The sequence below is a fragment of the Kocuria sp. CPCC 205260 genome (genome assembly GCF_040981045.1).
Lineage (GTDB): Bacteria > Actinomycetota > Actinomycetes > Actinomycetales > Micrococcaceae > Kocuria > Kocuria palustris.
Map to the genome: position 1 here is coordinate 1 of NZ_JAVKPT010000011.1, position 51094 is coordinate 51094.

General features: G+C 68.2%; 36 protein-coding genes and 1 tRNA gene. 10 read left to right on the forward strand and 27 right to left on the reverse strand.

Translation table 11 applies throughout. The features are described from left to right. Positions 1-109: 109 nt before the first annotated feature. The 17 genes from RF645_RS12440 to RF645_RS12520 all read right to left on the reverse strand — a co-directional run bounded on the left by RF645_RS12440 (position 110) and on the right by RF645_RS12520 (position 26456). Positions 110-493 (reverse strand): hypothetical protein, encoded by a 384-nt coding sequence (locus tag RF645_RS12440; RefSeq protein ID WP_058870838.1) that lies wholly within the window; start codon positions 491-493, stop codon positions 110-112. Between the two features lie 136 nt (positions 494-629). Beyond that, positions 630-3635 carry a DEAD/DEAH box helicase family protein gene (locus RF645_RS12445; RefSeq protein WP_058870837.1) on the reverse strand — a complete coding sequence of 1002 codons (3006 nt, stop codon included), beginning with the start codon at positions 3633-3635 and terminating at the stop codon, positions 630-632. 2 nt (positions 3636-3637) lie between these two features. Next, positions 3638-5614, reverse strand: coding sequence for a site-specific DNA-methyltransferase (locus tag RF645_RS12450; RefSeq protein WP_058870836.1), 1977 nt, complete (start codon positions 5612-5614; stop codon positions 3638-3640). A 57-nt stretch (positions 5615-5671) separates the two neighbouring features. Continuing rightward, positions 5672-8557 (reverse strand): SNF2-related protein, encoded by a 2886-nt coding sequence (locus tag RF645_RS12455; protein ID WP_058870835.1) that lies wholly within the window; start codon positions 8555-8557, stop codon positions 5672-5674. Between the two features lie 357 nt (positions 8558-8914). Beyond that, positions 8915-8988: transfer RNA gene (locus RF645_RS12460), tRNA-Pro, on the reverse strand. Positions 8989-9060: 72 nt separating this feature from the next. Continuing rightward, positions 9061-11976 (reverse strand): DUF3427 domain-containing protein, encoded by a 2916-nt coding sequence (locus RF645_RS12465; RefSeq protein ID WP_368819201.1) that lies wholly within the window; start codon positions 11974-11976, stop codon positions 9061-9063. Continuing rightward, positions 11973-12371 (reverse strand): (deoxy)nucleoside triphosphate pyrophosphohydrolase, encoded by a 399-nt coding sequence (locus RF645_RS12470; protein WP_006215806.1) that lies wholly within the window; start codon positions 12369-12371, stop codon positions 11973-11975. Before RF645_RS12470 ends, RF645_RS12465 begins: the two co-directional genes overlap by 4 nt. Positions 12372-12687: 316 nt before the next feature. Next, positions 12688-13722: a hypothetical protein gene (locus RF645_RS12475; protein WP_368819202.1), complete on the reverse strand. Its 1035-nt coding sequence runs from the start codon at positions 13720-13722 to the stop codon at positions 12688-12690. Positions 13723-13812: 90 nt separating this feature from the next. Beyond that, positions 13813-17265 carry a pyruvate carboxylase gene (locus RF645_RS12480; protein ID WP_368819203.1) on the reverse strand — a complete coding sequence of 1151 codons (3453 nt, stop codon included), beginning with the start codon at positions 17263-17265 and terminating at the stop codon, positions 13813-13815. Between the two features lie 240 nt (positions 17266-17505). Next, a complete protein-coding gene (gene der, locus RF645_RS12485) occupies positions 17506-19104 on the reverse strand; it encodes a ribosome biogenesis GTPase Der (protein WP_368819204.1) in 1599 nt (532 codons plus the stop codon). A gap of 44 nt (positions 19105-19148) precedes the next feature. Beyond that, positions 19149-19835, reverse strand: a complete 687-nt coding sequence (gene cmk / locus RF645_RS12490) for a (d)CMP kinase (RefSeq protein ID WP_368819205.1) — start codon at positions 19833-19835, stop codon at positions 19149-19151. After that, complete coding sequence (locus RF645_RS12495) at positions 19832-20941, reverse strand: prephenate dehydrogenase (RefSeq protein ID WP_368819206.1); 1110 nt, start codon at positions 20939-20941, stop codon at positions 19832-19834. The genes cmk and RF645_RS12495 overlap by 4 nt, the downstream gene beginning before the upstream one ends. 2 nt (positions 20942-20943) lie before the next feature. After that, the gene (locus RF645_RS12500; protein ID WP_368819207.1) at positions 20944-22065 is read right to left on the reverse strand and encodes a pseudouridine synthase; all 1122 of its coding nucleotides are present in this window, start codon (positions 22063-22065) and stop codon (positions 20944-20946) included. A 362-nt stretch (positions 22066-22427) separates the two neighbouring features. Beyond that, positions 22428-23099 carry an SMC-Scp complex subunit ScpB gene (scpB, locus tag RF645_RS12505; protein WP_368819208.1) on the reverse strand — a complete coding sequence of 224 codons (672 nt, stop codon included), beginning with the start codon at positions 23097-23099 and terminating at the stop codon, positions 22428-22430. Then, positions 23092-23988: a ScpA family protein gene (locus RF645_RS12510; RefSeq protein ID WP_368819209.1), complete on the reverse strand. Its 897-nt coding sequence runs from the start codon at positions 23986-23988 to the stop codon at positions 23092-23094. The genes scpB and RF645_RS12510 overlap by 8 nt, the downstream gene beginning before the upstream one ends. Before the next feature lie 7 nt (positions 23989-23995). Then, entirely contained in the window at positions 23996-24889 is an 894-nt protein-coding gene (locus RF645_RS12515) for a ParA family protein (protein WP_006215814.1), read from the reverse strand. 169 nt (positions 24890-25058) lie between these two features. Further along, positions 25059-26456 carry a cation:dicarboxylase symporter family transporter gene (locus RF645_RS12520; protein ID WP_024290219.1) on the reverse strand — a complete coding sequence of 466 codons (1398 nt, stop codon included), beginning with the start codon at positions 26454-26456 and terminating at the stop codon, positions 25059-25061. Between the two features lie 192 nt (positions 26457-26648). Here RF645_RS12520 and RF645_RS12525 point away from each other — a divergent pair, with 192 nt between their 5' ends. From RF645_RS12525 to RF645_RS12535, 3 genes are all read left to right on the forward strand, one after another. Continuing rightward, positions 26649-28292 carry an ATP-binding protein gene (locus RF645_RS12525; protein WP_368819210.1) on the forward strand — a complete coding sequence of 548 codons (1644 nt, stop codon included), beginning with the start codon at positions 26649-26651 and terminating at the stop codon, positions 28290-28292. Continuing rightward, on the forward strand, positions 28289-28984 hold the full coding sequence (locus RF645_RS12530; RefSeq protein ID WP_024290217.1) for a response regulator: 696 nt from the start codon (positions 28289-28291) through the stop codon (positions 28982-28984). Before RF645_RS12525 ends, RF645_RS12530 begins: the two co-directional genes overlap by 4 nt. An 81-nt stretch (positions 28985-29065) precedes the next feature. Beyond that, a complete protein-coding gene (locus RF645_RS12535) occupies positions 29066-30115 on the forward strand; it encodes an AMP-binding protein (protein WP_368819221.1) in 1050 nt (349 codons plus the stop codon). A gap of 44 nt (positions 30116-30159) precedes the next feature. Here the strand turns inward: RF645_RS12535 and RF645_RS12540 are convergent, their stop codons facing one another. After that, positions 30160-32130 (reverse strand): acetate--CoA ligase, encoded by a 1971-nt coding sequence (locus tag RF645_RS12540; RefSeq protein ID WP_314302290.1) that lies wholly within the window; start codon positions 32128-32130, stop codon positions 30160-30162. 278 nt (positions 32131-32408) lie between these two features. Between RF645_RS12540 and RF645_RS12545 the strand changes: the two genes are divergently transcribed. From RF645_RS12545 to RF645_RS12570, 6 genes are all read left to right on the forward strand, one after another. Further along, complete coding sequence (locus RF645_RS12545) at positions 32409-33065, forward strand: GntR family transcriptional regulator (RefSeq protein WP_314302291.1); 657 nt, start codon at positions 32409-32411, stop codon at positions 33063-33065. After that, positions 33062-34579, forward strand: coding sequence for an MmgE/PrpD family protein (locus tag RF645_RS12550; protein WP_368819211.1), 1518 nt, complete (start codon positions 33062-33064; stop codon positions 34577-34579). Before RF645_RS12545 ends, RF645_RS12550 begins: the two co-directional genes overlap by 4 nt. Continuing rightward, positions 34579-35484 (forward strand): methylisocitrate lyase, encoded by a 906-nt coding sequence (gene prpB / locus RF645_RS12555; RefSeq protein WP_368819212.1) that lies wholly within the window; start codon positions 34579-34581, stop codon positions 35482-35484. Before RF645_RS12550 ends, prpB begins: the two co-directional genes overlap by 1 nt. Next, positions 35484-36644 (forward strand): bifunctional 2-methylcitrate synthase/citrate synthase, encoded by a 1161-nt coding sequence (locus RF645_RS12560; RefSeq protein WP_006215828.1) that lies wholly within the window; start codon positions 35484-35486, stop codon positions 36642-36644. The genes prpB and RF645_RS12560 overlap by 1 nt, the downstream gene beginning before the upstream one ends. 160 nt (positions 36645-36804) lie before the next feature. Continuing rightward, positions 36805-37185 (forward strand): GNAT family N-acetyltransferase, encoded by a 381-nt coding sequence (locus RF645_RS12565; RefSeq protein ID WP_368819213.1) that lies wholly within the window; start codon positions 36805-36807, stop codon positions 37183-37185. Beyond that, positions 37182-38243 (forward strand): FUSC family protein, encoded by a 1062-nt coding sequence (locus tag RF645_RS12570; RefSeq protein WP_368819214.1) that lies wholly within the window; start codon positions 37182-37184, stop codon positions 38241-38243. The genes RF645_RS12565 and RF645_RS12570 overlap by 4 nt, the downstream gene beginning before the upstream one ends. Here the strand turns inward: RF645_RS12570 and RF645_RS12575 are convergent. The 9 genes from RF645_RS12575 to RF645_RS12615 are packed head-to-tail and all read right to left on the reverse strand — an operon-like array spanning position 38188 to position 48783. Next, positions 38188-39231 (reverse strand): site-specific tyrosine recombinase XerD, encoded by a 1044-nt coding sequence (locus RF645_RS12575; RefSeq protein ID WP_368819215.1) that lies wholly within the window; start codon positions 39229-39231, stop codon positions 38188-38190. The two genes, RF645_RS12570 and RF645_RS12575, sit on opposite strands and share 56 nt — an antisense overlap. A 30-nt stretch (positions 39232-39261) precedes the next feature. After that, positions 39262-39957, reverse strand: a complete 696-nt coding sequence (locus RF645_RS12580; RefSeq protein WP_368819216.1) for an NUDIX domain-containing protein — start codon at positions 39955-39957, stop codon at positions 39262-39264. A 5-nt stretch (positions 39958-39962) separates the two neighbouring features. Continuing rightward, positions 39963-41699 carry a CTP synthase gene (locus tag RF645_RS12585; protein WP_024290207.1) on the reverse strand — a complete coding sequence of 579 codons (1737 nt, stop codon included), beginning with the start codon at positions 41697-41699 and terminating at the stop codon, positions 39963-39965. A gap of 57 nt (positions 41700-41756) precedes the next feature. Beyond that, on the reverse strand, positions 41757-43502 hold the full coding sequence (recN, locus tag RF645_RS12590; RefSeq protein ID WP_368819217.1) for a DNA repair protein RecN: 1746 nt from the start codon (positions 43500-43502) through the stop codon (positions 41757-41759). Next, entirely contained in the window at positions 43499-44584 is a 1086-nt protein-coding gene (locus RF645_RS12595; protein WP_368819218.1) for an NAD kinase, read from the reverse strand. The genes recN and RF645_RS12595 overlap by 4 nt, the downstream gene beginning before the upstream one ends. Before the next feature lie 60 nt (positions 44585-44644). Continuing rightward, positions 44645-45415, reverse strand: coding sequence for a TlyA family RNA methyltransferase (locus RF645_RS12600; protein WP_314302196.1), 771 nt, complete (start codon positions 45413-45415; stop codon positions 44645-44647). Beyond that, a complete protein-coding gene (locus RF645_RS12605) occupies positions 45412-45594 on the reverse strand; it encodes a hypothetical protein (protein WP_006215836.1) in 183 nt (60 codons plus the stop codon). The genes RF645_RS12600 and RF645_RS12605 overlap by 4 nt, the downstream gene beginning before the upstream one ends. Continuing rightward, positions 45591-46592 carry an HAD-IIA family hydrolase gene (locus RF645_RS12610; protein WP_368819219.1) on the reverse strand — a complete coding sequence of 334 codons (1002 nt, stop codon included), beginning with the start codon at positions 46590-46592 and terminating at the stop codon, positions 45591-45593. The genes RF645_RS12605 and RF645_RS12610 overlap by 4 nt, the downstream gene beginning before the upstream one ends. A 1-nt stretch (position 46593) precedes the next feature. Continuing rightward, on the reverse strand, positions 46594-48783 hold the full coding sequence (locus RF645_RS12615) for a hypothetical protein (protein ID WP_368819220.1): 2190 nt from the start codon (positions 48781-48783) through the stop codon (positions 46594-46596). 157 nt (positions 48784-48940) lie between these two features. On the opposite strand from RF645_RS12615, the gene RF645_RS12620 reads away from it, so the two are divergent. Then, positions 48941-50152, forward strand: coding sequence for a dicarboxylate/amino acid:cation symporter (locus RF645_RS12620; RefSeq protein WP_251715538.1), 1212 nt, complete (start codon positions 48941-48943; stop codon positions 50150-50152). The last annotated feature ends 942 nt before the right edge of the window (positions 50153-51094 follow it).

A 51094-nucleotide genomic window follows, 5' to 3' on the forward strand; every position in this document is an offset into this window, starting at 1 on the left:
ATGCCGAGGACCGGCTGGCCGGCACCTGCTCATCCTGATCGATCCAGGCGCCGCCGAAAAGGTAACGGGGGGCACCGCTGAAGTGCACGCCCCGCCGTCGTCGGGTCGATCAGGCCGCGGAGGCCCGCTCCTCCGGAGGAGCGCTCTCCCGAGCCGCCAGCCGCTCGTCCCAGAACCGCAGCACGTCAGGATCCGTGGGCCGGGTGGCCAGCGAGACGGCGACGAACACGACCGCCGAGACCGCCAGCCCGATGTAGATCGGCGCATTGGCCATCACGCCGAAGGCGATCATCCCGATGACCACGGCGATGGCACCGGCGACCATCGAGCTCGCCGCCCCCACCGCATTGCCGCGCCGCCAGGTGAGCCCGCCCAGGATCGCGACAAGCAGCCCGCCGACCAGCAGGTCGTAAGCGATCGTCAGGGCGGTGACCAGAACCGGCACCAGGACCGAGAAGATCGCGACGCTGGACTGGGTCCACTGGCGGAACACCGGCCGGCTCCACAAAGGACTCGGAGGACCGGACACCGGTCGAGGTCGAGACTGCTTGCACTGAGCCCGCGGTGACCGCGCGCTCGGTGCCCTAACCTCGGAACGAAACCCAGGGCTCTTAATCCGTAAAGAACCGTCAGAGCTTCCACGCTTGGGGCACTGAAACTGCATATTCCGGCACACCGATCGCCTCGAAGTGTCGCTTCGCAGACTTGATCTTGGCGTTCTCTGTCGGGCGGCGCTTGGTCTCGTCTTCCGTGCTCTTCGTCTCGCGGATCATGTACACCCGCTCTTCGCCGTCCTCGTGCTTCACGATCGCCCAGTCCGGGTTGTACGGCCCGACCGGGGTGTCGATCTTGAACCTATCTGGCAGCTTCATGAAGAACTTGATGTCCTCGCGGCCGTCGAGCAGTTCCGCGAACTGGCGCTCGGGGTCAGAGTCGTAAACGACGTAGTCGAAGGTCGACTTGTCCGCGTTCTCCAGCTTGTACATCTGGTCGAGGAAGCGCTCCTTCTCCTCTTCGCCGTCCTTGCGCAGTTCACGCAGCTCGTAGACAGAACCTGCGATCTTCTCGTACTGCACGCCGTCGACGACAAGCTTCGCGAGTTCAGTCTGCATGAGGCGCTTCGCCATCGCGATGAAGTCGTTCGGGTTCGCGATGAACTCACCCAGCCGGCCACTGCCGACGAGGACGTCGACAATGGTCTTGCGGGTGAGGGAAGTGGCCTCCTGCAGTTCTCCGATGATGTCGGGCAGGTCGTAGCTGCCTCGGAGTTCCTGCTGACGTGACCCGAGTTCCTGGCCCTTCGCGCCACCGCGAAGCACCTTCACGCCTGCGCGGGTGACCTGGATGCGCAGCGGGTCGATGTCCGGTGCCTCCTTGATCGCCCTGACCGAGTTCTCGATGATCTTGTCGCGTTCCACCTCGACGCGGTACGTAGTGCGGCGACTGATCGTCTCCCAGAACTTCTCGAACTCCGGGTTCGCGAACAGCTCCTTGTTCAGGGTTCGGGAATGGCGCTTGCTCTTCGGCTTCACGTACTTGCCGATGTTGGCGCGACCGACCAGTTCGATAACGACCGGCTCAGCCCACATGAAGTCGACGGGCATGTTGAGGCTGAAGTCGAGCGTGTTTGGCTGGAACTTCGGCTGCACAACGCCGTCCTTGTCGATGAACTTCTGCTCGAGCAGGTGCTCCCAGATCGACACGGAACCCTCGTAGCCGAGGTTCTCATCGGTAAGCGAACCGTCAGGGTTCTGCAGCGGGATCTTCGAGAACTCCGCCTTGCGCACACGCCCGATCTCGACGCCCGCTTCCTTGTATTCCTTCTGGAGCGCATCCGCGAACTGCTTATACGGCTCGTTCGCCACCACGGTCAGCGTCGCGATGCCACGATCGGCGACACGCTCATAGCCACCCGCGCTCTTTGCGACAGGCAGGCGCAGACCACGTCCGAGCGTCTGGCGTCGCTCGGTCTCGGCACCCATCTCCCGCAACGTGCAGATCTGGAAGACGTTCGGGTTGTCCCAGCCCTCACGCAGCGCAGAGTGGCTGAAGACGAACCGTGTCGGCTCGTTCTCGTCGAGCAGGCGTTCCTTCTGCTGCATGATCAGCTCGTACGCGTCGTCATCTGCCTTGGTCGTGCCGGACGTGTCCTGGAACTTGTCTGCGGCACCTTTCTTGCCCTTGAGGACAGAGAAGTAGCCGCGACGCAGCTCGGCCGGGTCCTGAGGGAGCAACTCCTGCCACTGCGGCGACTTGGCACGCTCTTCACGGAACAGCTCGTCGAACCACTGCACGAACTGGCCGTTCGCATCGAGGTTGTTCGAGCCGTCGCCGAGGAAGCTCTCGACCTTGTCGATGAAGAACAGGCTGAGCACCTTGATGCCCTCGGCACGCAGTTGCGTCTCCTTGCGCAGGTGCTCCTTGATCGTCTCGCGGATCATCTCCTTGTAGATCGCGCCCGACGATCCGCCGATGCTTTCGCCCTGGTACAGGTAGCCATGGAGCGTCAGGTCAACGTAGGCCGGCTCGATGCTCATCTCGTTGACGCGCCAACCGTCATAGCTCGCGTTGTTCGTCAGGCGAGGATCGGACAGCTCCTGGTTCTGTTTGACGTTCACCACGCGCCGCTCGAGCGAACCGTCGGCCTTGCGGCAGGACAGCTCCAGGCGAGCGACCCAGCCCTTGTCGTTCTTGACCTCGACCAGCTTGATGTACGGCGTCGCGTCCGCTCCTTGCTGCTGCACGTCGGCCACCACGATCTGCTTCACCAGACCGAGGTCATGCGCGTCGACCGGATCGAGCCGGTAGACGACGTTCCGGAGCTTCTTGTGCGTCGCGCTGTAGCGCAGCGTAAACACGGGGTCGAGTTCGCTCACGGCCGACTGCGAGAGCAGGGACTCCATGTTCTGCGGCTCGTCCATGATGACGACCGGATGCGTCGCCTTCAGGTAGTCGATCGGCTTGAGACCGTTCAGCTTGTCGCGCGTCTGGTGGATGATACGCGTGTTCGCGTTGCCACGGATCGAGTCGATCGTCATCACCATGATCTGCACGTTCGTCGACGTCGCGAACGACTGCACCTCCTCAGCCGTCTTACCGCTATAGACCGACGAGTCGAACGTGATGTTGCGCTTCTTGTACAGGTCCTCGAAGTGCGAACGCATGAGGCGAATGCTCGTGTTCACGCCCTCACGGATCGCCACGCTCGGCACCAGGATGACGAACTTCGTGAAGTTGTACCGCTCGGCGAGCTCAAAGATGGTGCGGAGGTACACGTACGTCTTACCCGTACCCGTCTCCATCTCGATATCGAAGTCCAGGCCGGAGTCATCAAACAGCTTCGAGGCGACCTCGAGACCGTTCTTGTCCTGCACGCGCTGCAAGTTGGCAAGCACCGTGTCACGGTCGAGCACCAGGCGGTTCCCGACCGCGCCAACCTCCTGCAAAAGGTCGAGGTCCAGCGCCGCGTTCTCCGTCTCGTCGAAAGCGGCTACCTGGCCGCGCAGCGTCGTCTCGAGCTTCTCGGCATCCCTCGGCTGCCCGTCGAACAACTCGACGACCGAGTTGATCGCGTCGAGCTGGTACGGCTGACTGGCGTCGAACTTGAATCCGCTCCTCGCTGTGTTGTCTCCCATGATTAGGCCGTCCAGAGCTCGATGCCCTTGCTCTTGCAGAGCTGAGCCAGGTTGGTCTTGAGCTGGTCGTCGCCCTGGAACGCATCCTCAAGGACGATCAAGCGAGCGGGGTCTTCATCCACGACCGCACGCAACTGCTCGAGCGTCGGCTTGACGTGCTCGTTCAGGTAGGCGAGCACGATGCCATCGCCCACCGAGCGCAGGTCCAGGCCGGCTACTTCGACTGGGGCGATCTGCTCGGTCAGGGAGTAGCCCTGCTTGAGGAGGATCTCCGTGAGGAGGTCATCGGCCGAGGCGTCGTCCGCACTGCTGCTGTCGCGCAAGTCGAGAAGATGTTGCTCAAGCTGATTCAGATCGACCTCGCTCGACTGCTTCCACTTCGTAAAGTTCGTGTCCGCGAGTCGGTAGGTACGCACTCCAAAGTCCAGGTCGTGACCACCGGACAAGCGGCTGCTTGACTCTCTCTGAAGACGGGACCCAGCGGCCCGAATCCGAGACACCGAGATGTCCGCAATTGAATCGTGACCCACTTTTCGAGCCGGGTGCCCTTCGAGAAGCGGCTCTGGAAGCTGAACCTGAACGAACTTCCGATTACCACCGTCTTCCGCGTTGAGTGACATGACCGCGTGCGCAGTCGTACCAGAACCAGCAAAGAAGTCGAGAACGATCGACTCCTTGTCCGCGGCCACGTCAACGAGCAGCTTCACGAGGTTCACCGGCTTCGGGTAGTCGAACCACTTCGGGTCGAGTCCAATTGCCTTGATGTCAGCCGACCCCTCGTTGGTAGTGATGTCCATGACGAGGTCTTTGACGGTCGCTCCATCGACATCGCGCACCTTCGTGTAGACCTTCCAGCCGGAGGCTCCCTCCATAAAGGCCAGGTCATGCGATTCCGATTCGACTTTGCGTCGGCTCCACCGGAACGCGTGATACTTGTTTGTCCCGTTGTTGTTCTGCTTCGGGGCGATCTTGATATAGCCGTCGTACACATGCGCGGTGGATACATCGGCAGTCTTCACATCGCCCGTCTCCGTGTTGTAGTAGATGTCGAAGACGAGGTTGGGGCGAGTCACCTCGTTAAATGCAGAGTTGGTGTTGTAGAGCTCATTCTTGAGGACATACGCACCACGCTCGTCGTGCTCAGCCTTGTAGCTGAACCCCTTGTAAATAGAGGGCATCAGCTTCTTGAGCTTTGCTCCTGAGCCGATAAATCCACCCGCATCGTCCCCTTGGCGCGCATAGCAAAGGACGTACTCCTTGGTGCCAGCCGCGCCGCTGGCAGCGATCTGGCGACCCTTAAGGTTGCTGACCCAGACGAACGTATTCAGATAGTTGGACTCGCCAAAGACTTCATTGCAGAGCTTCTTGAGATTGTCGTACTCGTGGTCATCAATTGACAGAAAGATCACGCCATCCTGCGTGAGCAGGTTCCGCGCCAGCTTCAACCGCGGATAGATCATGTTGAGCCAGTTCGAGTGGTAGCGCCCCTCGGTGTCGGCATTGGTCGAGAGCTTCTTGCCCTCCTCGTTGACCTGGCGCGTCCACTCGAGGTAGGTGTCGAGCCCCTCCTTGTAGTTGTCCGGATAGACGAAGTCCTTGCCGGTGTTGTACGGAGGATCGATGTAGATCATCTTGATTTTGGCGTGGTAGTGCTTCTGCAGGATCTTCAGCACCTCGAGGTTGTCGCCCTCGATGAACACGTTCTTGGTGGTGTCCCAGTCTTTCGAGTTATCAAAGTCGGGGCGCAGCGTCGCTGTCGTCGGCTCCTGCGCGGCTCGAAGGGCGCGCTTCTTGCCCGGCCAGAACAGCCCAAACCGCTCGCTGGTGTCGGCCGCGTCGCCGTCCAGCAGCTCCTTGAGCTTCTCCACGTCCACCTTGCCGTCGGCAATGACCTCGGGGATCAGCTCAGCAAGCTGCGCTGCCAGCTCGGTCTGGAAGTTCGGGGTGGTGGATGGTGTTTCGTGGATTTCTTCGCTCATCGGGTATTTCTCGTTCCTCAGTTTAACAATTTCGATGTCTTTTGTGAACGCTGACCTTTACGCGACGATGCGCCAACGGATCGCGAACAGGTGCTCGGTGTCCTGGGTGCTTTGCAGGGATTGCTCGATCATGTCGAGCTTCTCGTCAATCTCGGACTGCAGCTTGCGGCGTGCGTCGCGGAAGTCGTCGTCGGCTTCGTCGGCCCGGCGCTCCCACTTGCGGGCCTCGCGCTTGAGCTTGAGCTGCTCCATCGGGTCATCCGCCTGCTTCGCTGCCTTCCGCGCTTCCTTCTCCTTGGTGCGGTACTCGCGAATCTTGGCTTCGTGCTCCGCCTTGCGATCCTGCTGATTGCGGTAGAGCAGCTCCTCCTGCTGGTCGTAATACCGAGAATTCCGGCCCTGAACTTCTTTCTCCAACTCACCGAGCCGCGCCTTGAGCTGCGGCTCGACCTTGGCGACATCGACCGAGACAGGTTGTTCACCCACGCCTTGGCAGGCGAGGTCGAGGATGTCGGCGACGTACTCCTCATCCAGGTACTGGCCGTCGTCGGTCATGCCACCGGCGAGCATGTACGACTCGGAGATGTCCTCGTCGCGTGCTCGCATCGTGAAGGTCAGCAAGTTGACCGTCAGCTCGCCACTCTTGCCCTCGAGCGCCTTGACAGCGTTGCTGGCCCGCTTCGACTGGCCGAGCGAGAAGGTTAGCTCGCGCTGCGGCGTCTCGTGCGCCTTCGCGGTGTCTGCGACGTGCTGCGCGAGCGGGCTAGCGTAGCGATACTGGTGCGCGTTCGGGAGCGGTTTCGACTTGAAGAAGTAGCGGCCCGTCGGCGCATCCTTGGTAGGAGCCTGGTTCAGCACGAACGTGCGGCCGTCGCCCTCGAACGTCGCGACATCGCGGAGTTCGTGCTGGGTGATCGCAAGCAGGAGACGCTCGAACTTATTGAGAACGTCGCCCGACTGCTCGTCGTACGCCTTCAGGCGATCCTGCACGTGCGGGTCGAGGTGGTCGAAGACCTTGGCCTTGGCGCTGGCCATCTCCCTCGAGATCTCGCCTGCGAACTGATCCTCAAGCTGCTTGAATGCCGCATCGATCTCGCCGGCCGTCTTGCAGCGGGTGAGGATGTCGCTGATCCGCTTCTCGAAGTCGAGGCCGTCCTCCACCGCGCCAAGCACCTCGTCGCTGGCGCCGAACACGCTCGAGAACAGTTGGAACTTGTTGGTCAGCAGCTCGAGGATGCGCTGCTCGGCGACGTTGCCCTTGTTGCTGAAGTTCACGACAACGACGTTGTGCTTCTGGCCGAAGCGGTGCACACGACCGATGCGCTGCTCGACGCGCTGCGGGTTCCACGGCAGGTCGTAGTTGACCAGCATCGAGCAGAACTGCAGGTTGATGCCCTCAGCCGCCGCCTCGGTGGCGATCATGATCGTGCCTTGCTCGCGGAAGTAGTCCACGAGCGCTTTTCGACGATCGACCGCCGGGATGCCCGTGATCAGATCGCCGTCCTTGTTGGCAGTCAGCCACGCCTGGTAGATCGCCGTCTGCTCAGGTGAGGTGTTCGATCCGTTGAACAGCACGATGCCCTCGCCGCGACCAGCGTCGGCCAGCGTGCGGGCGATGTACTCCTGCGTCTTCGTCGAGTCAGTGAAGATGATCGCCTTCTCGGCGGCACCCAGCTCACGCAGGCGCTCAAAGCCCATATCGAGGGCCTCGTTGAGCTTCACGGCCTTCTGGTTGACCGTGATCGAACGAGCAAGCGCCACATACTCGCGGAGCTCATCCACCTCGGCGCGCATGCGCTTGAGGGTCTCGGCATCGAGCTGCGCGCTCGACGTCTGAGCCGTCGTGGCCTCGGCTCTTTCGACGATCTCCTCCTCGAGTTCGTCACCAGACTCAAAGTCGGCCAGGAACAGCCCACCTCGGTTGTCACGGAGCTTGCCAGCGGCCACCTCGTCTGCCAGGCGGTTGGCGATGTTTTCCAGGGTGCTCGCCACGGCATGTGTCGACGAACCGAGGCGCTTGCGAATGATGAGCGCCGAGAGATGGCGCTGCGATCCCGCGAACGCGAACAGCTCATCGCGCTGCAGGTAGTCGTTGACAAGGTCGTACAGGCGCACCTCGTCGGGCGACGGCGTGAACTCCACCGTCAGCGGCATGCGCTTGGTGAACCGGATGTACTTGTTGGCGTCCTTGCGGAGCGTGCGCTTAGAGATCGCCGCTACACGCTCGACCAGGTCGTCGTCGCCGGTCCTGTCGCGGCTCTTGATGTAGCGCTCACGGAACGCGTCGAGCGAGTAGAAGTAGTCGGGGTCGAAGATCGACACGAGCCCGTACAGCTCCTCGAGCTTGTTCTGCAGCGGTGTCGCCGTGAGCAGCACCGTTTTGTGCGCGCTGCGGGCGACGTGCGAGACAGCCTCGGCCATCTTGGCCTTGCCGTTCCAGTAGCTGCGCAGGCGGTGGGCTTCGTCTGCCACCACGAGGTCCCACGCCTTTAGTAGTGAGGTCTCGTGTCGGAGGACGAACTCGTAGGAACAGATCAGCACCTCAGCGGCACGCGTGTCCGTCTTCGCGAGCAGCGCGTCTTTCGACCTGGCGTCGAGGATCGTGGACGGGATCAGGAACTTCTCATACAGCTCCTGCTTCCACTGCTGGCGCAAACTCGAGGGCGCAATGATCAGGACGCGCCGCTTGCGCTCGGCCCAGTACTGCGAGATGACGATGCCCGCCTCGATGGTCTTGCCGAGGCCGACCTCGTCGGCCAGGATCACGCCTGGCAGGAACGGGGTCTGTAGCGCGAACAGAGCCGCATCGATCTGGTGGGGCTTAGGCTCGACCTGCGCGTCGAACAGCAGGCCGGCGAGCTTGCCGACGTGGTCGTTGGCGTAGCTGCGCTGTAGCTCATGCGCAAAGTACTTCGCCTGGTAGTCAGTGAGGGATTGAATCAACGGGAATCACCGCATACGGGCGCAGGCAAGTGCCTCGGTTTCCAATTCCCCGCCGGCGACCTGCGACAGGTCTGCATCTCCATCCCACACCTCATTGCGTCACGCTCCTCTGCGCTCAGGACGCACCTCGCAGTGTATTCATACTACTTGAACGGGGCCTCGAGAATGTCCCACCTCGCTAGGTGACGTTGAGTCTTAGGTCTACTGTGCTTCGCAGTCCACGTCCACCAAGCCCCGTTGCGCTGAACCTATGTCCCGACCGAAACACCCTACGGCCATGACGGAGAAAACGACCCATATGAAAAAAGCCTGAGCCGCGACATCGTCTGTCAACGATGTCGCGACTCAGGACAAAAGTCGGGATGACAGGATTTGAACCTGCGACCCCCTGACCCCCAGTCAGGTGCGCTACCAAGCTGCGCCACATCCCGTGGACGTTGCCGTCCACTGCACCCGGATCGCTCCGAGCACTCGCAGTACTCTACCCCACTGCCGCGCCAAGTTCACATCGACGCGTCCGGCGACGTCGGGCGCAGGAAGTACTCGTACAGGCTGTCGTCCAGCGGCGCCTCGAGGTCCAGCTTCATCGTCACCACGTCCAGCATCTTCCCGGACCCGCCGGGCATCTGCGTCTGCTCTGCCTCCCGTGGCGCGGCCTGGCCCAGGTAGAAGAAGTCGGTGCCCTCCGCGTCGTCCTTCTTGGCGAACACGTGCAGCGGGACCTCTTCGGCGGCGATCCGACGCTCGTCGACAGACTGCAGCGTCTTTCGGCTGCGCGTGTACCAGCGCACGGTCTGCGGATCCAGCAGCTCGTCCTCGTACTTGGTGGACGCGGAGACGTCGTCGTCCTTGTGGTAGGTGATGAAGATCGGGCAAGTCTGCGTGGCGGCGTCGATCTTGTACCCGAAGATCACGCCCTGCTGGTTCGACTCCCACCCCAGCAACCGGCACACGTCCTTGCGCGAGTACCGCTGCCCCTGCTGCAGCTCGCTGCGCCAACCGTGACGATGCCGCGCCAGGTACAGCCCAGTCTCGATCGCATCGCGCACGTGGGCCCGGAACGTCTCGTCGGCCTCCCATTCGGCCAGGAACGCCTCCGAGAGCCGGTACCGCTCCCCCGTCCTCTCGACGACGCCCGCGCCGCCGTACTTCGTCGTCTCCTGTTGCGTGAAGAACCGGTAGGACAGCACCCGTTCGCTCGACAGCACCGTACGAACGTCGTCAGCCAGGTCCTGTGAGCGCAGCAGCTCGCGGAACTCGGGGCGCGTCAGGGACTGGCCATCGAGCAGCGCCTGCACCAGCAGGAGTTCGTGCGGGCGCTTGCCGGGCAGCAGCTCATGGTTCAGGAACGCCAGGAATCCGCGCTGCTGCGCGGTGGGAGCCGCATCAGCGGCCTTGGCCTTCACCAGGAAGTCCCAGTACGACGTCGCCCGTGCCGTCGCCAGCACCACCGGATCCACCGTCTCGAACCGGGCGAAGTCCATGAGCCACGGCTGCTGCCCCAGCCGCTGGTGCATCTCGCGATACGCGGTCTTGAGGTTGGCCAGCGAATCGAGGTTCGTCTCGGAGATGGAGCGCAGGATGGCGTCGCGGGAGATCTCGTCGAAGTTCACGGACGACAGCCCGGAGATCGCCCCTGCCGTCTGCGCGCCCAGGACCTGCCGACGCAGCTGATCCTTGTTCAGCGACGAATCTCCGAACAGCGCCATGGGGATCATGTAGTTGTTCGTGTAGTTGCCGATGAAGTCGATGACCCGCAGATGGTCCTTGCCCTCGGCCAGCCGCAGCCCGCGCCCGAGCTGCTGGGTGAAGATGATCCGCGACTGCGTCTGCCGCATCATCACCACCTGATTCAGCGACGGGATGTCGATGCCCTCGTTGAAGATGTCGACCGTCAGGATGTAGTCGAGCTCTCCGTTCTCCAGCCGTTCGACGACGGCCGTCCTCTCCTGCTGCGACTGCGCACCCGTGAGTGCTTCCGTCCTCAACCGCTGGCCATTGACCGCGGAGAGATTCAGCAGCTCGTTGAGCTCGCGCGCTTCTTCCACACGGCTGCAGAAGATCAGCCCGCGCACCTCGCCCTTGTGCCCGTAGGCCTCGATCATCCGCAGTAGATGGTGCACGCGCTCGGGAGCCACGAGTCGGGAGAGCTGCGCGGTCTCATCGACGGTGGTGCCGTCCTCGTACTGGAAGTCCTGCACGCCGTAGTAGTGGAACGGCACGAGCATGTCGGCTTCCAGTGCCGCCTGCAGGCGGATCTCATAGGCCACGTTGTGATCGAAGAGCTCGAACACGTCGACGGCATCCGTGCGCTCCGGAGTGGCGGTGAGCCCCAGGAGGAAATCCGGGGTGAGCCGATCGATCATCTCCCGGTAGGTGCGCGAGCCGGAGCGATGCACCTCATCGATCATCACGTAGTCGAAGCCGGCGGCCTCGATCTCCTCCAGCGCCCCAGGACGGGAGATCGACTGGATCGTGGCGAAGACATATCGCCGGTCCAGTTCCCGTCGTTGCGCCACGAACTTGCCGAACTGATCGGCAGGCTCTTCGAGCACGCGTCGGAACTCGCTGAGCGCCTTGTCCACGATCTGCTCGCGGTGCACCACGAACAGCATCTTCCGTGGTTTCGCCTGGCGCACTTCCAGCGCGCCCAGGATCGTCTTGCCGGTGCCCGTCGCGGAGATGACCAGGGCCCGCCGCTCCCCCGCCAGGCGCAGCCGCTCGATCCGCTCGAGCGCCTCCTCCTGCATGGAGTTGGGCACAATCGTCGTCGGGATCCCCGACGACGCCGGCGGGAGGAAGCCGTCGACGGGAGCCGCCACGAGCTGCGGACGCTGCGCGTACTCGATCGCATAGGCGTCGATGAGCTCGTGGGTGAGCACGACGGCCTCGTCGATCTGCCGGTCCACGGCCGTGCGCAGCTGCTCGGCGATATCGCCCTCGGGCAGCGCGGAGAAGCGCAGGTTCCACTCGCGATTGCGCAGCAGCGCGTTCGACGTCAGGTTCGAGCTGCCGATGATCGCGGTGGTGCCCAGCTCCTGGTCGAAGACGTAGCCCTTGGAGTGGAAACCGCGCTTGGGATCCAGGTGGGCGTAGACCTCGATGCCGGGCAGGGCGAGCAGCTCGCGCAGCGCGTCCGGGGCGTTGAAGTTGAGGTACGTGGAGGTGACGATCCGCCCGGTGCCGCCGGCGGCCACGAAGTCGAGCAGCGGCTGCTTGAGCATCGCCAGGGCATCGGTGGTCACGAACGCGACGGAGAACAGGAAGCTGCGGGAGCGGCGCAGCTCGTCGAGGATGCGGCGCAGCATCGTGTTCTCGTCGTCATTGGAGATCAGCACCGGGTGGTGCAGCTGCTCCGAGGCGGTCTGCCTGTCCAGGAAGCCGAAGGCAGTGTCGGCGCGGAGCGCCTCGCGCTTCATGCCTGCAGGTCCTGGATCACGCGCTCGACAGCGGGGATGTCCGCCGGCGCCCAGTCCAGCTTGCGCAGCTCCTCCACGGGCACCCAGCGGATCTCAGAGTGCTCCGTCAGCCGGGGCGTGCCCTGGCGCAGGGTGCAGTAGTAGGTGGCCAGGGAGACGATGATCTTCTCGTACTCGTAGACCGTGGTCTCCACGTGCGCACCAATCTCGGCGGTGCACTGCAGCTCCTCGACGAGCTCGCGAGCCAGCGCCTCCTCGGGCGTCTCCCCCGCCTCGATCTTCCCACCGGGGAACTCCCACATGCCGGGCAGGCTCATCTGCTCGCTGCGCCGCGCAGCCAGCACCGACTGCCTGTCGACTAGCACTGCACCGACGACCTCGACCTGCTTTTTCACCCTGGCTCCTGATCCGTCGACCCACTTGATGAGGAGCAGCCTACGGCGAATTTCCATCACGCACGTCAATCCACCACACGACTCGCTGGATGGCTCCCGAGCGCACAAGTTTTCATGCAGCTCAACGCCCCGATTCGCGCCGACCGCAACTATCCGCGAAGTCCAACAATTCCCTATATTGAGTAAATGGATCGATAAAACTAAATCTCCTCAATGTCGATATGAGTCAATTGGAAACAAAATAATATTTTTTACCCTAAGCGCTTCAGTGTATTACTGATTCGACAATGTTATTGCCCAGAGATAATAGTACGGCCTATCGGAACGTCAGATCATACGACAGCGGCTCGATATCGACAACTGGATCATGCTGAGATATCAATGCCAACTTCATCTTCAATTCATTCAATTCGTCTCGCCATTGTGTTAATCGGGAAATTTCGGGTTCGTGCCAAGTCTTCACATTATTAAATATTGTCTCATAAAATTCAAGTATGTTCTTATTTAGATCGCCCGCAAATTCCTTGATAGAGAGTCTTTCAGCGTGCTTCTCAATATATAGCCTTGCTGCACGCGGGTGGGGATTTTTAGGATCCTCTTCATCAAGCAAAACGCGGGGAATAAGATTTAGAGTGAACTTCGTGGCCCCTTCTGTGAATTCCATGCGTTGCGACGGGTCCACCATCGAGCCATGAGTCAAATGGTTTCTCAAAATGGAGGCAAACGCGACAACCTCCACCTTTTCAATCTTTCCCAGGCGGGAGGGGATCGCCCCAAACTCCGGACGGCTAGGGAGACGTTTTTTCAGCCACTTCAAGTGATCCAAGGCAAATTTGGACGATACCACATAATTGATGAGGGCCCTATCCAGGTGCGGAAGAAATTCAAAAGTTACATCCGGCGGTCCATCATTGGACTCAATACCATCAACAATGGCGGCAAGCTCTCTAGCGTTGTCGTTAAAGACCGAAATTACTCGACCCCATGATTGCCACAACAATAACATCCTTCGTTCCTGGGAGGCCTCGATCTTCTCACTCAGTCGAGCAACTCTCCTGAGCAGGTTCAACTTCGGCTCACTCACGTTGTTCAGGATAGAGTCAACCCTCCTCCAATCCCCCGATTCTACAGACATGTATGCGAGATCAACCAATTCTCTCCACGGCGGTATTATGAACTGAAGAGCCCCATCCACCCAAAATTCGGCGTCATACACCCGTTGATTATTGAGATACACCAGACCGAATGGTAGATTAATATTTTCTTGGGTTTTTATTGTCGCATCTTTAAGACGGATATCGTCAACTAGAATTTTGGTCGATGGACCTGATCCTCTGGCTTCAATTTTCATTCAGAAATATCCAATCGAGAAGTAAGAGTGACGGCCCCGCCGATCCGCAGATCGCCGGGGCCGCCGTCGTCGTTCAGGAACCGAGTGAGATCACTCCGTCTCGATCTCCACCACCAGATCCCCACCGGCCACCTGCGCCGGCCCCTGGACGACCACGCGCTTGACGGTGCCGCCCACGGGAGTGGTGACCGAGGCCTCCATCTTCATGGCCTCGATCGTGGCGATCTTGTCGCCGGCCTCGACCTTGTCGCCCTCGGAGACCGTCGGCGTCACCGCACCGGCGAAGGGCGCAGCCACGTGGCCCGGGTTGGACTTGTCCGCCTTCTCGGCCTCCACGAAGTCCGTGGCCACCGAGGTGTCGCGGACCTCGAGCATGCGCATCTGCCCGTTGAGCGTGACCATCACGGTGCGCATGCCCTTCTCGTCGGCCTCGGAGATGGCCTGCAGGGTGACCAGCAGGCGCACGCCGCGGCCCAGGGAGACGATGTGCTCCTTGTCCGGCAGCAGGCCGTAGAGGAAGTCGCGGGTGTGCAGCACGGACATGTCGCCGTACTCCGCCTGGCGCGCCTCGAACTCCTGCGTGGGGCCGGGGAACAGCAGCCGGTTCAGCGTAGAGCGGCGCACGGCGGCGTCGTCCGAGTTCAGACCGGCCAGGTCATCGTCGGAGAGGTCCTTCTCGGAGGGCGTCTCGTGCCGCCCCTCGAGCGCCTTGGAGCGGAACGGCTCGGGCCAGCCGGCCGGCGGAGTGCCGAGCTCGCCGTTGAGGAAACCGATCACGGAATCGGGGATGTCGAAGCTCTGCGGGTTGGCCTCGAACTCGGCCGGATCCACGTCCATGCCCACGAGCTGCAGGGCCAGATCGCCCACGACCTTGGACGACGGCGTGACCTTCACCAGGTGCCCCAGCATCCGGTCGGCCGCGGCGTACATGTCCTCGACCTTCTCGAACTTCTCCCCCAGCCCGAGCGCGATCGCCTGCTGGCGCAGGTTGGACAGCTGACCGCCCGGGATCTCGTGGCGGTAGACGCGCCCGGTGGGCCCGGCCAGCCCGGACTCGAACGGCGAGTAGATCCCGCGCACGATCTCCCAGTACGGCTCCAGGTCGGAGACCGCATCCAGGGACAGCTCGGTCTCGCGCTCCGTGTGCTTCAGCGCGGCGACGAGCGCCGAGGCCGACGGCTGAGACGTGGTCCCGGCCATCGAGGCAGCGGCCACGTCCACGGCATCCACCCCGGCCTCGACGGCGGCCAGCAGCGTGGCCACCTGCCCGCCGGCGGTGTCGTGGGTGTGCAGGTGCACGGGCAGGTCGAACTTCTCACGCAGCGCGGTAACCAAACGGCGCGCGGCCTCCGGGCGCAGCAGACCGGCCATGTCCTTGATCGCCAGAATGTGCGCGCCGGCGTCGACGCACTGCTGGGCCAGATCCAGGTAGTAGTCCAGCGTGTAGACGGTCTCGGACGGATCCAGCAGGTCGGAGGTGTAACACAGCGCCACCTCGGCCACGGCGGTGCCGGTCTCACGGACGGCCTTGATCGCCGGCTCCATCTGGGAGACGTCGTTCAGGGCGTCGAAGATGCGGAAGATGTCCACACCGGTGGCCGCGGCCTCCTGCACGAAGGCGTCCGTGACCTCCACCGGGTACGGGGTGTAGCCCACGGTGTTGCGCCCGCGCAGCAGCATCTGGATCGGGATGTTCGGCATGGCCGCGCGCAGGCGGGCCAGCCGGTCCCAGGGGTCCTCACCCAGGAAGCGCAGCGCGACGTCGTAGGTCGCCCCGCCCCAGGCCTCGACGGAGAACAGCTGCGGGACGGTGTGCGCGTAGGCGGGAGCGGCGGCCAGCAGGTCACGGGTGCGGATGCGGGTGGCCAGCAGGGACTGGTGGGCGTCGCGGAACGTCGTGTCGGTGACGGCCACCGAGGTCTTGGAGCGCAGGTGCGCCGCGAACTCCTCCGGGCCGTGCTCGAGCAGGTAGCTGCGCCAGCCCTCGGGGTACGGCGCCTCGGAGGGCCCATCGAACGGCGAGCGATCCGGCTCCTCGGTCTTGTCACCGGGGTGGCGCGGCAGCTTCTCGCGGGGATCGATGCCCTCCACACGCGGGCCGTTGGGCTGGTTGACGGTGACCTCTGCCAGGTACTGCAGCGCGCGCGTGCCGCGATCGGCGGAGCCGCGGGCCTCGAGCAGCTCCGGGTGGCGCTCGATGAAGTCGGTGGTGATCTGCCCGTCCAGGAACTCGGGATCCTGCAGCACCGACTGCAGGAACGGGATGTTGGTGGCCACGCCGCGGATGCGGAACTCGGCGAGCGCGCGCGAGGCGCGGTGCACGGCGGTCTGGTAGTCGCGGCCGCGGCAGGTCAGCTTGACCAGCATGGAGTCGAAGTGCGGGGAGATCTCCGCACCGGCGTAGATCGTGCCGCCGTCCAGGCGCACGCCCGAACCGCCCGCGGAGCGGTAGGCCGAGACCTTCCCGACGTCCGGGCGGAACCCATTGGCCGGATCCTCCGTGGTGATGCGGCACTGCATGGCGAAGCCGCGGACGTACAGGTCCTTCTGGCGGATGCCGATCTGCTCCAGGGTCTCCCCCGCGGCGATGCGCATCTGGGCCTGGACCAGGTCGACGTCCGTGACCTCCTCGGTCACGGTGTGCTCCACCTGGATGCGCGGGTTCATCTCGATGAACACGTGCTCCCCGGCGCGCTCGCCCACGGTGTCCACCAGGAACTCGACGGTGCCGGCGTTGAGGTAGCCCAGCTCCTTCGCGAACGCCACGGCATCCTTGTGCAGGGCCTGGCGGATGTCCTCGTCGAGGTTCGGCGCGGGCGCCATCTCGATGACCTTCTGGTGGCGGCGCTGCAGCGAGCAGTCGCGCTCGAACAGGTGCACGGTCTCGCCCGTGGCATCGGCCAGGACCTGGACCTCGATGTGCCGCGGCTTGAGCACAGCCTGCTCCAGGAACACGGTGGGATCGCCGAACGCGGTGCCGGCCTCGCGCATGGCGGCATCGAGTGCGTCCTCGAGCTTGTCCTCGGACTCCACGCGACGCATGCCGCGCCCGCCGCCGCCGGCCACGGCCTTCACGAAGACCGGGAAGCCGATCTCCTTGCCCCACTCGAGCAGCTGCTGCTTGTCGTCCGAGGGCTCGGAGCTGTCCAGCGTGGGGATCCCGGCCTTCTTGGCGGCCTTCAGTGCTGCGACCTTGTCGCCGGCCAGGCTCAGGACGTCTGCTGCGGGGCCGATGAACGTGATGCCGTTGTCGGCGCACTTCTGAGCCAGATCGGCATTCTCGGACAGGAAGCCGTAGCCGGGGTAGATCGCATCGGCGCCGCACTCCAGGGCCACGCGGATGATCTCGTCCACGTCCAGGTAGGCCTTGACCGGGTGGCCCTCCTCCCCGATCCGGTAGGCCTCATCGGCCTTCTGCCGGTGGATCGAGTTGCGATCCTCGTAGGGGAACACGGCCACGGTCTTGGCCCCGAGCTCGTACGCCGCGCGGAAGGCGCGCACCGCGATCTCACCGCGGTTGGCCACCAGGATCTTCGAGAACACAGAGACTCCATCTCCGGGAGCGCGACGCGAGCCGCTGCCCCCTTGGGGGTACTAGCAGTTGTGGGCCAGCTTACGCACTCGATGTGGTCTGACCACACTTTTCGGGGCGCGTCCGTCACCGAGCCCCGCGGCGGAGGCCCCGTGGACACTCACCGAGCGGCCGTCGCGGCCCCGGGCACGACGACGGCCCCGATCCCTGTCGCGCAGAAGGGATCGGGGCCGTCGTGGAGAGTTCGGGGCTCAGCGCTTGCGGGAGCGGCGCTCGCGCACGCGCATGGTCACCTCGATCGGGGTGCCCTCGAAGCCGAAGGTCTCGCGCAGCCGTCGGGCGATGAACCGTCGATAGCCGGGATCCAGGAAGCCCGTGGTGAACAGGACGAACTTGGGCGGGCGCGTGGAGGCCTGCGTGCCGAACAGGATGCGCGGCTGCTTGCCGCCGCGCAGCGGGTGCGGGTGCGCGGCGACGAGCTCGCCCAGGAACGCGTTGAGGCGCCCGGTGGGGATGCGGGTGTCCCAGGACTCCAGCGCGGTCTCCAGTGCGGGGACGAGCTTGTCCTTGTGCCAGCCGGTCTTGGCCGAGACGTTCACGCGCGGGGCCCAGGCCACGTGCGCCAGGTCCTTCTCGATCTCGCGCTCCAGGTAGTACCGGCGCTCCTCGTCGAGCAGGTCCCACTTGTTGAAGGCCAGCACGATCGCTCGGCCCGAGTCGATCGAGGTCTGCACGATCCTCACGTCCTGCTCGGCCAGCGGCTCATCGACCGCCAGCAGGATCAGCGCGACCTCGGCGCGTTCGATCGCCGACTGCGTGCGCAGCGAGGCGTAGTACTCCGCGCCCTTGGCCATGTGCTGACGACGACGGATGCCCGCCGTGTCCACGAAGCGCCAGGTCTTCCCGCCGAGCTCGATGTTCTCGTCCACGGGATCGCGGGTGGTGCCGGCGAGCTCGTTGACGACCACGCGCTCGGAGCCGGCCAGCTTGTTGAGCATGGAGGACTTGCCCACGTTGGGGCGGCCCACGAGTGCCACGCGGCGCGGTCCGCCGACCAGCTCGGGCTCGGCCACCTCGGAGAACTCGGGCAGGATCTCGAACAGGGCGTCCAGCAGATCCGCCGCACCCTTGCCGTGCAGGGCGGAGACCGGGTACGGCTCCCCCATGCCCAGCGACCACAGCGCGGTGGCCTCCAGCTCCATGGCCTGCGAATCCGCCTTGTTGGCCACCACGATGACAGGCTTGTTGGCCCGGCGCAGCATGCCCACGATGGCTTCGTCGGTGGCGGTCACGCCCACGGTGGTGTCCAGGACGAGCAGCACGGCGTCGGCCTGCTCCACGGCCAGCTCGGCCTGCTCTGCCACGGAGTGGTCGATGCCGGTGGCATCGGCTTCCCAGCCGCCGGTGTCGACCATGGTGAAGGGCCGGTCCATCCACTCGGCGGAATACCGCACGCGGTCGCGCGTCACGCCGGGGACGTCCTCCACGACGGCCTCGCGGCGGCCGATCACGCGGTTGACCAGCGTGGACTTGCCGACGTTCGGGCGACCGACCACAGCGACCACCGGGGCCGGCTTGCGGTACAGGTCCGCGACGTCGTCGCCGGCCCACTCGGCGAGCAGGGCCAGGTCCTCCTCGTCGAGGTCGTAGTCCTCCAGGCCCTCGCGCAGGGCCTCGGCGCGCAGCTCGGCCTCGTCGTCGTCGATCGCGGCCAGGCGCTCGGAGATGTCCTGATCGCCGCCGCCGAGGATCTTCTCCTCGTACTGATCCGCCGGGCGCTGCGGTGCGCCCTCGGGTCCGGGGCCGGACCACTCGGAGCCGGGGTTCGTGTTCTCGGGGGTCTCGGGCATCGGGCCCCTCCTTCTGAGGTATCTGGGAAAAGTATGCGGGAGCTTCAGGCGAGCTCGGGGACCGCGCGCAGGACCAGGTCCATCACGGCGGTGACGGTCTGCTCGATGCTCAGCTCGGAGGAGTCCAGGTGCGTGACGCCGTCGGCGGCGTCGGTGAAGTTCACGAGCTTGGAGTCCTTGGCATCGCGGCCGGTGACCTGCGCGGCCAGCGCCTCCTTGGACTGCGACGAGCCCAGCTGGGCGCCGCGGCGCGAGAGCCGCGCCGCCTCGGAGGCGGTGAGCAGCACGCGGACGTCGGCGTCGGGGGCCACCACGGTGGTGATGTCGCGGCCCTCGGCCACGATGCGGCGCCCGGAGGCCTCGATCATCTCACGCTGGCGCTGGACCAGGATCTCGCGCGCCTCCGGAACGGTGGAGACCGAGGAGACCGCGCCGGTCACTTCGGTCGAGCGGATGGCCGCGGTGACGTCCTGGCCGTCCACGCGGACCTGCTGCTGATCGGGATCGGTCGAGACCTCGATCGGTGCGGTGCGGGCGGCTCCCACCACGGCATCGCCGTCGCCCAGGTCGATGCCGCAGTGCACGGCCCACCAGGCCACGGCGCGGTACATGGCACCGGTGTCCAGGTAGCCCAGGTCCAGCCGGCGGGCGATCTCCTTGGAGACCGTGGACTTGCCGGACCCGGAGGGTCCGTCGATGGCCACCACGGCCTGGGTGCTGTGCTCGGTCACTGGACCACCTTCCATCCGCGCTGCTCGAGCGCCTCCACCAATTCATCCCGACGGTTCGGGTCCACGGAGATCTCCGCCAGGCCGACGCGCCGGCCCAGGGAGTGCTCCAGGCGCAAGTCTTCCAGGTTGATCCCGGTCTCGCCGACCGCGCTGAACAGCTCGCCCAGCTTGCCGGGCTTGTCATCCACCAGAACGGTGAGCTGGGCGAAGGCCTTGGGGGCTCCGCCGTGCTTGCCCGGGATCCGGGCCTGACCCGCATTGCCCTCGGCGATCAGCTCGGCCATGTCCAGGCGCGCGCCCGGGCCCGTGGGGTCCTCCAGCGTGTTGATCAGCCGGTCCAGGTCCTCGCGCACGCCGTGCAGCGACGGCACGATCGAGCCGGCATTGGCCGAGAGGATCTGCACCCACAGCCCCGGATCGGAGGCGGCGATGCGCGTGGTGTCGCGCAGCCCCTGCCCCGCCAGGGACAGATGGTGCAGCGGCGTGTCCTGCAGGCGCGAGGCCAGCAGCGAGGACATCACCTGGGGGACGTGCGAGATCAGGGCCACGGCGGCGTCGTGCTCATCCGCCTCCAGCTCCGTGACGTGCGCGCCCAGGTCCTGGGCCAGCGAGCGCACGCGCTTCACGGCCGCCGGATCGGTCTCCGGCGCTGCGCACAGCACCCACGGCATGGTCGTGAACAGCTCGCCGCGCGCGGCCACCGGCCCGGAGCGCTCGCGCCCGGCCATGGGGTGGGAGCCCACGTAGCGGCGCAGATCCGCACCGCGTGCGCGCAGACCCTCCTGGATCACGGACTTGACCGAGGCCACGTCCGTGACGATCGCCTGCGGGTGCTCCGCCAGGGCCTGCGCCACGGTCTCCACGACCACGTCCGGAGGCGTGGCGACCACGATCAGGCTCGGCTCGGGGACGGTCTCCCCCGCCGCCAGGGCCAGGCGCTCGGAGCTGCCGGCGCCGATGTCCGCGCCGATGGCCTCGGCGGTCGGGGAGGCATCGCGCAGCCAGGTGGACACACCCAGATGCCGCAGGCCCAGGCCCACCGAGGCGCCGAGCAGGCCCGCGCCGATGATCAGCACGGGCCCCTCGGCAGCGGTCTCAGCGGCCACCCTCAGCCTTCCAGGCCCACGGAGGCCAGCAGGTGCCCGACCTCGGTGTTGGACAGATCGCGCACCACACCCTGCTTCTGATCGCCGATGCGGATGGGGCCCACCTGGGTGCGCACCAGGCGCTCGACGGGGTAGCCCACGGCATCGAAGAGGCGGCGGATGATGCGGTTGCGCCCCGAGTGCAGCACGACCTCGACCAGGATGTGGCCGGGCACGGAGTCGACCAGGCGGAACTCGTCCACCTTGGCCACGCCGTCCTCGAGCTCCACGCCGGCCTTCATGATGTCGCCGATGCCCTTCTCCATGGGCCCGCGCACCTGCACCAGGTAGGTCTTGGGCACCTCGTAGGAGGGGTGGGTCAGGCGGTTGGTGAGCTCGCCGTCGTTGGTCAGCAGCAGCAGGCCCTCGGTCTCCGAGTCCAGGCGGCCCACGTGGAAGACGCGGTGCTGGAGGTGCTTGGAGGAGGTGAGGAAGTCCGAGATGCACGGACGCCCCTCCTGGTCCTCCATCGAGGACACGACGCCCTCCGGCTTGTTGAAGGCGAAGTAGACGAGCTTGTCATCGAGCTGGATGGGCAGCCCGTCGACCGTGATCTCCACGGTGCGCGGATCCACGCGCACGCCGAGCTCGGTGACCTTCTGGCCGTCGACCGTCACGCGGCCCTCGGCGATCATCTCCTCGCACACCCGCCGCGAGGCGACTCCGGCGTTGGCCAGCAGCTTCTGCAGGCGCACGCCCTCGGAGTCGTGGACCTCCAGGCGGTCCACCGGCGGGTTCTTGGGACGACGACGGCGGTGCGGTCCGTAGATCGCCACCTTGTCCGGCATCTTGCGCTCGTAGCGCTCCGACTTGGCGAAGGGCTTGGGGCCCTTCTGGCCCTTGGGCGCCTTGGGGCCGACGGCATTCGCCTTGGTGGCGGGCTTGCCGGGACGGCCCTTGGGGCCTCCGGCTGCTGCACCGCGGGGGCCGGCGCCCTTGGGGCCGTTCTTCGGGCCCTTGCCGGGGCCGCCGGAGCGTCCCGGTGCGCCGGAGCGGCCGCCCGAGCCCTTGCCGGGGCGGGACGGGCCGCTGCCGCGGCTCTGGGAGGGGCGCTTGCCCCGGGAGTTCGAATGGTTCTCAGCCATGTCGCACTGTCCTTTGCAGGTCTGTGGTGGTCTGTCGGTGCCGCCTGGCACGACGCTGACTCGCATGCTGGACAGCGGCAGCGCCGGGATCGTTCGCGTGCCGGGCCTGACGTCCTGTGGGAGTCGGCTCAGCACGCACCGAGCCGCCGCGAGGGCGGGCGTCGGTCGGCGGTCGTCGTTGCTCGACCGGTACGGACCCTCGTTCGGGTCCCGCTGTGCCGGTCGGCGTGATGCACGGGGAGTCCCGCGCGGACGACAGGCCATCCTATCCGCTGAGCCCCCACCGGCGCAGTACCCGGGATCACGCGCGGCGCAGGGAGCCCGCCGCTTGGCAACACCCCTCAGCCGCGAGGGGCGGCGGCTCAGCCGTCGAAGTCGCCGACGTCCTCGACGCCGGGCAGGTACGGCGAGATCTGCGGCAGCTCGGAGATCGAATCCAGGCCGAGCTTCTCCAGGAAGTACGGGGTGGTGCCGTAGAGCAGCGCGCCGGTCAGCGGATCGCGCTCCATCTCCTGCACGAGCCCGCGGGCCACCAGGGTGCGCACCACGCCGTCGACGTTCACGCCGCGGATCGCCGAGACCCGCGCACGGCTGACCGGCTGGCGATAGGCGATCACGGCCAGGGTCTCCATCGCAGCCTGCGACAGCCTCGAGGTCTGCCCCTCGAGCACGAAGGCCTGCACCACCGGGGCGAACTCCGCGCGCGAGTAGAAGCGCCAACCCCCGCCCACCTTCCGCAGCTCGAAGCCGCGCGGAACGGCCGGGTCGTCGTCATCGCCGGTGAGGCCGTCGTACTCGGCGCGCAGCGAATCCAGGGTCGCGCGGATCTCGTCGACCGACTGGCCCAGGACCTTGGCCAGGTCGAACTCCGAGACGGGGCGCTCGGCGACCATGAGCACCGCCTCGATCCCGGCCGCCAGGCCCCCAGGGAGGGTGTCGACGTCGACGACGCCAGCGGGGTCCTCCGCCGCCGGGGACGACGCGGCCGCCTCGTCCGCGCTGCCATCGGGGGCGGGCTCGTGCTGCTCAGTCATGGGGCGTGTCTTCTGCCGCGGGGCCCTCGGCGGCGGGATCGGTCGGGGCGGGGACGTCGTGCTCGTCGGAGAGCCGCTCGGGGCTCCAATCCTCCGGGGCGGTCCAGGTGATCCAGACATCGGCCAGCGGCTCGTCCTGGCGGACGTCGATCGCGCGGTCGCGGAACAGCTCCAGGACCGACAGGAAGCGCACGACGACCACCAGCACCGTCTCGGCGTCGGCGATCAGCTCGGCGAAGGTGTGCTCCTGGCCGTCGGCGAGCATCAGGCGCAGCTGATCGGCCTCCTCGCGCACGGTGACCTCGGAGCCGTGGAGGTGATCGACGCCGACCTCGGTGGGCGCGGCCTCTTTGGGCGTGAGCGCCCGGATCGCGATCTGGGCGAACTCCTCGGGGGTGGTGCGCCAGATCAGCTCGGGCATGAGCTTCGCGAACTGCGGCTCCAGCGGCACGGAGCGGGCCTGGCGGGCGGACTCGGTGCGCATGGTCTGGGCCATGAGCTGGGACATGTCCTTGAACGCCTTGTACTGCAGCAGCCGGGCGAAGAGCAGGTCGCGGGCCTCGAGCACGGCCAGGTCGGCCTCGTCGTCGACCTCGCCGCGCGGCAGCAGCCGGGCCGCCTTCAGATCCAGCAGCGTGGCGGCCACGACCAGGAACTCGCTGGCGGCGTCCAGGGCCGCCAGCGAGTTCGTCTCGCGCAGGGCGCGGACGTAGTCCAGGAACTCGTCGGTGACCATCGACAGCGAGACCGTGGTGATGTCGAGCTCGTGCTTGCCGATCAGCCCCAGCAGGACCTCGAACGGCCCGGCGAAGTTCTCGAGCTCGACCGCGAAGCCGCCCTCGGACCCGGCCAGGCCCGAGGACTCGATCTCCGGGACGAGTGCGCTCATGCGCGGATCACGGAGCGCCGCCGCGCGAGATCAGCTCCCGGGCCAGCTGGCGGTAGGCATCCGCGCCCGCGTGGTTGGTCGCGAACGACGTGATCGGCTCGGCGGCGACCGTGGCGTCCGGGAACTTCACGGTGCGCTTGATGACGGTGTCGAAGACCTTGTCGCCGAAGGCCTCCACGATCCGGTCCAGCACCTCGCGCGAATGCAGGGTGCGGGAGTCGAACATGGTGGCCAGGACGCCGTCGATCTGCAGCTTGGGGTTCAGCCGGTCCTGGACCTTCTCGATCGAGTCCACCAGCAGGGCCACCGCGCGCAGGGCGAAGAACTCGCAGATCAGCGGGATGATCACGCCGTGGGCGGCGGTCAGCGCGTTGACCGTCAGCAGACCCAGCGAGGGCTGGCAGTCGATGAGGATGACGTCGTAGTGGTCCTCGACCTTGCGCAGCGCCGAGGCCAGCACCTGCTCGCGGGCCACCTCCGAGACCAGCTGGACCTCGGCGGCCGAGAGGTCGATGTTGGCCGGCATGAGGTCGATGCCCTCGGTCTCGGTCTCCAGGATCACGTCCCAAGGATCGACCCCGCGCTCCATCATCACGTTGTAGATCGTCTGATCGAGCTCGTGCGGGTTCGCCCCGAAGCCCGCCGACAGCGCGCCCTGCGGATCGAAGTCCACCATGAGGACCTTGCGCCCGGTCTCGGCCAGGGCCGCGCCCAGGTTGATGGTCGACGTCGTCTTGCCCACGCCGCCCTTCTGATTGACCATCGCGATGATCCGCGCCGGCCCATGCGAGTCGAGCTCGGGTGGATCCGGGAAGCGGCGCAGCGGACGCCCGGTGGGGCCGACCTTGCCGGTCTCGGCTTCGCCGAGCTCGGGGAACCGATCCTCGTTCTTGCTGCTCACTGTGGGAACCACTCCTGGTCTGGGGACGGCGTGCGAGCCGCGCCGACGCGCGCCCGCCTTCTCTGGCCAGTCACCCTACCGCCGCCGGGCGGGACCTGCATGGACGCGCCGCCTGGCCGAGCGCTTCCGCGGCAAGGACCAGGCGGCGCATGCAGTGCCTGCCGGAACCTCAGGCGAGCTTCGACTGCTCGTGGCCCTCGAGCGCCTGCTCGGGGGCGGTCGGCGAGGCGTGCGGGTCCACAGCCATCTGCGCCTCGTCGAAGGGCAGCTTCCCGGACAGCACCTGGCTCACCCGGTCCCGGTCGATCTCGCGGACCCAGGTGCCCAGCACCAGCGTGGCCACGGCATTGCCGGAGAAGTTGGTCAGCGCACGAGCCTCGGACATGAACCGGTCGATGCCCACGATCAGCCCCACGCCGTCGACGAGATCAGGACGGTGCGACTGCAGGCCGGCCGCCAGGGTGGCGATGCCCGCACCGGAGACGCCGGCCGCACCCTTGGAGGCGATGATCATGAACAGCAGCAGGGTGATCTGCTCGCCCAGTGCCAGCGGAGTGCCCATGGCATCGGCCACGAACAGGGCACCCATGGTCAGGTAGATGGCCGTGCCGTCGAGATTGAACGAGTAGCCGGTGGGCACAACGACGCCCACGACCGGCTTGGAGACACCCAGGTGCTCCATCTTGGCGATCAGCCGGGGCAGTGCCGCCTCGGACGATGAGGTCGAGAAGATCAGCAGGTACTCGCGGGCCAGGTACTTCATGAGCGAGAAGATGTTCACCCCGGTCACGATCTTCAGCATCAGGCCGAGGATCACGATGATGAAAAGGGCGCAGGTGATGTAGAACGCGAGCATCAGCACCAACATCGACGTGATGGCCTGCACGCCGGTGGCGCCCACCACGGCTGCGATCGCGCCGAACGCGCCGAGCGGCGCCAGCCACATGACCATCATCAGCAGTCGGAACACGACGGCCTGGATGTAGGTCACCGCCTTGAGCACGGGCCGACCGGATTCTCCCATCGCCTGCAGCGCGAAGCCCACGAGCAGTGCGACGAACAGGGTCTGCAGGATGTTGCCGGAGGTCAACGATGACACCAGCGTGGTGGGGATGATCGCCAGGAGGAACCCGACGGTCCCCTCCTCGGCACCGGCGCCATGGGAAGCGTCGGCGGGGACCTCGTACGTCGCGTTGCTCATGTCCAGGCCGGAGCCGGGCTGGACGATGTTGCCCACCACCAGGCCGATGGCCAGGGCGAAGGTCGACATGGCGATGAAGTAGGCCAGAGCCATGCCCCCGACCTTGCCGACCGTGGCCGCCTTGGCGATCGAGCCGACGCCCAGCACGATCGTGCAGAAGATGACCGGAGCGATCATCATCTTGATCAGCGCGATGAACCCCGTGCCGACGGGCTTCAGCGCCACTCCGACCTCCGGAGCGACCAGTCCCAGGACGGCACCGGCGACCACAGCGATGATCACGGCGATGTAGAGGGTGTGCGTGCGGTCCTTCTTCTTCCGGGGCGCTGTCGACGACGTCGGGCCCGGCTGCTCGGCTGCTGCCATGTGCTGCTCCTGAACGATGCGACGCCGGACGAGGCCGGCGGTGGGCGGTGCTGCGCCTCGCTCGGCGCCACAACCAGCTTGACGGGATCTGTGATGCACGTCTCGTTGTGGTCGTTGTGGTCGTGAGCGGGACCACAAGCGGTCAGCGAGGTGGGAGACTTCCGGACACCCCGATCCGCACGAGGAGCTCCCATGTCCCTGGCCCGCCGCATCCTGGCCCTGCAGCTGCTGCTGGTCCTTGTCCTAGCGGCCGTCTTCGGCGCCGTGCTCATCCAGCGAGCCGCCCAGGATGCCGACGAGCGAGCCCGCGAGATCAGCCGCACCATGTCCATAGCCCTGGCTGACGACCCGTTCGTGATCGAGCAGTCGGGTGCTGACGACCCCCACGCCCAGCTGCAGCCCCTGGCGGATGACCTCGTGCGCAGCACCGAGCTCGACTGGATCACCATCATGTCGCCAGAGGGCATCCGATGGACCCACCCTCGGCCGGAGATGATCGGGCAGCGATTCCGCGGCTCGATCGAGGAAGCGCGCAGCGGGCAGGTCAGGACCTCGACGGAACAGGGGCAGCTCGGCCTGTCGGCCCGCACCACCGCACCGGTGCGCGACGAGGACGGAGAGATCGTCGCTCTGGTCTCCACGGGAGTGCTGGTCGAGCACACCGCCGACGAGGTCTGGGCCGAGGCCCCGCTGCTGCTCGGGATGGCGCTGGCGCTGCTCGCAGCCGGGGCTGCGGCCCATCTTCCCCTGGCCCGCTACCTCTCCCAGCGCACCGGGGGACGGACTCCGGAGGAGCTGGCCGAGGCCGTCTCGGTTCAGGACGCCGTGCTCGAGCAGGCGGCCCAGGGCCTTCTGCTGATCGAGGACGGCAGACTCATGCTCGCCAACGCTCGAGCTCGTGAGCTGCTGGGCCTGACCGAGCCTGCCCTGGAAGCCCTCCAGCAGCCGGACGGGCGCAGCCTTGTCTACCGATGGGCCGATCGGCGACGTCGTCGAGGCATTCCCCTGGAGGAAGCGAGTCTGCCCCCGCAGCTGCAGGACCTGCTCACCGGGCAGCAGGAGGTCCGCGAGCAGTGGATCATGCACGGCGAGCGCACCCTGATCGTCTCCCTGCTGCGCGCGTCGGAGCCCTCGACCGGAATGGTCGCGATCCTGCGCGATCACACCGAGCTCACCCGGCTGTCCGGCCAGCTGCGTGCGACCACCACGATGGCCCAGGCGCTGCGCTCGCAGACCCACGAGCACGCGAACCGGATGCACACGATCGTCGCACTGCTGGAGCTCGGCGAGACCGAGCAGGCAAGGCGCTTCGCCGCCGCGGATCAGCAGCGCACCTTGAGTCTGGCCGGGGACGTCGGGGCAGGGATCGAGGATCCCGTGCTCACGGCCCTGCTGCTGGGCAAGGCCTCCGCGGCCCAGGAGCGCGGAGTCCGACTGGAGGTCCATGCGGCGGACGGAGCACCCGGACTTCCGCTGAGCGCATCGGAGACCGTGACCGTCGTGGGCAATCTCATCGACAACGCAATCGAAGCAGCCGTCGCCGCATCCGGCGCCGAAGGACCGCTGGTGGAAGTCGAGATCGCGCACGATGATGACGGCGCCGCGATCCTCAGCGTCGCGGATTCGGGGCCGGGCATCGAGGCGTCGGTGCGGGAGCGGATCTTCCAGCGCGGCGCCTCCACGAAGGATTCGGACACCGTGGGCGGCCACGGTGTGGGACTGGCACTCGTGAGCGAGATCGTCCACCGCCATCGCGGTGCGATCGAGGTGATCGACGACGGCGGCACGGCCTTCGTGCTCAGCTTCCCCCTGGTCTCGAAGGAGGTTCGATCATGAGCAGGGAGCTTCGGGTGGTCGTCGTGGAAGACGAGCCGCTGACCCGGGACGCGCACCTGCGGTTCGTTCAGCAGGTACCGGGATTCGAGGCGGCGGGCAGTGCGGCCACAGCCGCAGAAGCCCTGCGAGCGGTGAGTTCGCTGCGTCGCGAAGGCCGCCCCGCGGACCTTCTGCTGCTGGATGTGAATCTCCCCGATGCCACCGGCATCGACGTCGCACGCCGGCTGCGCGCCGCCGGAGATGACGTGGACATCCTCGCGGTGACAGCCCACAGGGATGTGGAGACGGTTCGAGCAGCTGCCTCGCTTGGAGTCGTCGGCTACCTCGTGAAGCCCTTCACCCGCGAGCAGCTGCTGCATCGCCTGGCCGCCTATCAGCAGTACCGCACCAGTCTGCGGGGAGAGCAGCCGCTCGATCAGGAGGCGATCGATCGAGCACTCGATGGGCTTCGGCCATTCGCAGCCTCGGGCAGCCCCAAGGGCCTGTCCCCTGAGACGCTGGAGCGCGTGGCCCAGGAGCTGGCGGCACTGCCGTGGCAGTCGGCGGCCGAGGTCGCGGCGCGGACGGGCATCTCCCGCGTGACGGCTCGGCGCTATCTGGAGCACCTGACCGAGGTCGACCGCGCACAGCGCCGGGCACGCCGCGGCACGGTGGGCCGACCCGAGATGGAGTATCGGTCCTGCGGCGATTGAGGGCCCCGCTCGACGGCACCACGGCACCGGAGTGCATCACCCCTCCCCTCGGGCAGCCCCCGGCCGGAGACACGATCCGGGATCTCGCCGGGCGATCGGGTTGCCGCCTTCGGCGCGAACTCCGACGCCTTCGCGATCCTCGTCCTGGCCTGCGCGTCCACGGGCGCAGTGCACGTGCCGGTGAACTTCGCTCTCAAGGGCGAGGAGCTGCGCCACATCCTGCGCGATGCGGACGTCGCCCTGATCGCCGCGGACCCCGCCCTGCTGGGCCTGGCCGAGGAAACGGCAGCCGATCTGACCCGCGAGCGCGGCGCCGAGTACCGGCCGCTGGTGGCCATGCCGCTGTACCACTCGGCGACTCTGCACGTGCTCCTCGTGCCCTACCTGTGCCTGGGCGCCTCGATCCGCCTGATCGCCAAGCCGGACATCCCCGCCATGCTCGAGCTGGTGGAGCGCGAGCACCTCTTCTCACTGTTTCTGGCCCCCACCGTGTGGGTCCCCCTGAGCTCGCACCCTCAGCTGGAGACCCGCGACCTGTCCTCGCTGACCCAGGCGCAGTACGGCGCTTCGATCATGCCGTCCACGGTGCTGCAGAGACTGCGCGACCGGTTCCCCAGGCTGGGCTTCTACAACTGCTTCGGGCAGTCCGAGCTGGGTCCCCTGTGCACCGTGCTTCGCCCCGAGGAGCACGACCTGCGCCCGACGTCGTGCGGCCGCCCGGTCTTCCACGTGGAGGCGCGCGTGATGACCGCCGACGGCACCCCGGCCGGTGCGGGTGAACCCGGCGAGATCCAATACCGCTCCCCGCAGCTGATGTCCGGCTACTGGGGATGCGCGGAGCAGACGGAGGAGAGCTTCGCGGACGGGTGTTTCCACTCGGGAGATCAGGTCACCCGCGATTCGATGCTCGGACTTCCTGACGAGCGCTGGGGCGAGGCCATCACGGCGGTGATCGTGGTGCATCCCGACCAGCAGCTCACCGCGGAGACGGTCCGCCGGCACGCCCGCGAACGCCTGGCCGACTGCAAGGTGCCCAAGCGCGTGGAGTTCGTGGCCGAGCTGCCGCGCAACCAGTCCGGCAAGCTGCTCAAGCGCGAGCTGCGCGCTCAGCGCACGGCTCCGAGCGACTGACAGCGGCGGGGCGATCCGCCCGGCAGGATCGCCCCGCCGCGCACTCACCGGCCCCGCAGCACGGGCTCCAGCGCCTCCAGCACGGCCGGATCCTCGATGGTCGAGGGCACCGGCGCCTCCTGGCCATCGGCCATCTGGCGCATGGTCTTGCGCAGGATCTTCCCGGAGCGGGTCTTGGGCAGGGCCTCGACCACCGCGATCTGCTTGAGGTCGGCGACCGCGCCGATCTCCCGGCGCACAAGCTGCACGAGCTCCTCGCTGAGCTGCTCCTGCGAGGTCTCGATGCCCTGCTTGACCACCACGTATCCGCACGGGCGCTGGCCCTTGAGCTCATCGGCCACGCCGATCACGGCGCACTCGGCCACCGCGGGGTGCTGGGCCAGGGCCTGCTCGAGCGCACCGGTGGAGAGCCGGTGGCCGGAGACGTTGATGACATCGTCGGTGCGGCCCATCACGAAGACGTAGCCGTCCTCGTCGATCCGCCCGGAGTCGCCCGTGACGTAGTACCCGGGGAAGGCCTCCAGGTAGGCGCTGCGGAAGCGGTCGTCGCTGCCCCACAGGGTGGCCAGCGTGCCCGGCGGCATCGGCAGGCGCACGGCGATGTTGCCCTCCTCCCCCTGCGGCACCGGCTCGCCCAGCGGATCCAGGATCTCGATCTCGTAGCCCGGGATCGGCACCGTGGAAGAGCCGGACTTCAGCGGCAGCTGCTCCAGGCCCACCGGATTGCCGCTGATGGCCCAGCCCGTCTCGGTCTGCCACCAGTGATCGACCACGGGGATATCCAGCGCCCTGCCCGCCCAGCTCCAGGTCTCCGGGTCCAGGCGCTCGCCAGCCACGAACAGCGTGTCCAGGTTCGACAGGTCGTGCTCGGCCACCAGCTCGCCCTCGGGGTCCTGCCTGCGGATTGCCCGCAGCGCGGTGGGGGCGGTGAAGAAGGCCTTCACGCGGTGCTCGGCCACCAGCCGCCAGAACGCACCGGCATCCGGGGTGCCCACCGGCTTGCCCTCGTAGAGCACGGTCGTGGCCCCGGCCAGCAGCGGCGCGTAGACGATGTAGGAGTGGCCCACGACCCAGCCCACGTCCGAGGCGGTGCACATGACCTCGCCGGGGCCGATGTCGTAGATGTTGGCCATGGACCAGCTCAGCGCCACGGCGTGGCCGCCGTTGTCCCGCACGACGCCCTTGGGGCTGCCGGTCGTGCCGGAGGTGTAGAGGATGTAGAGCGGATCGGTGGCAGCGACCTCGACCGGCTCGGCAGGCTCGGCGGCCTCGACCGCCTCCTGCCAATCCACCCACTCCAGGCCGTCGACGGCCGCGCGCTCGCGCATGCCCGCGACGTCGTGCTCGAAGCCCTCGCGCCCGACCACCAGCACCGCAGACGGCTTATGCTCGGCCATCTGCACCGCCTCCTCCACGGAGGGCAGGTACTCGATGCGTCGCTTGGGCTCCACTCCGCCGGAGGCCGTGATGACGGCGCGCGGGGCGCAGTCGTCGATCCGCACGGCGAGCTCGCGCGGGGCGAAGCCGCCGAAGACCACCGAGTGCACCGCGCCCAGCCGGGCGCAGGCCAGCATGGAGATCAGCGCCTCCGGGATCATCGGGAGGTAGATGAGCACCCGATCGCCCTTCTGCACGCCCAGCTCCCGCAGGGCCCCGGCGGCCTGCGCCACCCGGTCCTGCAGCTGGGCATAGGTGATCGTCTCCTGCCGCTCGAGCACGGCGGAGTCGTAGATGATGGCCGCCTGATCCCCGCGACCGGCCGCGACGTGGCGGTCCACCGCATTGGCGCACGTGTTGAGCGTGGCCTCCGGGAACCAGCGGAAGATCGGGTCGCCGGAACCATCCAGCGCCCGGCTGGGCGGCGTCATCCAGTCGATGCCCTGAGCTGCCTCCAGCCAGAAGCCCTCCCGATCCTCGACGCTGCGCCGCCACGCCCCGGAGTAGGTGCCGTCGCCGGGCAGCGTGCGCTCGGCGGTTGTGGTGGGGCGGGGCTGGTCCGCGCTGTGCTGGCTCATGGATGCTCCTTGTCCGTGCTGTGCGTGGCTCGTGGGCCGGTCCGGTCCGGGGCGCCGCGCAGGCGATGCACACGGTGCGCCGCCGCCGGGCCCCGCCCGGTTCCATGTCCGCCACACTAGTGACTCAGCTCACTCAGCACCACCCCTGTGTATACATTGATGCCCATCGCCTGCTCGGCGGCGTGACAGGAACCGCGGTCCGTGGCAGGGTGTGTATACACAGCAGGCGTCGCGAGCACGTCGGGCGCGCACCGAGTCCCCGGGCGGAGAGGAGCACCATGCGAGCAGGTCAGCGCGTGCACCTCCAGCTGCGCACGGAGATCCTCAACGGAGATCTCGCCCCCGGGGCACCCCTGGGGGAGGTCGAGCTCTCCGAGCGCTTCGGGACCTCCCGCACGCCGGTGCGCGAGGCCCTGGGCCTGCTGGCCGCCGACGGCCTGGCCGAGCAGATCGGAGGCCGCGGCACGGCGGTCAGCCGGATCAGCGCCGCGGACATCGAGCCGCTGTTCGAGCTCCGCGAGGCCCTCGAGGTCAAGGCCGCTCGACTGGCGGCGGTGCGCTGCACGCCGGGCGACTTCGTGCACCTGGCCGAGGAGCTGCAGGGCATCTCGAACCAGCTGGACCGAGACCCGGTCCCGGACGAGTACTACGAGCTCGTCGCCCGCATGGACCGGATGATCGACGACGCCGCGGCCAACCCCTGGCTCGTCACCGCCCTGGAGACCGTGCGCACCCAGCTCATCCGGGTGCGCCGGCTCTCGTCCCACGACCCGTCCCGGCTGGTCAGCGCCGCCCAGGAGCACGCCGCGATCGCCCGGGCCATCGCCTCCGGCTCCGAGCAGCTGGCCGAGGCCGCCGTGCGCCTGCACCTGCACCAGGCCCTGAGCGCAGCCCTCGAGAAGACCGAAACCACCGCATCAGAGAGGACGTCATGACCGTCAACCACACCGTGAAGGTCCACCCGTCATCGGCGCAGCTGCCCCGCGAGGAGCAGCTGGCCTGGAAGATCGCCGAGGTCGCCGCCGACCCGGTGGAGGTCTCCCCCGAGGTCACCGATATGGTGATCAACCGCGTGCTGGACAACGCCTCGGTCGCCATGGCCTCCGTGAACCGCGCGCCGATCGTCTCCGCCCGCGATCAGGCGCTGCGCCACCGCCCGGCCGAGGGCGCTCGCGGAGCGCAGGTCTTCGGCGTCGATCGCTCCACCGGTGTCTCCCCCGAGTGGGCTGCCTGGGCCAACGGCGTGGCCGTACGCGAGCTCGACTTCCACGACACCTTCCTGGCCGCCGAGTACTCCCACCCCGGCGACAACATCCCGCCGATCCTCGCGGTGGCCCAGCACACCGGCGCCAGCGGCGCGGACCTGGTCCGCGGCATCGCCACCGGCTACGAGATCCAGGTCGATCTGACCAAGGCCATCTGCCTGCACGCCCACAAGATCGACCACGTGGCCCACCTGGGCCCCTCCGCGGCAGCCGGCATCGGCACGCTGCTGCACCTGGACCCGTCCGTGATCTTCCACGCGATCGGCCAGGCCCTGCACACCACCACGGCCACCCGCCAGTCCCGCAAGGGCGAGATCTCCACCTGGAAGGCCCACGCCCCGGCCTTCGCCGGCAAGATGGCCGTGGAGGCCGTCGATCGCGCCATGCGCGGACAGACCTCCCCCACTCCCATCTGGGAGGGCGAGGACGGCGTGATCGCCTGGCTGCTGGACGGCAAGGACGCCTCCTACGAGGTCCCGCTGCCGGGCCCGGGCGAGGCCAAGCGCGCCATCCTGGACACCTACACCAAGGAGCACTCCGCCGAGTACCAGGCCCAGGCCTGGATCGACCTGGCGCGGCGCCTGCACTCCGAGCACCCGGAGATCGCGAACGCGGACAACGTCGACTCGATCGTGCTGCACACCTCGCACCACACCCACTACGTCATCGGCTCCGGCGCCAACGATCCGCAGAAGTACGACCCCAAGGCCTCTCGCGAGACCCTGGATCACTCGATCCCGTACATCTTCACCGTGGCGCTGCAGGACGGCGAATGGAACCACTCGGCCTCCTACGCCCCCGAGCGCGCGGGCCGTCCGGAGACGGTCGCCCTGTGGAACAAGGTCACCACGCAGGAGGATCCGGAGTGGACCCGCCGCTACCACTCCCTGGACATCTCCGAGAAGGCCTTCGGCGGCCGTGCGGAGGTCACCCTCACCGACGGCACCCGGATCGTCGAGGAGATCGCCGTGGCGGACGCCCACCCGCTCGGCGCCCGTCCGTTCGCCCGCGAGCAGTACCTGACCAAGCTTCGCTCGCTGGCCGAGGGCGTCGTGGCGGAATCCGAGCTCGAGCGCTTCATCCAGGCGGCCGAGGAGCTGCCCAGCCTGAAGGCGGGCGATCTCGGCGCGCTGAACATCCTGGCCTCCGTCGACCTGGCCACCGGACCCGAGGGGATCTTCTGATGCTGTACTCCCACGTCACCGCCCAGCAGAAGCGCAAGCGCTTCCGCGAGCTGCTCGCCGAAGACCGCTGCGTCCAGTTCCCCGGCACGTTCACGCCGCTGGCCACGTCGATGATCCAGGAGAAGGGCTTCGACGGCGTCTACATCTCCGGCGGCGTCCTGGCCAACGAACTCGGCCTTCCGGACATCGGGCTGACCACGCTCACCGAGGTGGCGACCCGCGGCGGGCAGATCGCCCGCACCACGGACCTGCCCACCCTGATCGACGCCGACACCGGGTTCGGCGAGGCCATGAACGTAGCCCGCACCATCCAGGAGCTCGAGAACGCCGGGCTGTCCGGGTGCCACCTGGAGGACCAGGTCAACCCCAAGCGCTGCGGGCACCTGGACGGCAAGGCCGTCGTGGACCAGGACACCGCCGTGCAGCGACTGCAGGCCGCCGCCAAGGCACGGCGCGATCCGGATCTCGTGCTCATGGCCCGCACCGACATCCGCGCAGTGGACACCCTCGAGGCCACGATCGAGCGTGCCCAGGCGCTGGTCGAGGCCGGCGCGGACGCGATCTTCCCGGAGGCGATGAAGGACCTCTCCGAGTTCGAGGCCGTCGCCGCAGCACTCGACGTGCCGGTGCTGGCGAACATGACGGAGTTCGGCAAGTCCGAGCTGTTCACGGTCCAGCAGCTGCAGGACGCCGGGGTCTCCATGGTCATCTACCCCGTCTCCGCACAGCGCGCAGCCATGGGTGCGGTCGAGCGCCTGCTCGACACCATCCGGCAGGACGGCACCCAGCAGGCCGCTGTGCCCCAGATGCAGACGCGAGCGCGTCTGTACGAGACCGTCGACTACGACGGCTACAACCAGTTCGACAGCCAGGTCTTCGCATTCGACGTCCCAGGAGGCAAGTGATGAGCACTGCAGATCAGTCCACCCAGGAACCCGAGGTCCACAAGGGCCTGGCCGGCGTCGTCGCCGATGTCACGGCCGTCTCCAAGGTCAACCCCGAGTCCAACTCCCTGCTCTACCGCGGCTATCCCGTCCAGGAGCTGGCGGCCTCGCGCACGATCGAGGAGGTCGCGCTGCTGCTGTGGAACGGCGAGCTGCCCACCGCGCAGGAGCTGACGGAGTTCGAGGAGTTCGAGCGGGCGCACCGCGACCTGAGCCCCGAGCTCAAGGCCGTGATCGACGCCCTGCCCACGGACTGCCACCCCATGGACGTGTGCCGCACCGCGATCTCCGTCCTGGGCGCCCAGCACCCCAAGGCCGAGGACGCCTCCCCCGAGGCGGAGCTGGAGAAGTCCAAGGCGCTGTTCGCGGCCATGCCCGCGGTGGTCTGCTACGACCAGCGCCGCCGCCACGGCAAGGGCCCGATCTCCGCCCGCGATGACCTCAGCTACAGCGAGAACCTGCTGTGGATGGCCTTCGGCGAGGAGGCCGATCCGGAGGTCGTCGACGCCTTCAACGTGTCGATGATCCTGTACGCCGAGCACTCCTTCAACGCCTCGACCTTCACGGCGCGCGTGATCACCTCCACGCTGGCGGACCTGCACAGCGCCGTGGTCGGTGCGGTCGGCGCGCTCAAGGGCCCGCTGCACGGCGGCGCCAACGAGGCCGTCATGCACACCTTCCAGGAGCTCGGCATCCGCAAGGACGAGTCGGAGGAAGACGCCGAGAAGCGGGCCAAGGAGTGGATGGACCAGGCCCTGGCCGAGAAGAAGAAGGTCATGGGCTTCGGCCACCGCGTCTACAAGAACGGCGATTCCCGCGTGCCCACCATGCAGGACGCCCTGTTCCGCATGCTGGATCACTACGACCGCCGGGAGATCCTGGGCCTCTACAACGGCCTGGCCCGCTCCATGGACGAGGCCAAGCAGATCAAGCCCAACCTGGACTACCCGGCCGGGCCCACCTACTGGCTCATGGGCTTCGACATTCCCACGTTCACCCCGCTGTTCGTGTGCGCCCGCCTCACCGGGTGGACCGCGCACATCATGGAGCAGCGTGCCGCGAACTCGCTGATCCGGCCGCTGTCGGCCTACAACGGCCCCGACGAGCGCCACCTGGACTGATCCTCGATCTGTCCTGACCGGGCCCCGCCGATCCCCAGCGATCGGCGGGGCCCGGTCCGTTCGGGGACTTGCTCGTCGGGACCCGACGACAGCGCCTCGCCTCCGGCTCCCACAGAACACGGCGACGGGACGCCGTCCGGATCTTCGTAGACTCTTCGTCATGCCCGAACTGCACCGCGCCACCGCCGACGACCTGACCGACCCGGTGCTGGACTCCCGCACCCGCATGATCGGCGGCCTCGTCAGCGACGGCGCAGCCCTCGGCTGGACCGACCCGCCCGCGCGGGAAGAGCTCGAGGACCTGCTGCGCGGCATCATCGACGGCCCTGCCCACGATGCCTGCGGTCTGCGCCTGCTGCTCGAGCAGGCGCAGACCGCAGGCATCGAGCACCTCACCCTCGACCTGCGCGAGGGCAATGAGCGAGCCCAGCATCTCTACGCCTCGGAGGGCCTCCGGGAGTACGGCCGATTGGCGGACTTCGTGGCACCCGGCGACGGCACCCGCTGCGCCAAGATCTTCATGGTCCGCTCCTTCGCATGATCGTGAAGAGCCACCTCCAGGACTTCCTCCATATCCCCTCCGGGCGCGGTCACCGCGGGCCTGCCGCGCGCGTCGGGATCGGCATCGCGCTGCCCCTTCTGGCCGTCGTCCTGCTCGGGCGACTGGATCTGTGCGTGCACGTGATCTTCGGATCGCTCACGGGTGTGTTCGGACGCGCGGATGCACCGCGCCTGCGCTTCCAGCACCTGGCGATCGCAGGGGCGCTCATGAGCGGCAGCGTCATCGCCGGGGCGGCCTTGGCCAGCGCCGGGCTCGGCCCCTGGGCTGTGACGTTCGCAGCCGTCGTCGTGGCCGCCGTGCTGTCCGTCGTCTCGGACCGGCTGCAGCTGCGCCCAGCGGGCCCCTTCTTCTTCCTGTACGCCTTCACCACCACCGCCGGGGTGCCCGAGCAGGGCCAGCTGTGGGAGTCGGCGCTGGCGGCTGGGGGGAGCGCGGCCACCGTCGTGGCGCTGGGCTTCCTCTCGAGGCGCTCCTCCCCCGGCTCCACCACCCGTGCTCCCAGGCCGCAGCCCGAGCGGGTGGACTGGCCGGAGGCACTGGCGCGTGCCTCACGCTACGCCGTCGCCGTCGGTGCGGCAGGCTCGGTGGCCATCGCCAGCGGCCAGGGCCATCAACACTGGGCGATCCTGGCGGCGACGGCTCCGATCGCCGCGGCGGATCTCGCCGGAGCCGCGAACCGGGTCGTGCACAGCATCATCGGGACCTTCGCCGGCGTGGCCCTGGCCGGTCTCCTCCTGCTGATCGACTGGAGCCCGCTGGGGCTGGCCCTGCTGCTGGCGGCGCTGCAGTTCGCCAATGAGCTGTACGCGGTCCGCCACTACAGCCTGGCCCTGGTGTTCCTCACACCGGTGGCGCTGATGATGACGAGCTTCGTGGTCGCCACCCCCGCCCGCGAACTGATCGGCGATCGCGTCGTGGAGACGGGCATTGGAGCCGCCCTTGCCCTGCTGCTGGTCAGTGCCACCAGCGGGATGCGCAGCCTCAGCGGGCGCGCGGGTGGGCCATGGCCCACACCTCGCGCAGAGAATCGGCCGTGACCAGCGTGTAGACCTGCGTGGTCGTCACCGACGCATGCCCCAGCAGCTCCTGGACCACCCGCAGGTCCGCCCCGCCCTCGAGCAGGTGCGTGGCGAAGGAATGGCGCAGCGTGTGCGGGCTGACCTCCACGCCCTCGGCACTCAGCCCTGCGGCCTCGGCGGCCTGGGCGGCCTGGGCCACCGTGTTCCACACCGTCTGCCGGGAGATCCGCCCGCCGCGCTGATTGAGGAAGACCGCGGCATCGGCCTTCCCCTTGGCCGCCAGCTCGGGCCGGCCGCGCACCATCCACGCCTCCAGCGCGGCGACGGCGGGCCGTCCCAGCGGCACCATGCGCTGCTTGGAGCCCTTGCCGAACAGCCGCAGGAACGGCAGCCTCGACGGCTGCTCCCCCGACCTCAGCGCCGCCGACAGGTCATCGACGTCCAGGCCGATGACCTCGGAGGCGCGCGCCCCCGTGGAGTAGAGGACCTCGAGCAGCGCCCGATCGCGCAGCCCGGCAGGCGTGGACGGATCCGGCGCCTCGAGCAGCCGCGTGATCCGCTCGGCGGAGATCGCCTTGGGCAGCCGCATCCCCGGCGTGGGCGGCGGGACCTGAGCGGCGGGATCGTGCTCGGTGAGATCCTCGAGCAGCCAGAAGCGATGCGCACCGCGCACCGCCACCACGACCCGGGCGGCGCTGCGAGCGCTCAGCCCCGCGCCGGTCTGCTCCCCGGTCTCCTCTGCCGCAGGGCGCTGCAGCCAGCGCACGAAGCCGGTGACATGGGCGACCGTGATCTCCCGCGGATCATCGACCGGTGGTGCCTGCGCGCCGTCGCCGATCTCCGTCAGGAATCGGACGTAGCGCGCCAGATCCCGTCGATAGGCGCTCAGCGTGTTGGCGGCCAGCCCCCGCTCCACGGCAAGGTGCTGCAGATAGCGCTCGACCGCCCGCTGCACCGCTGACGAAGCAGCAGAGGATTCAGCGGGCGGTCGAGACGCGAGGGACACCGGAGACACCTGGATGCCGAGGACGACGCCTCAGCGGGCATCCGGCGGTGTGATGGTGGCGGGAGTCACCCCGTCGGTGCCGCGCAGCCCGGGATGGGCAGGCCACGCGGCATCGGCCGGGCGCAACGAGGACCAGCCTGCGGCGCGCGAGGCGTGGGCGGCCAGCACCCCGGTGACCAGGTTGGGGTTGTGCAGGCTGCCGTCGAGCACGGCCGCCACGGCGTCGTCGAGCGGGACCCACGTGGCGACGATCTCGGACTCCTCATCCTCGCGCTCGAACTCCTGCTCCAGGGTGGTGAGCTCGCGGGCCAGGTAGATCCGCAGAGACTCCGCTGAGGAGCCGGGGCTGTTGTGGAACTCGACCAGGGTGTCGAGGCGCCCGGCGGACAGGTCCGCCTCCTCCCCCAACTCGCGAGCCGCGGCCTTGGCCGGGTGTTCGCCCTCCACATCGAGGATGCCTGCGGGGATCTCCCACTGCGTCATCCCCACAGGGTGGCGGTACTGGCGGATGAGCAGGACGCGCTCCTGATCGTCCAAGGCCAGGATCGCCACAGCACCGGGGTGGGTGATGAAGTCGCGGGTCATCCGGGGACCGTCGTGGGAGAGCTCCACCTGCTCCGAGACGACGTCCCAGATCCGGCCCTCGTAGACCGTCTCGGAAGCCAGGACGCGCCGCGGATCCACGCGATCCGTCAGCTCCCCGGCACCCAGTTCCACGAACTCCATGCGGCTCAGCGCTCCGGGGACTCGTCCGTGCGGGAGGCCTGGCGCTCCAGGCCCGCCTTGACCAGCCCGGCGAACAGCGGGTGGGCCTTGGTGGGACGCGAGAGCAGCTCGGGGTGGGCCTGCGTGGAGACGTAGTACGGGTGAGTCTCCCGCGGCAGCTCCACGAACTCGACCAGGGTGCCGTCGGGCGAGGTGCCCGAGATGACCAGACCGGCCTCGGTGAGCTGATCGCGGTAGTCGTTGCCGACCTCGTAGCGGTGGCGGTGGCGCTCCTGGACCTCGGTGGCGCCGTAGGCCTCGGCCACGACCGAGCCCTCCGTGAGCCTGGCCGGGTACAGGCCCAGTCGCATGGTGCCGCCCAGATCGCCGGCGCCCTCCACGAACTGCTCCTGCTCGGCCATCGTGGCGATCACGGGAGTGGCCGTGTCCGGGTCGAACTCGGTCGAGGAGGCGTCGTGCAGGCCCACGACGGAGCGGGCGTACTCGATGACCATCGACTGCAGGCCCAGGCACAGGCCCAGGGTGGGCAGGCCCGTGGTGCGCGCGTAGGTCAGCGCGCCGAGCTTGCCCTCCAGGCCGCGGATTCCGAAGCCGCCGGGCACGCAGATGGCGTCGACGTCGCCGAGCTCCCGCGCTGCGCCCTCGGGGGTCTGGCACAGGTCCGAGGCCACCCACTTGATCTTCACGCGGGCGTCGTTGGCGAAGCCGCCGGCGCGCAGCGCCTCGGAGACCGACAGGTAGGCGTCCGGCAGGTCGATGTACTTCCCGACCAGCCCGATCGTCAGGTAGTGCTTGGGCTCGTGGACGGCGCTGAGCAGCTTGTTCCAGTGCGAGAAGTCGGCCTCGGTGCGCTCCATCCCGAAGTAGTCGAGGATGGAGCCGTCCAGGTCCTGGCCGTGCAGGGTCTTGGGGATGTCGTAGATGCTCGGGGCATCGGCGCAGGAGATCACGGAGTCGATGTCGACGTCGCAGGCGTCGGCGATCTTGGCCCGCATGGAGTCCGGCAGGTCGCGATCGCAGCGCAGCACCAGGCCGTCGGGCTGGATGCCGAGGTTGCGCAGCGCAGCCACCGAGTGCTGGGTGGGCTTGGTCTTCAGCTCCTTGGCCGGGCCGATGTACGGGATCAGCGACACGTGCAGGTAGAACACGTTGCGTCGGCCGATGTCGCGGCGGACCTGGCGGGCGGCCTCGATGAACGGCTGCGACTCGATGTCGCCCACGGTGCCGCCGATCTCGGTGATGATCACGTCCGGGGCCTCCTCGCCCTCCGGCACGTGATCGGCGTGCCAGCGCATGCGCGCCTTGAGCTCGTCCGTGATGTGCGGGATGACCTGGACGGTCTGGCCGAGGTATTCGCCGCGGCGCTCCTTGGCGATCACGGAGGAGTACACCTGGCCGGTGGTCACGTTGGAGGAGGCGTCGAGGTCCTCGTCGAGGAAGCGCTCGTAGTGACCGATGTCCAGGTCGGTCTCGGCGCCGTCGTCGGTCACGAAGACCTCGCCGTGCTGGAACGGGTTCATGGTGCCCGGATCCACGTTGAGGTAGGGATCGAGCTTCTGCATCGTGACCTTGAGGCCGCGGGCCTTGAGGATCATCCCGAGCGAGGAGGCCGTCAGTCCCTTGCCCAGGGACGAGACCACACCGCCCGTCACGAAGATCTGCCGGGTGACCTTGCCGGTGGAGCCGGAGGTCTCTGTCTGCGTATCGCCAGCCGTTGCGGCGGCATTCTGAGCGTTCACCACGGGGTTCGAGCCTATCACTGGACGGTCGGGGGGTCTGCGAGGGGGTGGGGAGGGGCGCTAGGCCGAGGCATCGCGCAGCAGCTCGCGGGCGTGCTCCTGCGCTGCCTCGGAGTCCTCGTGGCCCGCCAGCATGCGGGCGAGCTCGATGACGCGCTCGTCCTGCGAGAGCACGCTCACATCCGAGACGGTCGAGTCCGAGCTCTTGGTCACGAGCACGTGCTCATCGGCGAAGGCCGCGACCTGCGGCAGGTGCGTCACCACGAGCACCTGCACGTTCTGGGCCAGCATCTTCAGGCGCCGGCCGATCTCCAGGGCGGCCTTGCCGCCCACGCCGGAGTCGACCTCGTCGAACACGAACGTGGGCACGGGGTCGACGGCGGCCAGCACGACCTCCAGCGCCAGCATCAGGCGCGAGAGCTCACCGCCGGAGGCGCCCTTGCCCAGAGGCCGCGGCGAGGCATCGGCGTGAGCTCGCAGCAGGAACTCGACGGTGTCGCGGCCCCAGCGGTCGAAGCGCTGCGACGGCTCCACGGAGACGATCAGCGCGGCGTTGGGCATGGCCAGCGCCTTGAGCTCGGTGCCGACCTCCTGCGCGAGCTGCTCCGCTGCGCGGCGACGGCACTGGGTGAGCTCGCCCGCCTGCGCCTCGAGCGCCTCCAGCAGCTGATCGCGCTGCGCTGCCAGCTGCTCCTCGCGCTGGGGGTCGTCGCCGAGCGATTCCAGGCGGGTGCGGGCGGTCTCGGCGAAGGCGAGCACCTCGTCGATGTCCGCGCCGTAGGTCTTGGTCAGCCCCCGCAGGGCGGCTCGGCGCGCCTCGACCTCGGCCAGCCGCGCGGGGCCGTCCTCGTCCAGGCCGGTCGCGTAGGCGGAGAGGTCCGCGGCGACGTCGTTGGTCAGCACGGACAGCTCGCGCACGCGCTGGGCCAGCTGCTCGAGCTCGGGATCGGAGTCGGCCTCCTGCTCGAGTGCGGACAGCGCCCGGTCCACCAGCAGGATCGACGACGCCGCGTCCGGATCCTCCTCGCTTCCCGACAGCGCCGCGTGCGCGGTCATGGAGGCGCCGCGCAGCGACTCGAGGCTCGTGAGCTTCTGCGATTCGGCGTTCAGGGCCTCGTCCTCACCGCTGACCGGCTCGACGGCGTCGATCTCCTCGAGCGCGGCCCGCAGCGACTGCGCCTCGAGCGCGCGCTCCCGGCCCTTCTCGCGGATCTCGGAGAGCTCGGCCTCGACGGCCTCGAACGACGACAGCGCCGCACGGTACTCGCCCAGCAGCTCCTCGAAGCCCCGGCTCTCGGCGGCCTTCTTCCGACCGCGTGCCGAGCCGGTGTCGTGCACGGCTGCGAACGTGTCCAGCGCATGGCGCTGCGCGGCCGCCGAGGTCAACCGCAGCTGATCCGACTGCCCGTGCACGGCCACCAGGGTCTCGCCGAGCTCGCCGAGCCGAGCCACCGGGGCGCTGCGTCCGCCCACGTGCGCCCGCGAGCGCCCCGTGGCGGCCACGGTGCGGCTGAGCTGCAGGGAGGCGCGGTCCTGCTCGTGGTCGACGTCTCCCCCGGCGTCTTCCACCAGAGCCACCGCGGCGTGATCGGACGGGACGTTCACGACGGCCTCCGCCACGGCCTTCTCTGCGCCCACGCGCACAGCGCCGGCGTCGGCGCGGCGTCCCAGCAGCATGCCCAGGGCGGTCACGACCATGGTCTTGCCCGCGCCGGTCTCGCCGGAGAGGATCGTCAGCCCCGGCCCCAGGGGGAGCACGGCATCGGGGATCACCCCGAGATCGCGGATGTGGATCTCCTCGATCATGAGCCCTCCTCCGGACGATCGGCCTGCGGGATCTCCTGGCCCACGGACAGGTGCTGAGGCGTGCCCGGCACCTGGCGGCGGATGGTCGTGCGGTAGTCCGGCTGGACGATCGGCAGCGTGGAGGTGGCGTCCGAGATCTCGTCCCGCTCCACGGGGCCGCGCCAGCCTGCGGTCGGCAGGCCGAACTTCTTGACCAGGCGCTCCGAGAACGGCGTGCGATGCATGCGCGCCAGGGTCACGGGCCGCTCGGCGCGGGTGACCTCGATGCGCGATCCCGGAGGCAGCTCGACCGTGCGGCGGCCGTCGCACCACAGCACGCCGCGGGCATCGGTGCGGGTGAGCACCTCCACGGCGATCATGGACGACGGCGAGACGACCAGCGGCCGCGAGAACAGCGCGTGCGGCGAGAGCGGGACCATCAGCAGCGCCTCGACCTCCGGCCACACGACCGGTCCCCCGGCGGAGAACGCGTAGGCGGTCGAGCCGGTGGGTGTGGCCATGATGACGCCGTCGCAGCCGAAGGACGACAGGGGCCTGCGGTCCACCTCGGTGACGACCTCGAGCATCTTCTCGCGGTCGCCCTTCTCCACCGAGGCCTCGTTCAGCGCCCAGGTGTGCAGCACGGGGCGTCCGGCGTGCCAGACCCGCACGTCCAGGGCCATGCGGTCCTCGACGGTGTAGCGGCCGTCGACGACGGCCTGAACCGTCTCCGCCAGGCCGGAGCGCTCGGATTCGGCCAGGAACCCCACATGGCCCAGATTCACACCCAGCAGCGGGACCTCGACGTCGCGGACGACCTCCGCGGCGCGCAGGATGGAGCCGTCGCCGCCGAGCACGACCACCAGCTCGATGTCCGACAGCGCGCAGTTGTCCGGCACCACTCCCACCGGGGGCAGCTCGTCCACCTCCGGGGCGCGCAGCATGGCGTCCCGGTCCTCGGCGGTCAGGACGCCCTCCACGCCGGAGTCGGCCAGCTGGCGCAGTGTCTGCTGGGCTGCGACCCGGGCCTCCGGACGTCCCATGTGGGCGAGCACCAGGATGCGTCGTGAGGCGGGCGCGCGCATGCCGGAGTCGTCGATCATGCGCTCCACCCTACGTCCTCCGACCGACGGCACACGGAGGGCCCGGTTCTGCCCTCGGGTTCAGGACGACGCCGGCACCGGACGCTGCAAGTGCAGGAAGAACTCATGGTTGCCGTCCTGGCCCGGCAGCGGCGAGCGCGTCCGCCCGAGCTCGATCAGGCCCGCAGCGACGCCTGCGGCCGCCACCTTCTCGACCGCCTCGAGGCGCTGCTGCTCCGAGGCGACCACTCCGTCGCGGCCCAGTCGATCCGCTCCGACCTCGAACTGCGGCTTGACCATGAGCAGCAGGTGCCCGCCGGGCAGGGTGGCCGCCGCCAGCGGTGCGATCACCAGGGTCAGGGAGATGAAGGAGACATCGCAGACGGTCAGCTCGGCAGGGCCGCCGATGTCCTCGGGGGCCATGTAGCGCAGGTTGAGGCCCTCGTGCACGCGCACCCGCGGATCCGCGCGCAGCTGCGGCACGAGCTGGTCGTGGCCCACGTCCACGGCCACGACCTCCCGTGCCCCGCCCCGCAGCAGCACGTCGGTGAATCCCCCGGTGGAGGCTCCGGCGTCCAGGCAGCGCAGCCCCTCCACGACGACGTCCGGGAACGCCTCGAGCGCCCCTGCCAGCTTGTGCCCGGCGCGGCTGACGTACTCGGGGCCCTCGGCCTCCTCGAGCTCCACCACGGAGGTCGCGGCCACCAGCTGCGAGGCCTTCCTCGTGCGCTGCCCGTCCACGCTCACGCGGCCCTCGGCGATCCATCGGGCGGCCAGAGTGCGCGAGCGCGCCAGGCCCCGGGTCACCAGGGCGCGGTCCAGCCGCTCGGCGCTCGGTCCTTCAGAGCTCACGACGTCCCGCCGGCACCGGCGATGCGCGACTGCGCGGACTCGAGCTCGCGGGTCAGCCGCTCGTGGGCGTCCTGATAGGCGGCGGCGTGCTCGCCCACGGGGCGCTGGTCCAGGTCCTCGAGGTCCTGCAGGACGCGCTGAACCCCGGGGCTCTGCGAGGGCTCGAACGACTGGGTCATGCCGCCGTCCACTCGATCTCGGGGATCGAGGCCGTGTCGACCTGCGGATGCCGGGCCCACCAGGCGGCGCAGGCGGCGCGCCAGGCGTCCAGGTCGTCCTCATCACCGGAGATCCGCAGGCCGTCGTCGTGCGCGGTGGCCTGCGCGGCACCGCAGCGCGCGATGCTGGCGCCGTCCGATTCCTCCACGGCGATCTCCGCCTCCGGGGCGAAGAGCCCCGTGAGATCGGCGATGAGGTGATCGGGGCGCTCGTCGGTGATCGCACCGAGGGCGGTGCGCACCGTGTCCACGCCGGTGAGCACCAGGGCGGTCGCGAAGCCGGCGCGATTGCCGCCCAGGATGTCGGTGTCCAGCCGGTCGCCGATCACCAGCGGGCGCTGAGCCCCCAGGCGCTGGGCGCCGGTGCGGAAGATCGGGGCCTCGGGCTTGCCCGCGACCTCCGGGGTGCGCCCGGTCGCCCTGGCCACCGCGTCCACCAGCGTCCCGTTGCCCGGGGCGATGCCCCGCTCGCGCGGGATCGAACCGTCGGTGTTCGTGGCGATCCAGAGCACCGAGGCATCGGCCAGGGTGTAGGCCGCCTCGGCCAGATCGCTCCAGCCGATCTCCGGGTCGAATCCCTGGACGACCGCCACGGGGTCGTCGTGCTCGGAGCTCACCGGGGTCAGGCCGGCCTCGGCGATGTAGTCCGACAGCGCCTGGGCCCCCGTGATCAGCGCGCGCGATCCGACCGGAAGGCGGTCGCTGAGCAGCTGGGCGGCGGCCTGCGCGGAGCTGATCACGTCCTCGCCGCGGGTCGCCACACCGAGCTCGCTGAGGTGCTCGGCGACCGTCTCGACGGCGCGCGAGGCGTTGTTCGTCACGAACATCACCGGCACGCCCTCGGACTTGGCCCGCTCGAGCGATTCCGGAGCCTCCGAGATCGCCCCGGGACCGGCGTAGACCACGCCGTCCAGGTCGGCCAGGATCGCGTCGCAGCCGTCGATCAGTCGCCGAGTCATCTCAGGAGTCCTCCTGCTCCGTCTCGCCCTCGCTCGCAGCACCGTCCGCGAGGGATTCGTCATCAGCGGCGGCGTCGCGGACGATGCCGCTTGGGCCCGACGACGGCGCCGGATCCTCATCGTCGTCGAAGCCGTCGGCGGAGGCCGACTCCCCGCCCATCGAGGCGAGGTCCTCGTCGTCGAGACCCGGCTGATGCTGCGCAGCGGGCTCCTCGGAGCCCTGCGCCGCGTCGTCCGCCTCGGCCTCGGCCTCGGCCTCGGACTGCCCGGTGACGTCGGAGACCCGGTCGATGTCGCGCTGGGCACCCTCGGCGGAGTCGAGCTCCACTCCGATCTCGTCCTCGCCCAGGTCCACGATCTCCGGGTCCTCGAACGGGCCGGTGCCCAGAGCGGCCTCTGCCACGAGGGCCTGCCGGTCCCAGGCGGTCGCCTCCTTCTCCCGCCCGACGCCGCGCAGAGCCTCGCCGTAGGCGCGGAACAGGCGCGGGCTGTAGGAGAAGCCGCGGTTGCGGTCCAGCTGAGGGATCTCCAGGACCTTCAGGGCGCCGTCGGCGTCGCCCTCGTCCCGGCGCAACCCTGCCACGATGATCGCCAGCTCCACGCGGGCATCGGCCGGGAGCTCGGTCACGCCCTCCGAGGTCGCCAGCTCCAGGGCCTTCTCCGGACGGCCCAGGGCCCGCTCGCAGTCGACCATCAGGGGGAGGTGGATGTCGTCGCCGGTCATGCGGCGGTACGTGCGCAGCTCCTTGAGGGCCTCGTGGTACTCGCCGTTCTCATAGGCAGCCACGCCTGCAGCCTCGCGGACCGCGGCCACGCGACCGGCGCGGCTGACGGCGTAGCGAGCGTGCTCCAGCGCGAAGGCGGGGTCGTCCTCGATGTAGCGGGCGACCATCACCAGGTGCTTCGAGACGGCCTCGGCGTTGTCGGCCTCGAGCGCGCGCACCTGGAACTGGGCGTCGCGGTCCAGTTCCTGGCCGGTGATGTCGGCATCGACCTCCGGACGCGGTGCGCCCACGGGACGGCCGCGCTCCTCGAAGGAGCTCGACGTCCGCCGCTGGCCGCCGCGGTCGTCGCGACGATCGTCCCGACGCTCCCCGCGGAAGCCGCCCTGCCGGTCATCCCTGCGCCCGCCACGCGAGTCTTCGCCGCGGAAGCCCCGACGCTGGCCATCGCGGGAGCCCCCTCCTCTGGAGCCCCCGCGGGAGTCGGAGCCGCGGGAGCCGCCGCGGCGGCCATCACGGGCGCCGTCCCGACCGCCGTCGGGGCGAGTGCCCGGGCCTCGACGGTCGTCCCTGCGCTCATCGCGACGCCCCTCGCCGCCGCGACGTGCCTCGCTGCTGTGACGCGGCTCGTCGCGCCATGTCGAGCGGGACTGTCCTCCGCGACGGTCATCGCCCCAGCTGCTGCGCCGCTCGCCGGAGCGCGCGCCGCGGGAATCGTCGCGCCCGCCGGGGCGATCACCGTTCCGACGCGGGCCGCGATCATCCCTGCGCTCGTCACGGCGCTGCCCGCCGCGGTCCTCCCAGCGACGACCGGAGCCGCCGCCCTGAGAGCCGCCCCGGAAGTCACGACGGGGTCCCCGGTCGTCCGGACGCCCATCGTCGCCGCGGAAGTCACGACGTGGAGCACCCGAGCGCTCATCGCGGCCACCCCGACGATCATCGCTGCGGAAGTCCCCGCGCGGACCGCCGGAGCGCCCCTCCCGGCCACCACGACGATCATCGCCGCGGAAGTCCCCGCGCGGGCCCTCCGAGCGATCGCCCTGAGCCCCACGGCGATCGTCGCCGCGGAAATCACGCCGAGGACCGTCCGAGCGCTGTCCCTGGCCGCCGCGGCCCTCGCGCGAGAATCCGCCGCGTGCGTCGCGCCCGCTGCGGGAATCGTCGCCGCGGAAGCCGCGTCGCTCACCATCGCGGGATCCGCCGCGCGCGTCGTCGCGGAAGCCGCGGCCCGAACCCTGGCGATCGTCACGCCGGGCGCCGCTGCGCCCCTGCCCCGACGATCCGTATCCGGAGCCGCCGCGATCATCGCGACCCCGCCCCGGAGTCCGACGATCGCCGCCCCGGTCCTCGCCGCGATCGTTGCTGTCCTGCGACCAGGCCTCGGCCATCTCAGTCCTCCGGTGCGCGTCGCGCAGATATGTGTTCAACAATTCCGTGATCTGCAGCTCATCCGAGTGCAGTCGTGCCATAGTGAGGCCGCAGCGGATGCGGCCTCTGAGCCAGGGACGGCACAGTCTACTCGTCCGCCGATCGCAGAACCGGTCGCAGCACCTGAGCGAGCGCACCACAGCTGGTCTCAGGGCCGCCTCCCCACACCCTGAAGAAAGACCCTCCATGCTCCATCGAATGCTGTCCTCACTGCTGACGAGAATCGTCGTCGCCATCGTGCTCGGCGCCCTGTGCGGCCTGTTCTTCCCGGAACCGATCGCTCGCGTCTTCGTCACGTTCAACGGCGTCTTCAGCGGCTTCCTCGGCTTCCTGATCCCCGTGCTGATCCTGGCCCTCGTCGCTCCGGCGATCGCGGATCTCGGGCGCGGCGCCGGCAAGTGGCTGCTGATCACGGCCGCCGTGGCCTACGGCTCCACCATCTGTGCCGGCCTTATGGCCTTCGGCACCTCGATGGCGCTGTTCCCGTCGCTGCTGGCCGATGAGACCCACGACGGCGGCGCACTGAGCGATCCCTCGGAGGAGTCGCTGTCGTCGTTCTTCAGCATCGAGATGCCCCCGCCCTTCGACATCATGACCGCGCTTCTGCTCGCCTTCTGCGTGGGCGTGGGCATCACGATGGTTCGCGGGACCACGCTGAAGAGCGGTCTGGAGGAGCTGCGCGACATCATCATGCTCGTGGTCACCCGCATCGTGATCCCGCTGCTGCCGGTCTACGTGTTCGGTTCGTTCCTGTCGCTGACCATGAACGGGCAGATCGGGACGGTCATCTCCACGTTCTTCAAGGTGGTCATCACCGCGTTCGTGCTCACGATCATCCTGCTGCTCCTGCAGTACGTGATCGCCGGGGCCATCGCCAAGAAGAACCCCATCCGCCTGCTCAAGAACATGCTGCCGGCCTACTTCACTGCCCTGGGCACGTCCTCCTCCGCGGCCACCATCCCGGTGACCCTGCAGGCCACCCGGAACAACGGGGTGAGCGAGGAGGTCGCCGGCTTCACGATCCCCCTGTGTGCCACGATCCACCTGGCCGGCTCGACCGTGAAGATCGTGCTGTTCTCCACCGCCGTCATGATGGTCACGGGCATCGAGATCGATCCGGTGCAGTACTTCGGCTTCATCCTGATGCTCGGCATCACCATGGTCGCCGCACCGGGCGTTCCCGGCGGTGCCATCATGGCCGCCGTGGGCATCCTGCAGTCCATGCTCGGCTTCGACGAGACTGCGATCTCCATCATGATCGCCACCTACGTGGCCATCGACTCGATCGGCACGGCCACCAACGTGACCGGTGACGGTGCGATCGCCGTGGCCATCGACCGCTTCTACAAGAAGTCGGAGGACATCGACGACGACGCTGTCGCTGAGGATCCGCGGCCGTCTGCTGTGTGATCTGCTCCCCGCGCCCTGAGCGCGGACGACGCTAAGGCCCCGAGCTCTCTGGAGGAGGCTCGGGGCCTTCGTCATTCGTCTCACCGCACCGCGAGCACCAGTGCCGCACCGCAGCGGGAAACGACACCACACCCCCAGAAGCCCACGGCCCCGCCATGACGACGAGAGCGGCCAAGGCCACTGCCTCTCGCCGAGTGGATACCCATTTGCGCTGAAACACCCCTCAGCGCAAGGCAGCGCACACTCGAATCACGTCTCAAGCCAGCAGGGCCCGCGGAGGGTCGGCAGACAGGGCCAGGGCGGCCGAGAGCCGGCAGACAGAGCCAGGAGAGCTTCTGGAGCGGAAACACCCACTCCCCTGTTCGAGTGGATCGCCAGCTGCATTGAGGACGCCGATACCGCAACTGAGGGTCCACTCGAGCGTCGGGAGCCAGCCCCGGCTCCGCACCCAGGCGCAGCGGGGTCCAGAGCTGCCCGTGCCGATGCCCCGAACGGCCCTCAGTCCTACTCAGAACCGGCACCGGCCCCTGAGATCGATTGGATGCTCAATTGCGTTGAGGACGCCGACAACGCAATTGAGCATCCAATCGTCGTGGGGCGGCAGCTCAGCTTGCGGCGTCATCGCGCGCAGGTGCTGTCTTTCGCTTCGCTGCTCACGGCCGCATCCCCCCTCACCGAAGCTGGCCCTTGACCGGCATTCGAGTGGATCCCCAATTGCGCTAAAGGCCCTCATAGCGCAATCAGGTATCCACTCAGCAGGAGGGGGCAAAAAGCATCTGGGCATGCGAAAAGAGGCCGACCGCGACTCGACCCATCCTCACCCTCACGGTGAAGACAAGGAGTCAGCGATCAGCCTCTCTCCGTATAAATAATTGCGGCGGCGACCTACTCTCCCACACCCATCAGAGTGCAGTACCATCGGCGCTGTGAGCCTTAGCTTCC

Bases quoted from the DNA above. Each gene is read 5' to 3' on its own strand.
- RF645_RS12550 (WP_368819211.1), top strand. From the start codon at position 33,062: ATGACCGTCAACCACACCGTGAAGGTCCACCCGTCATCGGCGCAGCTG.
- RF645_RS12450 (WP_058870836.1), bottom strand. From the start codon at position 5,614: ATGAGCGAAGAAATCCACGAAACACCATCCACCACCCCGAACTTCCAG.
- RF645_RS12465 (WP_368819201.1), bottom strand. From the start codon at position 11,976: ATGAAGCGCGAGGCGCTCCGCGCCGACACTGCCTTCGGCTTCCTGGAC.
- RF645_RS12545 (WP_314302291.1), top strand. From the start codon at position 32,409: ATGCGAGCAGGTCAGCGCGTGCACCTCCAGCTGCGCACGGAGATCCTC.
- RF645_RS12595 (WP_368819218.1), bottom strand. From the start codon at position 44,584: ATGATCGACGACTCCGGCATGCGCGCGCCCGCCTCACGACGCATCCTG.
- der (WP_368819204.1), bottom strand. From the start codon at position 19,104: ATGCCCGAGACCCCCGAGAACACGAACCCCGGCTCCGAGTGGTCCGGC.
- RF645_RS12520 (WP_024290219.1), bottom strand. From the start codon at position 26,456: ATGGCAGCAGCCGAGCAGCCGGGCCCGACGTCGTCGACAGCGCCCCGG.
- RF645_RS12525 (WP_368819210.1), top strand. From the start codon at position 26,649: ATGTCCCTGGCCCGCCGCATCCTGGCCCTGCAGCTGCTGCTGGTCCTT.
- scpB (WP_368819208.1), bottom strand. From the start codon at position 23,099: ATGACTGAGCAGCACGAGCCCGCCCCCGATGGCAGCGCGGACGAGGCG.
- RF645_RS12565 (WP_368819213.1), top strand. From the start codon at position 36,805: ATGCCCGAACTGCACCGCGCCACCGCCGACGACCTGACCGACCCGGTG.
- RF645_RS12510 (WP_368819209.1), bottom strand. From the start codon at position 23,988: ATGAGCGCACTCGTCCCGGAGATCGAGTCCTCGGGCCTGGCCGGGTCC.
- RF645_RS12445 (WP_058870837.1), bottom strand. From the start codon at position 3,635: ATGGGAGACAACACAGCGAGGAGCGGATTCAAGTTCGACGCCAGTCAG.
- prpB (WP_368819212.1), top strand. From the start codon at position 34,579: ATGCTGTACTCCCACGTCACCGCCCAGCAGAAGCGCAAGCGCTTCCGC.
- RF645_RS12570 (WP_368819214.1), top strand. From the start codon at position 37,182: ATGATCGTGAAGAGCCACCTCCAGGACTTCCTCCATATCCCCTCCGGG.
- RF645_RS12605 (WP_006215836.1), bottom strand. From the start codon at position 45,594: ATGACCCAGTCGTTCGAGCCCTCGCAGAGCCCCGGGGTTCAGCGCGTC.
- RF645_RS12530 (WP_024290217.1), top strand. From the start codon at position 28,289: ATGAGCAGGGAGCTTCGGGTGGTCGTCGTGGAAGACGAGCCGCTGACC.
- RF645_RS12610 (WP_368819219.1), bottom strand. From the start codon at position 46,592: ATGACTCGGCGACTGATCGACGGCTGCGACGCGATCCTGGCCGACCTG.
- RF645_RS12615 (WP_368819220.1), bottom strand. From the start codon at position 48,783: ATGGCACGACTGCACTCGGATGAGCTGCAGATCACGGAATTGTTGAAC.
- RF645_RS12540 (WP_314302290.1), bottom strand. From the start codon at position 32,130: ATGAGCCAGCACAGCGCGGACCAGCCCCGCCCCACCACAACCGCCGAG.
- RF645_RS12500 (WP_368819207.1), bottom strand. From the start codon at position 22,065: ATGGCTGAGAACCATTCGAACTCCCGGGGCAAGCGCCCCTCCCAGAGC.
- RF645_RS12475 (WP_368819202.1), bottom strand. From the start codon at position 13,722: ATGAAAATTGAAGCCAGAGGATCAGGTCCATCGACCAAAATTCTAGTT.
- recN (WP_368819217.1), bottom strand. From the start codon at position 43,502: ATGATCGAGGAGATCCACATCCGCGATCTCGGGGTGATCCCCGATGCC.
- RF645_RS12580 (WP_368819216.1), bottom strand. From the start codon at position 39,957: ATGGAGTTCGTGGAACTGGGTGCCGGGGAGCTGACGGATCGCGTGGAT.
- RF645_RS12560 (WP_006215828.1), top strand. From the start codon at position 35,484: ATGAGCACTGCAGATCAGTCCACCCAGGAACCCGAGGTCCACAAGGGC.
- RF645_RS12620 (WP_251715538.1), top strand. From the start codon at position 48,941: ATGCTGTCCTCACTGCTGACGAGAATCGTCGTCGCCATCGTGCTCGGC.